The sequence below is a fragment of the Aquibium oceanicum genome, assembly GCF_001889605.1.
Taxonomy (GTDB): domain Bacteria; phylum Pseudomonadota; class Alphaproteobacteria; order Rhizobiales; family Rhizobiaceae; genus Aquibium; species Aquibium oceanicum.
On the sequence record NZ_CP018171.1, the window covers coordinates 3,827,244 to 3,882,715 of the forward strand.

General features: G+C 65.2%; 54 protein-coding genes (2 of these 54 cut by a window edge). 29 read left to right on the forward strand and 25 right to left on the reverse strand.

The features are described from left to right. A protein-coding gene (locus BSQ44_RS18725) for a DUF1059 domain-containing protein (protein ID WP_072606644.1) crosses the window boundary here: on the forward strand, positions 1 to 82 show its 3' end. The gene continues 104 nt to the left of window position 1, outside the view; only the last 82 of its 186 coding nucleotides appear in the window; the start codon falls outside the window, past its left edge; the stop codon is at positions 80 to 82. A gap of 65 nt (positions 83 to 147) precedes the next feature. On the opposite strand, the gene BSQ44_RS18730 is transcribed toward BSQ44_RS18725, so the two are convergent. From BSQ44_RS18730 to BSQ44_RS18740, 3 genes are read right to left on the reverse strand one after another with little or no spacing between them, the layout of a single operon-like run. After that, positions 148 to 1,419 (reverse strand): CCA tRNA nucleotidyltransferase, encoded by a 1,272-nt coding sequence (locus BSQ44_RS18730; RefSeq protein ID WP_072606645.1) that lies wholly within the window; start codon positions 1,417 to 1,419, stop codon positions 148 to 150. After that, positions 1,416 to 2,045, reverse strand: a complete 630-nt coding sequence (locus tag BSQ44_RS18735) for a CoA pyrophosphatase (RefSeq protein ID WP_072606646.1) — start codon at positions 2,043 to 2,045, stop codon at positions 1,416 to 1,418. Before BSQ44_RS18735 ends, BSQ44_RS18730 begins: the two co-directional genes overlap by 4 nt. A gap of 2 nt (positions 2,046 to 2,047) precedes the next feature. Beyond that, positions 2,048 to 2,677 (reverse strand): DUF1285 domain-containing protein, encoded by a 630-nt coding sequence (locus BSQ44_RS18740; protein WP_072608156.1) that lies wholly within the window; start codon positions 2,675 to 2,677, stop codon positions 2,048 to 2,050. 139 nt (positions 2,678 to 2,816) lie between these two features. Here BSQ44_RS18740 and BSQ44_RS18745 point away from each other — a divergent pair, with 139 nt between their 5' ends. The 4 genes from BSQ44_RS18745 to BSQ44_RS18760 are packed head-to-tail and all read left to right on the forward strand — an operon-like array spanning position 2,817 to position 9,662. Beyond that, positions 2,817 to 3,824 (forward strand): AAA family ATPase, encoded by a 1,008-nt coding sequence (locus BSQ44_RS18745; RefSeq protein WP_072606647.1) that lies wholly within the window; start codon positions 2,817 to 2,819, stop codon positions 3,822 to 3,824. Then, positions 3,824 to 4,744, forward strand: coding sequence for a DUF58 domain-containing protein (locus BSQ44_RS18750; protein ID WP_072606648.1), 921 nt, complete (start codon positions 3,824 to 3,826; stop codon positions 4,742 to 4,744). Before BSQ44_RS18745 ends, BSQ44_RS18750 begins: the two co-directional genes overlap by 1 nt. Then, the gene (locus BSQ44_RS18755) at positions 4,741 to 7,578 is read left to right on the forward strand and encodes a DUF4159 domain-containing protein (RefSeq protein WP_072606649.1); all 2,838 of its coding nucleotides are present in this window, start codon (positions 4,741 to 4,743) and stop codon (positions 7,576 to 7,578) included. The genes BSQ44_RS18750 and BSQ44_RS18755 overlap by 4 nt, the downstream gene beginning before the upstream one ends. A 14-nt stretch (positions 7,579 to 7,592) precedes the next feature. Further along, entirely contained in the window at positions 7,593 to 9,662 is a 2,070-nt protein-coding gene (locus tag BSQ44_RS18760; protein WP_072606650.1) for a glutamine amidotransferase, read from the forward strand. A gap of 45 nt (positions 9,663 to 9,707) precedes the next feature. Here the strand turns inward: BSQ44_RS18760 and BSQ44_RS18765 are convergent, their stop codons facing one another. Then, positions 9,708 to 10,259 carry a GNAT family N-acetyltransferase gene (locus tag BSQ44_RS18765; RefSeq protein ID WP_072606651.1) on the reverse strand — a complete coding sequence of 184 codons (552 nt, stop codon included), beginning with the start codon at positions 10,257 to 10,259 and terminating at the stop codon, positions 9,708 to 9,710. A gap of 274 nt (positions 10,260 to 10,533) precedes the next feature. Here BSQ44_RS18765 and BSQ44_RS18770 point away from each other — a divergent pair, with 274 nt between their 5' ends. Further along, complete coding sequence (locus tag BSQ44_RS18770) at positions 10,534 to 11,523, forward strand: glutathione S-transferase family protein (RefSeq protein ID WP_072606652.1); 990 nt, start codon at positions 10,534 to 10,536, stop codon at positions 11,521 to 11,523. Between the two features lie 5 nt (positions 11,524 to 11,528). Here the strand turns inward: BSQ44_RS18770 and BSQ44_RS18775 are convergent, their stop codons facing one another. Further along, on the reverse strand, positions 11,529 to 11,909 hold the full coding sequence (locus BSQ44_RS18775; RefSeq protein WP_335622599.1) for an NUDIX domain-containing protein: 381 nt from the start codon (positions 11,907 to 11,909) through the stop codon (positions 11,529 to 11,531). Between the two features lie 179 nt (positions 11,910 to 12,088). Here BSQ44_RS18775 and BSQ44_RS18780 point away from each other — a divergent pair, with 179 nt between their 5' ends. Next, entirely contained in the window at positions 12,089 to 13,018 is a 930-nt protein-coding gene (locus BSQ44_RS18780; protein ID WP_072606654.1) for a metallophosphoesterase family protein, read from the forward strand. Here BSQ44_RS18780 and BSQ44_RS27560 read toward each other — a convergent pair. Beyond that, positions 13,000 to 13,749, reverse strand: coding sequence for a hypothetical protein (locus BSQ44_RS27560; RefSeq protein WP_235633265.1), 750 nt, complete (start codon positions 13,747 to 13,749; stop codon positions 13,000 to 13,002). The two genes, BSQ44_RS18780 and BSQ44_RS27560, sit on opposite strands and share 19 nt — an antisense overlap. 168 nt (positions 13,750 to 13,917) lie before the next feature. Between BSQ44_RS27560 and BSQ44_RS18790 the strand changes: the two genes are divergently transcribed. Further along, entirely contained in the window at positions 13,918 to 15,357 is a 1,440-nt protein-coding gene (locus BSQ44_RS18790; protein WP_072606655.1) for an adenylate/guanylate cyclase domain-containing protein, read from the forward strand. Positions 15,358 to 15,364: 7 nt separating this feature from the next. Here BSQ44_RS18790 and BSQ44_RS18795 read toward each other — a convergent pair whose 3' ends face one another. Both BSQ44_RS18795 and leuA read right to left on the reverse strand, forming a co-directional pair. Beyond that, positions 15,365 to 16,126, reverse strand: a complete 762-nt coding sequence (locus BSQ44_RS18795) for an alpha/beta fold hydrolase (RefSeq protein ID WP_072606656.1) — start codon at positions 16,124 to 16,126, stop codon at positions 15,365 to 15,367. A 36-nt stretch (positions 16,127 to 16,162) separates the two neighbouring features. Then, positions 16,163 to 17,833 carry a 2-isopropylmalate synthase gene (gene leuA, locus BSQ44_RS18800; protein WP_083535024.1) on the reverse strand — a complete coding sequence of 557 codons (1,671 nt, stop codon included), beginning with the start codon at positions 17,831 to 17,833 and terminating at the stop codon, positions 16,163 to 16,165. A gap of 692 nt (positions 17,834 to 18,525) precedes the next feature. Between leuA and pcaD the strand changes: the two genes are divergently transcribed. From pcaD to BSQ44_RS18840, 7 genes are all read left to right on the forward strand, one after another. Continuing rightward, positions 18,526 to 19,320: a 3-oxoadipate enol-lactonase gene (gene pcaD, locus BSQ44_RS18810; protein WP_072606658.1), complete on the forward strand. Its 795-nt coding sequence runs from the start codon at positions 18,526 to 18,528 to the stop codon at positions 19,318 to 19,320. Positions 19,321 to 19,366: 46 nt separating this feature from the next. Further along, positions 19,367 to 21,469, forward strand: a complete 2,103-nt coding sequence (locus BSQ44_RS18815; protein ID WP_072606659.1) for a 3-hydroxyacyl-CoA dehydrogenase NAD-binding domain-containing protein — start codon at positions 19,367 to 19,369, stop codon at positions 21,467 to 21,469. Between the two features lie 2 nt (positions 21,470 to 21,471). Next, positions 21,472 to 23,166, forward strand: a complete 1,695-nt coding sequence (locus tag BSQ44_RS18820; protein ID WP_072606660.1) for an AMP-binding protein — start codon at positions 21,472 to 21,474, stop codon at positions 23,164 to 23,166. An 18-nt stretch (positions 23,167 to 23,184) separates the two neighbouring features. Beyond that, positions 23,185 to 24,366 carry an acetyl-CoA C-acyltransferase gene (locus tag BSQ44_RS18825; RefSeq protein WP_072606661.1) on the forward strand — a complete coding sequence of 394 codons (1,182 nt, stop codon included), beginning with the start codon at positions 23,185 to 23,187 and terminating at the stop codon, positions 24,364 to 24,366. 67 nt (positions 24,367 to 24,433) lie between these two features. Further along, positions 24,434 to 25,636, forward strand: a complete 1,203-nt coding sequence (gene pimC / locus BSQ44_RS18830; RefSeq protein WP_072606662.1) for a pimeloyl-CoA dehydrogenase large subunit — start codon at positions 24,434 to 24,436, stop codon at positions 25,634 to 25,636. Between the two features lie 40 nt (positions 25,637 to 25,676). Then, on the forward strand, positions 25,677 to 26,831 hold the full coding sequence (locus tag BSQ44_RS18835) for an acyl-CoA dehydrogenase family protein (RefSeq protein ID WP_072606663.1): 1,155 nt from the start codon (positions 25,677 to 25,679) through the stop codon (positions 26,829 to 26,831). A 316-nt stretch (positions 26,832 to 27,147) separates the two neighbouring features. Next, complete coding sequence (locus BSQ44_RS18840; protein ID WP_072606664.1) at positions 27,148 to 28,002, forward strand: formate/nitrite transporter family protein; 855 nt, start codon at positions 27,148 to 27,150, stop codon at positions 28,000 to 28,002. Positions 28,003 to 28,066: 64 nt separating this feature from the next. On the opposite strand, the gene BSQ44_RS18845 is transcribed toward BSQ44_RS18840, so the two are convergent. Continuing rightward, complete coding sequence (locus BSQ44_RS18845; protein ID WP_072606665.1) at positions 28,067 to 28,408, reverse strand: ArsR/SmtB family transcription factor; 342 nt, start codon at positions 28,406 to 28,408, stop codon at positions 28,067 to 28,069. Between the two features lie 90 nt (positions 28,409 to 28,498). Between BSQ44_RS18845 and BSQ44_RS18850 the strand changes: the two genes are divergently transcribed. The 5 genes from BSQ44_RS18850 (at position 28,499) to BSQ44_RS18870 (ending at position 32,544) form a co-directional block, all read left to right on the forward strand. Next, positions 28,499 to 28,921: a YeeE/YedE family protein gene (locus BSQ44_RS18850; protein ID WP_072606666.1), complete on the forward strand. Its 423-nt coding sequence runs from the start codon at positions 28,499 to 28,501 to the stop codon at positions 28,919 to 28,921. 1 nt (position 28,922) lies between these two features. Further along, on the forward strand, positions 28,923 to 29,360 hold the full coding sequence (locus tag BSQ44_RS18855) for a DUF6691 family protein (protein WP_072606667.1): 438 nt from the start codon (positions 28,923 to 28,925) through the stop codon (positions 29,358 to 29,360). 26 nt (positions 29,361 to 29,386) lie between these two features. After that, positions 29,387 to 30,283 carry an MBL fold metallo-hydrolase gene (locus BSQ44_RS18860; RefSeq protein WP_072606668.1) on the forward strand — a complete coding sequence of 299 codons (897 nt, stop codon included), beginning with the start codon at positions 29,387 to 29,389 and terminating at the stop codon, positions 30,281 to 30,283. 59 nt (positions 30,284 to 30,342) lie between these two features. Then, positions 30,343 to 30,678 carry a protein tyrosine phosphatase family protein gene (locus BSQ44_RS18865; protein WP_072606669.1) on the forward strand — a complete coding sequence of 112 codons (336 nt, stop codon included), beginning with the start codon at positions 30,343 to 30,345 and terminating at the stop codon, positions 30,676 to 30,678. A 93-nt stretch (positions 30,679 to 30,771) separates the two neighbouring features. Continuing rightward, entirely contained in the window at positions 30,772 to 32,544 is a 1,773-nt protein-coding gene (locus tag BSQ44_RS18870; RefSeq protein WP_072606670.1) for a SulP family inorganic anion transporter, read from the forward strand. On the opposite strand, the gene BSQ44_RS18875 is transcribed toward BSQ44_RS18870, so the two are convergent. From BSQ44_RS18875 to BSQ44_RS18890, 4 genes are all read right to left on the reverse strand, one after another. Further along, on the reverse strand, positions 32,538 to 33,860 hold the full coding sequence (locus BSQ44_RS18875; protein ID WP_072606671.1) for a TRAP transporter large permease: 1,323 nt from the start codon (positions 33,858 to 33,860) through the stop codon (positions 32,538 to 32,540). The two genes, BSQ44_RS18870 and BSQ44_RS18875, sit on opposite strands and share 7 nt — an antisense overlap. Beyond that, a complete protein-coding gene (locus BSQ44_RS18880) occupies positions 33,857 to 34,387 on the reverse strand; it encodes a TRAP transporter small permease (protein WP_072606672.1) in 531 nt (176 codons plus the stop codon). The genes BSQ44_RS18875 and BSQ44_RS18880 overlap by 4 nt, the downstream gene beginning before the upstream one ends. A 262-nt stretch (positions 34,388 to 34,649) precedes the next feature. Continuing rightward, on the reverse strand, positions 34,650 to 35,699 hold the full coding sequence (locus BSQ44_RS18885) for a TRAP transporter substrate-binding protein (RefSeq protein WP_072606673.1): 1,050 nt from the start codon (positions 35,697 to 35,699) through the stop codon (positions 34,650 to 34,652). A 165-nt stretch (positions 35,700 to 35,864) separates the two neighbouring features. After that, entirely contained in the window at positions 35,865 to 36,317 is a 453-nt protein-coding gene (locus BSQ44_RS18890) for an Lrp/AsnC family transcriptional regulator (protein ID WP_072606674.1), read from the reverse strand. 156 nt (positions 36,318 to 36,473) lie between these two features. Between BSQ44_RS18890 and hppD the strand changes: the two genes are divergently transcribed. The 3 genes from hppD to BSQ44_RS18905 all read left to right on the forward strand — a co-directional run bounded on the left by hppD (position 36,474) and on the right by BSQ44_RS18905 (position 38,299). Then, positions 36,474 to 37,586 (forward strand): 4-hydroxyphenylpyruvate dioxygenase, encoded by a 1,113-nt coding sequence (gene hppD / locus BSQ44_RS18895; protein WP_072606675.1) that lies wholly within the window; start codon positions 36,474 to 36,476, stop codon positions 37,584 to 37,586. A 117-nt stretch (positions 37,587 to 37,703) separates the two neighbouring features. After that, entirely contained in the window at positions 37,704 to 37,928 is a 225-nt protein-coding gene (locus BSQ44_RS18900) for a type II toxin-antitoxin system Phd/YefM family antitoxin (RefSeq protein WP_072606676.1), read from the forward strand. Further along, positions 37,925 to 38,299: a type II toxin-antitoxin system VapC family toxin gene (locus tag BSQ44_RS18905; protein ID WP_072606677.1), complete on the forward strand. Its 375-nt coding sequence runs from the start codon at positions 37,925 to 37,927 to the stop codon at positions 38,297 to 38,299. The genes BSQ44_RS18900 and BSQ44_RS18905 overlap by 4 nt, the downstream gene beginning before the upstream one ends. Positions 38,300 to 38,324: 25 nt before the next feature. Here the strand turns inward: BSQ44_RS18905 and BSQ44_RS18910 are convergent, their stop codons facing one another. The 3 genes from BSQ44_RS18910 to BSQ44_RS18920 form a co-directional block, all read right to left on the reverse strand. Further along, positions 38,325 to 38,894 (reverse strand): DinB family protein, encoded by a 570-nt coding sequence (locus BSQ44_RS18910; protein WP_072606678.1) that lies wholly within the window; start codon positions 38,892 to 38,894, stop codon positions 38,325 to 38,327. 3 nt (positions 38,895 to 38,897) lie between these two features. After that, on the reverse strand, positions 38,898 to 39,191 hold the full coding sequence (locus BSQ44_RS18915; protein WP_072606679.1) for a hypothetical protein: 294 nt from the start codon (positions 39,189 to 39,191) through the stop codon (positions 38,898 to 38,900). Between the two features lie 73 nt (positions 39,192 to 39,264). Beyond that, positions 39,265 to 40,278, reverse strand: coding sequence for a fumarylacetoacetate hydrolase family protein (locus BSQ44_RS18920; protein ID WP_072606680.1), 1,014 nt, complete (start codon positions 40,276 to 40,278; stop codon positions 39,265 to 39,267). A 95-nt stretch (positions 40,279 to 40,373) separates the two neighbouring features. Here BSQ44_RS18920 and BSQ44_RS18925 point away from each other — a divergent pair, with 95 nt between their 5' ends. After that, positions 40,374 to 40,841, forward strand: coding sequence for a MarR family winged helix-turn-helix transcriptional regulator (locus BSQ44_RS18925; RefSeq protein WP_072606681.1), 468 nt, complete (start codon positions 40,374 to 40,376; stop codon positions 40,839 to 40,841). A gap of 34 nt (positions 40,842 to 40,875) precedes the next feature. Here BSQ44_RS18925 and tdh read toward each other — a convergent pair whose 3' ends face one another. Next, the gene (gene tdh, locus BSQ44_RS18930; RefSeq protein ID WP_072606682.1) at positions 40,876 to 41,910 is read right to left on the reverse strand and encodes an L-threonine 3-dehydrogenase; all 1,035 of its coding nucleotides are present in this window, start codon (positions 41,908 to 41,910) and stop codon (positions 40,876 to 40,878) included. 234 nt (positions 41,911 to 42,144) lie between these two features. After that, on the reverse strand, positions 42,145 to 43,335 hold the full coding sequence (locus BSQ44_RS18940; protein WP_072606684.1) for a glycine C-acetyltransferase: 1,191 nt from the start codon (positions 43,333 to 43,335) through the stop codon (positions 42,145 to 42,147). Between BSQ44_RS18940 and BSQ44_RS18945 the strand changes: the two genes are divergently transcribed. Further along, positions 43,323 to 44,681 carry a GGDEF domain-containing protein gene (locus BSQ44_RS18945; protein ID WP_083534815.1) on the forward strand — a complete coding sequence of 453 codons (1,359 nt, stop codon included), beginning with the start codon at positions 43,323 to 43,325 and terminating at the stop codon, positions 44,679 to 44,681. The two genes, BSQ44_RS18940 and BSQ44_RS18945, sit on opposite strands and share 13 nt — an antisense overlap. A 206-nt stretch (positions 44,682 to 44,887) precedes the next feature. Further along, positions 44,888 to 45,295, forward strand: coding sequence for a DUF7282 domain-containing protein (locus tag BSQ44_RS18950; RefSeq protein ID WP_072606686.1), 408 nt, complete (start codon positions 44,888 to 44,890; stop codon positions 45,293 to 45,295). Positions 45,296 to 45,441: 146 nt separating this feature from the next. Here the strand turns inward: BSQ44_RS18950 and BSQ44_RS18955 are convergent, their stop codons facing one another. Next, positions 45,442 to 46,650 (reverse strand): acyl-CoA dehydrogenase, encoded by a 1,209-nt coding sequence (locus BSQ44_RS18955; RefSeq protein ID WP_072606687.1) that lies wholly within the window; start codon positions 46,648 to 46,650, stop codon positions 45,442 to 45,444. Positions 46,651 to 46,881: 231 nt separating this feature from the next. Between BSQ44_RS18955 and BSQ44_RS18960 the strand changes: the two genes are divergently transcribed. From BSQ44_RS18960 to BSQ44_RS18970, 3 genes are all read left to right on the forward strand, one after another. Beyond that, complete coding sequence (locus tag BSQ44_RS18960) at positions 46,882 to 48,978, forward strand: putative bifunctional diguanylate cyclase/phosphodiesterase (protein ID WP_072606688.1); 2,097 nt, start codon at positions 46,882 to 46,884, stop codon at positions 48,976 to 48,978. 65 nt (positions 48,979 to 49,043) lie between these two features. After that, complete coding sequence (gene mutL, locus BSQ44_RS18965; RefSeq protein WP_072606689.1) at positions 49,044 to 50,885, forward strand: DNA mismatch repair endonuclease MutL; 1,842 nt, start codon at positions 49,044 to 49,046, stop codon at positions 50,883 to 50,885. A gap of 198 nt (positions 50,886 to 51,083) precedes the next feature. Beyond that, on the forward strand, positions 51,084 to 51,311 hold the full coding sequence (locus BSQ44_RS18970) for a DUF2093 domain-containing protein (protein ID WP_072606690.1): 228 nt from the start codon (positions 51,084 to 51,086) through the stop codon (positions 51,309 to 51,311). Between the two features lie 6 nt (positions 51,312 to 51,317). Here BSQ44_RS18970 and BSQ44_RS18975 read toward each other — a convergent pair whose 3' ends face one another. From BSQ44_RS18975 to BSQ44_RS19000, 6 genes are all read right to left on the reverse strand, one after another. Beyond that, positions 51,318 to 51,623 carry a PilZ domain-containing protein gene (locus BSQ44_RS18975; protein WP_072606691.1) on the reverse strand — a complete coding sequence of 102 codons (306 nt, stop codon included), beginning with the start codon at positions 51,621 to 51,623 and terminating at the stop codon, positions 51,318 to 51,320. A gap of 242 nt (positions 51,624 to 51,865) precedes the next feature. Then, on the reverse strand, positions 51,866 to 52,906 hold the full coding sequence (gene lpxK, locus BSQ44_RS18980; RefSeq protein WP_072606692.1) for a tetraacyldisaccharide 4'-kinase: 1,041 nt from the start codon (positions 52,904 to 52,906) through the stop codon (positions 51,866 to 51,868). Positions 52,907 to 52,909: 3 nt separating this feature from the next. Further along, positions 52,910 to 54,232 (reverse strand): lipid IV(A) 3-deoxy-D-manno-octulosonic acid transferase, encoded by a 1,323-nt coding sequence (waaA, locus tag BSQ44_RS18985; RefSeq protein ID WP_072606693.1) that lies wholly within the window; start codon positions 54,230 to 54,232, stop codon positions 52,910 to 52,912. After that, on the reverse strand, positions 54,229 to 55,023 hold the full coding sequence (locus BSQ44_RS18990; RefSeq protein WP_072606694.1) for a lysophospholipid acyltransferase family protein: 795 nt from the start codon (positions 55,021 to 55,023) through the stop codon (positions 54,229 to 54,231). Before BSQ44_RS18990 ends, waaA begins: the two co-directional genes overlap by 4 nt. Next, positions 55,020 to 55,286 carry a DUF4170 domain-containing protein gene (locus tag BSQ44_RS18995; protein ID WP_072606695.1) on the reverse strand — a complete coding sequence of 89 codons (267 nt, stop codon included), beginning with the start codon at positions 55,284 to 55,286 and terminating at the stop codon, positions 55,020 to 55,022. Before BSQ44_RS18995 ends, BSQ44_RS18990 begins: the two co-directional genes overlap by 4 nt. A 40-nt stretch (positions 55,287 to 55,326) precedes the next feature. Continuing rightward, positions 55,327 to 55,472: the end of a 3'(2'),5'-bisphosphate nucleotidase CysQ gene (locus BSQ44_RS19000; RefSeq protein ID WP_072606696.1), read on the reverse strand. Its footprint extends 688 nt past the window's final position; the window shows 146 of its 834 coding nt (coding positions 689-834); its start codon lies off the right edge, out of view — the gene reads right to left on this strand; the stop codon is at positions 55,327 to 55,329.

Consider the following 55,472-nt stretch of genomic DNA (forward strand, 5'->3'; position numbering starts at 1 on the left):
GGATCACGGCGAGGACACGATCCGCGAATCCATGATCGACGCCATCCGGTCCCGCATCGAAAAGGTACGCGACGCCGCCTGAGCGTCCGCTACAAAGAATCCGCGGCGGCCGGCATCACGCCGGCCGTTCTGCGTTGGATGGCAGCGCTAGACGTAGTCGCCCTTGAGGCTCTCCGCCTGCGCGAGCAGGCCATCGCGATCCGGCGCGAAACCGGCGTCCACCCAGCCTTCCTCAAGGTTCCGCAGCAGATTTCCCATTTTGGGTCCCGCCGGAACGCCCATGGCGATCAGGTCCGCTCCGGCGACGGGAAATTTCGGCATGTCCCAACTGTCGAGGAACTTCTGCAACCGATACCAGTTGCCCGCCTCGAGCAGGGCGGCGTCGTCTTCGACTGCCCTGGCGCGCGCAGCAGCGAGCGCCAGCTTCAGGCGGTCGCCGAGGCCCTCGCGGCCAGTGCGATAGGCGAGCCTTGCGAGCTGGCTCTCCGACATCTCTGCCTTCATCTGAGGCGCCGCTGCCCAGGCGACCAGCCGGTCGCGGTCGGCATTGGATAGCTTCAGCCGCTGCGCCATCGCGGTGACGCGAACGGGGTCGGGCGGAATGATCGACGCCAGCCGCAGCACGGGGTCCGAGTGCCATCCGAGATCGCCCTCCGACTTGACGAGGCCGTGGATGAAGTCGATCCCCCATTTCTCGCTTTCCGGAAGGATGCGCGTCAGCACGCCGGACTGCCGCATCCACAGGAGCGCGCGCGACGGATCGGGCGCCGACAGAAGCTTCTTCAGCTCCGCCCACACGCGCTCAGCGGAAAGCGCGTCGACGCCCTCCTTGAGCCTTGCGCAGGCCTTCAGCCCTTCCGCGTCCGGCCGGCCCGAGCCGTAGTGGGCGAAGAAGCGGAAGAAGCGCAAAATGCGCAGGTAGTCCTCGCGGATCCGCGCATCGGCATCGCCGATGAAGCGGATCGTGCGGCTTTCGAGATCAGCCAGTCCGCCGACGAGATCGATGACCCTGCCATCCGCGTCCGCGTAGAGCGCATTCATGGTGAAGTCTCGCCGTTCCGCGTCCTGACGCCAGTCCCGGCCGAAACGCACCCTGGCCTTGCGACCGAAGGTCTCGACGTCGGCGCGCAGCGTGGTGACCTCGTGCGGAACGCCGCCCGCGATCACCGTCACCGTGCCGTGCTCGTAGCCGGTCGGAACTGCCTTGAAGCCGGCTCGCTCGGCCCGGTCGATCGTCTCGTCCGGAAGCGTGGTCGTGGCGATGTCGATGTCGCCGGTCGGCTCGCCGAGGAGTGTGTTGCGCACAGCGCCGCCGGCTACGCGTGCTTCCTCGCCACCCTCGTTCAGGAGCGCGAGCAGCTTCTGCAGCGAGGGATCGGCGAGCCATTCCGCGCGTCCGGCGATGGAAATGTCGCTCACGCGTAGAGTCTCTCGTAGAGTGTCCGCAGGATGCCGGCCGTCACGCCCCAGATGTACCGCTCGCCATGCGGCATGGTGTAGAAGAAGCGCTCCCGCTCCTGCCAGATGCGGCTTTCGCGGCGGTGGTTCGCCGGATCCATCAGGAAGCGCAGCGGAACCTCGAAGGCGTCGTCCACCTCGTCCTGGTTGATCGTCAGCAGGAAGCCCGGACGCACGGTCGCGAGCACCGGCGCGATGCGATAGCCGCTGCCGGTCAGGTAGTCTGGCATGCGGCCGATGACGTCGATGAAGGATGCGCCGAGGCCGATCTCCTCCGCAGTCTCCCTCAGAGCCGCATGTTCCGGCGTCGCGTCCTCGGGATCGATACGCCCGCCCGGGAAAGCGATCTGGCCGGAATGGCTGCGCAGCTTCTCGGTCCGCTTGGTGAGGAGCACCGTCGCCTCTTCGCCACGGTCGACGACCGGAACCAAGACCGCCGCGTCCCGCAGGCGGTCGCGCGCGATGAGGTCCTCGGACGACGGGTTGAAGAGATGGTCGCCGAGTTCCAGGTCGTGCGGCGCCTGTTCGCGCAAAGCGCGCTGCCTGAAGTCAAAAGCGGTAAAGGCGGACAGGGTCGTAGCGACCATCGTCAGCGGCTCCGCCGTTCCAGCTCCGCCGCCGGCATGATAGGGAAGACCTCTCCCTTCGAGCGGATGGCGAACATGGTCGTTCCGTCGATCTCGATCTCCTCGCCATGGTTGACGAGTTCGTACATCACCGGCCTTGCGACCAGCGCCTCCAGCCTGCCTCTGACAAGCAGGTATGGCTTCAGCCCGCCTGTCTCCTTCTCGTCGACGAAGCGGATCGGATGTTCCGATCCCGCCTCGACCACATCCCCGACATTGGTGCGGAAGGTCATGACCTGACTGTCGCCCTCCCGCGACACGTCGACCTCGACTGCGACGAACGGCGCGTCCTCGACGCGGATGCCGACCCGCTCGACCGGCGTGACCAGATAGGTCTTGCCGTCCTCGTCCTTGCGCAGAACGGTGGAGAACAGCTGCACCAGCGCGTGGCGGCCGATCGGTGTGCCCATGTAGAACCAGGTGCCGTCCGCCTTTATCTCCATGTCGAGATCGCCGCAGAAGTCGGGGTTCCATTTGTCGACCGGGGGGAGCCCCTTGCCGGCACGCGATGCACGCGAGACCAGCGCCGCCAGACCGGCGGCGTCACCGGCAGCGCCGAGACCGCCGCCGTCCTTGTGGATATCCTGAGCCATGGTCACGAAATAGTCACTCTCGTTGCGCTTGTCAGCCGCAGAGGCCGATTTAAGTTCAACGCAGAGATACCGCAAAGGTGCGAATCGGAGGAACATGCTTCGGGCAACAGGTTCATAGGCCAGCAGAGGATTGAGCGGCATGAGCGTGATGACGAATGAGAAGGCGGTCTCGGACAAGGAGATGATCGCCGATGCGGAAGCCGCGCTCGCAGACCTGTCGCGCGTACGCGAAGGGGTAGGAAAGGTCATCTATGGCCAGGAAAGCGTCGTCGAGCGCACCATGGTGGCGATCCTAGCCGGCGGTCACGCGCTTCTGGTCGGCGTACCTGGCCTGGCAAAGACGAAGCTGGTCGAAACGCTCGGCACCGTCCTCGGGCTCGACGCCCGCCGCATCCAGTTCACGCCGGACCTGATGCCGTCGGACATCCTCGGCTCAGAGGTGATGGAGCAGGACGAAGGCGGCAAGCGCTTCTTCCGCTTCATACCTGGACCGATCTTCGCCCAGCTCCTGATGGCCGACGAAATCAATCGCGCCAGCCCGCGCACGCAATCCGCGCTCCTGCAGTCGATGCAGGAGTATCACGTGACGATCGCCGGTGCCCGCCACGACCTGCCCGCGCCGTTCCACGTGCTGGCCACCCAGAACCCGCTGGAGCAGGAAGGCACCTATCCCTTGCCGGAGGCGCAGCTCGACCGCTTCCTGATGCAGGTCGATATCCTCTATCCCGAAATCGAGGCCGAGCGGCGCATCCTACTGGAGACGACCGGCGTGCATGACGGCCGCGCCGAGAACGTGCTGACGGCCGAACGGCTGCGCGCCATCCAGACGCTGATCCGGCGCATGCCGGTTTCGGAGAGCGTCGTGGAGGCAATCCTGAATCTCGTGCGATCGGCGCGTCCCGGCAACGGCAACGCCGATACCGACAAGCACGTCTCGTGGGGTCCCGGACCGCGCGCCAGCCAGGCGCTGACGCTCTGCGCCCGCGCCCGCGCGCTCTACGACGGCCGTCTCGCGCCTTCGGTGGACGACGTCCATGCACTCGCCGAACCCGTGCTCCAGCACCGCATGGCATTGACCTTCGCCGCCCGTGCCGAGGGGATGAATGTTCGCGACGTCATAGCGCGGCTGGTGAAAGCGGCCGGCTGATGGCGAACATCGGCGAGGCGGCGGCACCGGTCACACCACGTGACGCGCTGGCGCGCGGCAGGTTGCGCGCCTCGCTCATTCCCGATCTCCTCGTCGAGGCGCGCCGCATCGCCAACACCGTCATCTCCGGCTGGCACGGTCGCCGCAAGCAGGGCGTCGGCGAGAATTTCTGGCAGTTCCGGCCTTATGTCGAAGGCGAGGCAATCGCGCGTATCGATTGGCGCCGTTCCGCCCGCGACGACCAGCACACCTATGTGCGCGACCGCGAGTGGGAAGCCGCCCACACGATCTGGCTGTGGGCGGACCCCTCCCCTTCCATGCTCTACAAGTCGGCGCAGGCGTCCGTTTCAAAGGAATCCCGCGCACTCGTCTTGGTCCTGGCGCTGGCCGAACTGCTTTCGCGCAGCGGCGAGCGCATTGCGTGGCCGGGGCTTTCCGATCCCTTCAACGCGCGCAACGGCGCCGAAAGGCTCGCCGCGATTCTCGCGCAGGCCAACGACATTCCGACACGGCCCGAACTCATCTCGGTGCGCCGCTTCTCCGACGTGGTGATCGCAAGCGACTTCCTCGATCCGGTCGAGGAAACGATGGAGTGGCTCGACGTGCTCGCTCGCCACGGCGTGCGGGCGCACCTGATCGAGGTGGCCGATCCCGCCGAGGAAACCTTTCCCTATGCCGGACGCACCGAATTCGTCGATCCGGAAACACGGCAGAAGTTCACCGCCGGCCGCGCCGAGACGCTGGGTGACGAGTACCGGCGGCTCTACCTCGCCCGCCGCGAGGCGCTGATTTCCTGGAGCACGCGGCTCGGCTGGAGCTATACCGTCAACCACACCGACCGCCTCGCCTCTGAAGTGCTGGTGCGCGTGCACATGGCGCTGTCGGGCAATGCGGGCCAGATAGCCGGAGGGCGCGGATGAGCCTGCTTTCCTTCGGCCAGCCGCTGGTTCTCCTCGGGCTCTTCGCGCTTCCCGTCATCTGGTGGCTACTGCGCCTTACGCCGCCGAAGCCGCAGACGGAGGTCTTTCCGCCCCTGCGCATCCTGCTGCGCGTCATGCGCAAGGAGGAGACGCCGCATCAGAGCCCGTGGTGGCTCACGCTGCTGAGGCTGCTCATGGCGGCGCTGGTCATCTTCGCGCTCGCCGACCCGATCTTCAATCCGCGCGAACGGCTGGAGACCGGAGGCGAGGCGGTGGCACTCGTCGTCGACAATGGCTGGGCTTCGTCCTCCGACTGGGATCTGCGCGTCGCGACCGCCGAGCGGCTGATCACCGATGCGGCCGATGCGGGCGCGCCGGTCATCCTCGCCTTTACCGCGGACAAGCCGAACGTCGAGATCGGCCCCTTCGACGCCGAACAGGCGCGTGACCGCCTGAGGGCCGCCTCGCCGCACCCGGTGCCTGTCGACCGCGCAGGCGTCTATGGCCGCGTGGCAGGCATGCTGGAGACAGTTTCCGGTGCGACTGTCGCCGTCCTCTCCGACGGGCTTGCCACGCCCGGCGACGAGGCGGCATTTTCGGCCCTGCTCGGCGAGAATGCCGGCAGCCTGGTGTGGATCGAACCAGACCAGCTTCGCATGGCCGGACTGACGGGCGTGGACAACCAGCCCGATTTCTTCGAGGTGACCGCTATCAGGCCATTCGGGGATCCGACGCCGCGGCAGGTCACCGCCGGCGCGTTCGACGACCGCGGCAGGCGCATCGCCGATACCTCGTTTTCCTTCGGTCCGGCCGAGACGTCGGCCACCGCGGAAATCCGTGTTCCCTTCGAACTACGAAACGATTTCGCCTCGATCCGGATCGACGGGGAGAACCAGGCCGCTGCCGTTCGCGTGCTGGACGAGAGTTCCAAGCGCCGGCGCGTCGGGTTGATTTCGCAGTCCGAGGCCGACCAGGCGCAGCCGCTGCTTTCGCCGCTCTACTACATTCGCCGCGCGCTCCAGCCCTTCGCCGATCTCGTCGAGCCGGAGACCTCGGACCTCGCCGAGGCCATACCCGCCATCCTCGAGCAGAAGCCGGCGATGATCGTCATGGCCGACGTCGGCACGCTGCCGGATACGGCGCGGGAAGAACTGATCGAATGGCTGAACGAGGGCGGCACCCTCGTTCGTTTTGCCGGGTCGCGGCTGGCGGCTGCCGAGAACGACGAAGAACTGCTGCCAGTGCGCCTGAGGCTCGGCGAACGGTCGCTGGGCGGTTCGCTTTCCTGGACGGAGCCACAGCCGGTCGCCGAATTCCCGCCCAGCGGACCCTTTTCCGATCTTTCCCCGCCGCGCGAGGTCTCGGTGATGCGCCAGGTCCTCGCCGAGCCGACCGTCGACCTCTTCGAGCATACTTGGGCGAGCCTTGCCGACGGCACGCCGCTGGTCACGGGCGCCCAGCGCGGCGAAGGCATGCTGGTCCTGTTCCATGTGACGCCGGAGGCGACGTGGTCGACGCTGCCGATCTCGGGCAGCTTCGTCGAGATGCTGCGCCGCGTCGTGCAGCTTTCGCGTAACCAGGGGACGATCGAAGGCAGCGACCGGGCGGGCGGGCAGACGCTTCCGCCCTACCGCATGATCGCCGCCGACGGATCGCTGGTTCCGCCGGGTCCGGACGCAAAGCCGCTGGTGATCGGCGGTGGCGAGCGGCCGGTCACGATCGAGAATCCACCGGGCCTCTACGGCACGGAGGAAGGCGTGATCGCGCGCAACCTTCTCGCAGCCGACGCCGTCTTCACGCCCATCGTACGCCCAGATACCAACCTTCCGGTCACCGAGGCCGCCTACGCCGCCGACAGATCCCGCGACCTCAAGGGCATACTCGTGGCATTGGCCCTGCTCCTGATGGCACTCGACACGCTGGCGGTCTTCTGGATGGGCGGGCTGTTCTCGCGCGGTCGTCGCTCCTCGGGACGTGCCGCGGGCCCGGCGACCGCAGGTCTCCTCGCCTTCGCGGCCCTCGGCCTCGTGCTGTCGTCTCCGGGCCAGGGCTACGCGCAGGAAGCCGACGACACCCAGGTCAGCGAAGCCGAAGCCGTCGACGCGATCTCCACGACGCGGATCGCCTACGTACTGACCGGAGATTCTTCCACGGACGCGATCAGCCGCGCGGGGCTGACGGGACTGACACGCTTCCTGATCGAGAAGACGGCGCTGGAACCGGGAGAGCCGGCCGGCATCGACATCGCCAGCGACGAACTCTCCTTCTATCCGCTCATCTACTGGCCGATCGACCCTGACGCGGCCATGCCGTCGGAAGCCTCGATCGCACGTCTCGACGCCTACATGAAGCAGGGTGGGTCTGTCCTGTTCGATACGCGCGACCAGTTCTCGACTGGCCTCGGCGTTTCGGGCGCCAGCGCTTCGACGCAGCGCCTGCGTGACATCCTGTCGAGCCTCAACGTGCCGCCGCTGGAGCCCGTCCCGGAGGACCACGTGCTGACGAAGTCCTTCTTCATTCTCCAGAACTTTCCCGGCCGCTACAATGGCAGCCCGCTCTGGGTGGAGGCGTCCGTGGGTGCCAGCAATCTGGAGGAACGGCCGGTGCGAACCGGTGACGGCGTCAGCCCGATCATGATCACCGCGAACGATTTCGCAGGGGCCTGGGCGATCGACGCCAATGGCGATCCGCTGCTGCCGACGGTTCCCGCCGATCCGATGCAGCGAACCTATGCCTATCGGGCGGGCGTCAACATCATGATGTACATGCTGACGGGTAACTACAAATCCGATCAGGTCCACGTGCCGGTCCTTCTCGAGCGGTTGGGGCAGTAACAGGCTTTGCGTTCATGAACTGGTCAATCGCCTTCGAACCCCTGCTCTCCTGGACCTGGCTCGGCCTGGTCCTGGTGCCGCTGGCGCTGCTGGCATTGGCAGGCGTGCTTTTCCGGCAGCGCGGCGCGGGGTTCCGCATCGCCGCCTTCGCCGCGCTGGCGCTCGCCCTCCTCAACCCCGTGCTGCTGGACGAGGAGCGCGAGCCGCTGAAGAGCGTCGTGGCGCTCGTCGCCGACCGCAGCCAGAGCCAGGACATCGGCGACCGAAGGGCGGCGACCGACGCGGCGATGGAGGAACTGCGTGCCAAGCTCGGCCGGTTCCCGCAGTTCGACGTCCGCGTCGTGCAGGCCGGCCAGGCGAGCGATACCGACGACCGTACCGAGACGCGGCTTTTCGGGGCGCTCGACAGCGTCTTCCGCGACGTACCGCAATCGCGCATCGCGGGCGCCATCCTCGTCACCGACGGGCAGGTCCACGATGCGCCCGACAGCATCGAAGGCACCAACGCTCCGATCCATTCGCTGATTACCGGCGAGGACGACGAGCGCGACCGCCGCGTCCGCTTCGAGAATGCGCCGCGATTCGGCATCGTCGACAAGCCGCTCGAGATGACCTACCGCGTCACCGACACCGCCGGAGGCCAGGACGCGGTCGACGTTCGGGTCAGCGTCAACGGCGAGCAGGTGACGGTCGAGCGCGCCATCATCGGCGAGGAGATGTCGCTCGAGATCATCGTGCCATCGGCCGGCCGAAACATCGTCGAACTTTCGGTCGACACCGTCGAAGGCGAGATCACCGACACCAACAACCGCGCCATCGCGCTGGTCGACGGGATCAGGGAAAACCTGCGCGTCCTGCTCGTCTCCGGCGAGCCGCATGCTGGCGAACGCACCTGGCGTAACCTGCTGAAGTCCGACGCCGCGGTCGACCTCGTCCACTTTACCATCCTGCGGCCGCCCGAAAAGCAGGACGGTACGCCGATCAACGACCTGTCGCTGATCGCCTTCCCGACGCGCGAACTCTTCGTCGAGAAGATCAACGATTTCGACCTGATCATCTTCGACAGGTACCAGCACCGCGACGTGCTGCCGATCCTGTATTACGACTACATCGCGGAGTACGTCGAGAACGGCGGCGCGCTGCTGATCGCGGCCGGACCGGAATATGCCGGTATGCAGTCGATCGCGCGCACGCCGCTGATGGCCGCCCTCCCCGCCCTGCCGACCGGCGACGTCATCGAGGAAGGCTTCTATCCGCGCCTGACCGACACCGGTGAGCGGCATCCCGTCACCCGCGGGCTCGAAGGATCGCAGCAGGACCCGCCGCACTGGAGCCGCTGGTTCCGCCTGATCGGCATCAGGCAACCCGAGGGCCAGGTCGTGATGAAGGGTCCAAGCGACCAGCCCCTGCTCATCCTCAACCGCAAGGGCGAAGGCCGGGTCGGCATGTTCCTGTCGGACCAGGGCTGGCTCTGGGCGCGCGGCTTCGAAGGCGGCGGTCCGCATGTCTCGCTCTATCGCCGCATCGCACACTGGCTGATGAAGGAGCCGGAGTTGGAGGAGGAGCGACTGACCGCGAACGGCCGCGGCATGACGCTGGATATCCGCCGCCAGACAATGAGCGACGATCCCGGCACCGCTACGATCCTGAGCCCGTCCGGCGAAAGGATGGACGCGCCGCTGACGTCTGACAGCCCCGGCATCTTCTCGGCCAGCCTGACGGTGGACGAGATCGGCCTCTATCAGGTGGCCAATGGCGACCTGACCACGCTTGCGCATGTCGGCCCCGTCAACGCCCTCGAATTCGCCGAGACCGTTTCGACCGAGGACGTGCTCAAGCCCGTCGCCGACGCCACCGGCGGCAGCGTGCGGCGTCTCGAAGGCTTCGCCGGCGGCGTCAGTGTACCGGGCATCGTGCCGGTGCGGGCGACCGGGCAGGCCTCCGGCCGCGACTGGATCGGCCTGCGCACGACCAACGACAGCGTGCTGAAATCGGTCAACCGCGTGCCGCTGTTCGGCGGCTTCTTCGGGCTGGGTCTGCTGCTTCTGGCCCTTGGCTCGATGTGGTGGCGCGAGGGGCGGTAGGCGAGATAATCGCGGGTGGCGACGAAGACGCCCGCTCACCTTGCACTATGCCGAAGCTGCGAGTTTCCGGTCTGGCTCGGCCACCGGCACGAACGCCAGGTCGGCATGCGTCATTGCGCCTTCCAGTTGCTCCAGCGCACCGTCCGCGATCTCATGGATGAGGAGCCGGTTGTAGTCGACTGGACGGGGCATGGTGATGCGGCCGATCGGGATCTGCTGGAACCCAAGCGGGCCGTAATAAGGCGGATCGCCGACGAGGATCACGGAGCTCCAGCCGGATTTCGCGGCGGCTTCTACCGCGATCCGCACCAGTTTGCGCCCGATGCCGAGGTCCTTGAAGGCGGGCCTGACCGCGAGCGGCCCCAGAAGCAGGGAGCGGCCCGTGCCGATGGCGACGCGCGTCAGCCGCACAGTGCCCACCACGATATCCCCTTGAAGGGCGACGAAGGAGAGATCGCGCTCGTGCGGTCCGCCCTCGCGGATCTTGTAGGCCGCGCGCGCGAACCGGCCCGGCCCGAAGGCCTCGGCGTTGATCTGCTCGATTTCATGGTCATGTGCGGCCGTTTCGGCCACGTAGGAAATGTCGTGCATCGGAATTTGTCCGTTTCGTCGCGATGAATGGAGCCGCGGGGCGCGGCGTTTCGAGCGCTCTCAGGCGCTGGCGCTCATTCGTCGTCGAACAAAAAGGATCGGTGTCACGGCTGAAGTCTCCTCCGTTTTTTTGTCGCTAGCACCAAAGATCGGTGCCGTCCATCGCCTTTTTCGAGGGCGGATGTACTGCGAACACGAAAGGTGACGAACTGTTCAGACCGCCTCCCATTTGGTTTTCGACCGCGGCGGCCTAGATGGGAGACTGAAAGGGAGCACGCTCATGGGATTGCTGGTCGACGGACAGTGGCAGGACAAGTGGTACGACACCAAGAAGAGCGGCGGTCGTTTCGAGCGGTCGGAATCGCGCTTCCGCGACTGGGTCACGCGCGACGGCACGCCGGCCGAGGGTCGCGAGCGAGGCTTTCGCGCCGAATCCGGCCGCTACCATCTCTACGTCTCGCTCGCCTGCCCCTGGGCGCACCGCACGCTGATCTTCCGCAAGCTCAAGAAGCTCGAGGACGTGATTTCGCTGTCGATCGTCGACCATTTCATGGGCGAGAACGGCTGGACGTTCAAGGAGCGCGACGGATCGACGGGCGACACTCTCTACGGCCTTGACTACCTCCACCAGCTCTACACCAAGGCTGACAGCACCTATTCCGGCCGCGTCACCGTCCCGGTTTTATGGGACAAGAAGGAGGAGACGATCGTCTCCAATGAGTCCTCCGAGATCATCCGCATGCTGAACGGCGCCTTCGACGAATGGGGCGACGCCTCGCTCGACTTCTACCCGGAGCGGCTGCGCGAGGACATTGATGCCTGGAACGACCGGGTGTACGGCGCGATCAATAACGGCGTCTACAAAAGCGGCTTCGCCACGACGCAGGAAGCCTATGAGGAGGCTTTCGACGAGTTGTTCGGCGCGCTCGACGCTGTGGAGGAACAGCTCGGCCATTCCCGCTATCTGGCCGGCGACCGGTTGACCGAGGCGGACTGGCGACTTTTCACGACGCTCGTTCGCTTCGATCCGGTCTATTACGGCCACTTCAAGTGCAACCTACGCCGCATTCTCGACTACCCGAACCTGTCGAACTACACCCGCGATCTCTATCAAGTGCCAGGCGTGGCCGAGACGGTCGACCTCCTCCACATCAAGCACCACTACTACGGCAGTCACGCCACCATCAATCCGACCCGCATCGTGCCGCGCGGGCCGCTGATCGACTACGCCGCGCCGCACGACCGGGACCGGTTCGCCAAGGCGGCCTGAGCCGGCTACCAGCGATGGGCGGGCGGGCGGTTCTCGAAATGCTCCGCCAACCGGTCGCGTGTCGCCCTGGTGGTTCCGGCCGGAAGCCCGTCGATCGGAAAGAATCCCGCTTCGGCGATTTCCCGGTCGCCTTCCTTCGGCGCGCTCTGCCGGGACGAGGTGACGAGGAAGAGCGCCACGTGATCGCGGCGGCTCGCCAAGACATTGTGGTAGATGGCCACGAGCCGCGGCGGGCTCGTCATTTCGAGGTTTCCTTCCTCGGCGAGTTCGTGTGTGAGCGCCTCGAACAGCGTCTCGCCCGTTTCGACCCCGCCGCCAGGTAGATGCCAGCCGGGCACATAGGTGTGCCGGACAAGGAACACGGAGCGCTCTGCCTCATTGTACACGATGCATCGCACACCGAGCGTCATCGGTCGCCGCAGGAGGAAATAGGCGTGGAACAGTCTTCCGCGGAGACGCGGCCAAACCCCGCGGCGACCCTCCATTTCTCCGTTTCGGCCAGGTCCCGTCATCGGCCGTTGCCGCGAGGCTGGATCGCGGCCATGGGCTGCCCTAGAAGATAGGCATGTTCCGTCTCGCGCATCTTTCCGACATCCATCTTGGTCCCCTGCCCGATGTAACCTACCGGGAACTGGCGTCCAAGCGGATCACCGGCTACGTCAACTGGCAGCGCAACAGGCGGCGGCTCCTGCACAACGGCGTCACCGACGCGCTGCTGGCCGATATGGAGACCAACGGGATCGATCATGTCGCGATCACGGGGGATCTCGTGAACCTTGCGCTCGACGCCGAAATCGACCTCGCGCGCGAATGGCTGACGACGGTCGGCACCCCGGATAACGTCTCCGTCGTGCCGGGAAACCACGACGCCTATGTTCCCGGCGCGCTCGCCAAGGCTTGCAAGGCTTGGCGTCCCTACATGACGGGCGAGAAGACGGGTGTCAGCCAGAGCAAAACCGGCTTTCCCTATCTCAGGACGCGCGAGAACGTCGCCCTGATCGGTGTATCGTCCGCGCGTGCCACTGCTCCGTTCATGGCGCTGGGCAGTTTCGGAGCGGAACAGGCGGTGCGCGTGGGGCAGTTGCTCGACATCGCGCGGGACCGCGGCCTGTTCCGGGTCGTGCTGATCCACCATCCGCCTGTGCGCGGCGCGACGACGGCGCACAAGCGGCTCTACGGCATCGGGCTTTTCCAGAAGACCTTGCGGCGCCATGGCGCCGAGATCGTCCTGCATGGGCACACGCATCTTCCGACGCTCTACTGGATCGGCGGCAAGGACAACAACGTTCCCGTCATCGGGGTGCCCGCCGCGGGACAAGGTGCGGGAGGCGAGAACCCGCCCGCGCAATACAATCTCCTGGAGATCGGCGGGGGGCCGGGAATGTGGCAGGTGAACCTCACCCGCCGCGGAATCATCGACGGTGCGCCGACTTTCCGGATCAAGGCGGAAAAGACGGTGAATCTGTTTTCCGAACCTCAGTACGCCGCCAGATAGGCCGCGACCTCATCCCAGTAGACGGCGGCGAGGATTGCCAGCCCCGCAGCCGCGCCGAACAGCACGATCCCGGCTGCCGATGCCAAGGACCGCGCCCTGCTGACCGCCGGCTTCGCCTCGGCCACGGGCTCGGTCTCGGCCGTTGCTTCCCGTGGCGCGGGTTCCGCTGCATAGGCGAGCAGCGACTTGCCATTGCGATGCTCGTCGTTCGCGGGTGACGCCTTCGAGGCACTCGGTTCGGGCCTTTCCTGCGTCCGTTCTGCCTTGGCGTCGTGAGCCTCCCCGCCCTGCTCGTCCACCGGACGCAGCGAGACCACGGTGCCGTCCAGCCAGCGCTGACGTTCCACCATCCGTTCGGCGACGTAACGCGTCACCTGGTCGGCGACGGGTCTGATCTCGGTGGATTCGGCCAGCACGACGCGTCCGAGCCGCGTGTCGCGCACGAAGCGGTAGGTGCGGCGGTCGCGGCCCATCGCGACATGGCTCACCGCATCGATCCACAGCCGCGGCTGCGTTCCCGAGGAAATCGCGAAATCGAAGAGAATCTCCTCGGCAGGCACCTGCTGGAAGACCGGCTCCAACTCCTGCGCGAGGAGTTCCAGCCGCGTCCGGGATGCCTCGCGCAATTCCACGACCACGTCGTCGCGCTCCGCGGCGGCGACCTTCACCTCGCGGATGGCCTCCGCCAGCCTGCCCCGCCGCTCGGCGGCGATCGCGTCCCTGTCGTTCATGTCAGGTCTCCCCCAAGGGGTTCATCGTTTACGAAAGGTTAACACAGACATTCGGGCGAACAAAAGGCGAATTTCCGCCGCAAACAGGTCTGACCCCAGGCGATCGGTTTGCATCCGGGCCGCGGCATTCTATCTTTCGTGAATCGGCACCCTGGCTGGATGGACGCAATGGCCCTGGCGGAACGCGTTGGATCGGCGATCGCGACCCGCAGGGCGCGGCGTCGCGCGAACTTTCCGCAACTGCTGGACGAGACCTTTCGCAGCCACGAACGGGAGGGCCGCCGCCTCCAGCTTCGCGGCCGGACATGGTCGCTCGCGGCCATGCTCGTCATGCTCGGCGTCGTGGCGCCGTATCCGGAAGCGTTCTACTACCAGGGACTGGTCCTTTTCTTCATCTCGACCGGGTTCATTCCGTCCCTGCTGGAGCGGTGGGGGAAGCTGCGGCGCTGGCATCTCTACCTTTTCGTCGCCATCGACTTCGCGCTTCTCACTTTCGCGGTCATCTATCCGAACCCGCTCGCGCCGGAAAACCTGCCACCGCAGCTGACGCTGCATTTCGACACTTCGCTCTACCTGTTCCTGCTTCTCGCGAGCCTCGCCTTCGCCGACAATCCGCGACTGGTTCTGTGGGGCGGTTTCGTCGGCGCGGTCAGTTGGGCGGTCGGAGTCGGCTGGCTTGCGAGGCTCCCCGACAGCGTAGTGATATGGCCGGGCAATGGCGACATCGGGCTCAACGACGTCGTCACGCGCATGCGCCTCATCGCCAATCCGACCACCGTCGACTTGAGCGTGCTCTTCCAGACCGTCGTCATCTTCGCCATCGTCGCCATGATCATGGCCGGCGGCGTCGGGCGCTCGCGGCGGCTGGTCTGGCGTTATGCCGTCATCGAGCGCCAACGGCTGAACCTCGCCCGCTACTTCCCGCCGTCCACGGTCGATCAACTGTCCCGGCAGGACGAGCCGCTCCAGCAGATCCGGGAACTGAAGGCGGCGATCATCTTTGCCGACCTCGTCGGCTTCACGCGGTGGGCGGAGCGCCACACGCCGTCGGAGGCGATCTCGCTCCTGCGCGAGGTCCACGCGCTTCTCGAAGAGGCAGTCTTCCGGCACGGCGGGACGCTGGACAAATTCATCGGCGACGGTGTCATGGCGACCTTCGGAACGCCGGAACCGAAGCCGGACGATTCCCTCAATGCCATGTCGTGCGTGAAAGCCATTCTTGAGGACGTCGCCGCACTGAACGCGCGACGCCTCGCGCGCGGCGAGGAGGCCGTCCAGATCGCGCTCGGGGTGCACTACGGGCCCGTCGTCGTCGGCAACATCGGGACCGAGCGTCGGCTGGAGCTCGGCGTCATAGGCGACACGGTCAACGTGGCGAGCCGTTTGGAGGAACTCACCCGCGTGATCGGGCGCATGGCGGTGGTGAGCGATCAGCTGGTGGCCGACATCAGGGAGCGGCGGCCGGACGCGGCCGACCGGATGCTCGAAGACTTCGCGTTCCTAGGCGCCAATCACCTGGAAGGTCGGCGGCAAGACATCGCGGTGTGGGGGAGCAACCAGACCCTGGTGGCATCGGAGAGCCAGGCGCGCTGGGCACGCTCGGCGTAAGCCGCTACTAAGATCGCAGCGCCTTTCTGATCGAGCGGATGACCGTCTCGCGCGCCTCTTCCAGCAGCATGTGCCCTTTGCCCGGCAGGGTCTCGAGCGGCAGATTCGCGGGTAGTCCTTCGGTCTGCGAGTAGGGCAGGACCGTGTCCTCGGTGCCCCAGATCACCCGCGCGGGCATGGCGAGCGAGGCGAGTGTGTCTCGCGGGATTTCGCCCTGCTTGTCCCCCTTCGTGATGAGGGCGGCAATCTCGATCAGCTTGTCGCGCTGGCCCGCGACGCCGCGCGTGGCGACGAGCCCGGCGACGTATTTGGTCGGCATGGTGAAACCCGGCGCCGACATCTCGTCCATGCAGGTGCGCAGATCGTCTGCGTTGGTGGCAGCCGCGTAGCGCCTGAGGAGCTCGAAGTTGATCTCCGCGCCGAATCCGCCCGGCGCGAGCAACGTCAGCGACGCGACCATGTCGGGCGAGCGCAACGCGGCCAGGACCGCGATGGCGCCCCCCATCGAATGGCCGGAAAAATGCGCCCGCGCGATGCCGCGGGCGGCGAGGTCGGCAAGGATCGCCTTGGCAGCGACGTGCGCCGGCCCGGCGCCCGGATAACCGAGCGAGCGGCCGTGACCCGGCAAATCGTAGGCCAGCACGCGGGCGCCGACGGCGAGCGCCGGCTGGATGTCGTACCAGACGTCGTGATGGCCGCCGAAGCCGTGCAGGAGAACGACCGTCTCCGGCCCCTTCCCCTGCACGCGCGCATGGATGTCCCCGCTCATTCGTCCCCCCGGTTCATGCGCGAGGATAGCGCGTCGTCACTGCGCCGCAAGGATGCGGTTCGCCGCCGACACCACCGCCTCGAGCGAGGCCGCCACGATGTTGGTGTTGATGCCCGCCCCGAACAGCTTGCCGCCGGGATGCTCCACTTCCATGTAGCTGATCGCGGCCGCGTTCGAGCCGCGCTGCATGGAATGCTCCGAGTAGTCGAGCACCGTCATCGGAATGCCGATGTGGCGCGACAGGGCATCGACGAAGCCGTCGATAGGCCCCGTGCCGGAACCGGTGATCGTGACCTCCTGGCCGCCATCGGTGATCGTCGCCTCCACGTTACGACGGCCCTTTGCCGACGTGTCGGGATAGGTGTGATGGTCAAGGAACTTCAGCCGCGCGCCGGGCTGGTCGACATAGCGGTCGATGAAACGCTCGTGGATGCGCTTCGACGACAGTTCCTTGCCTTCCGCATCGGTGACCGCCTGAATGTCCTTCGAGAACTCGATCTGCAGGTTGCGCGGCAGGTTCAGCCCGTAGTCAGCCTGCATGATGTAGGCGATGCCGCCCTTGCCCGATTGCGAGTTGATGCGGATGATCGCCTCGTAGGTGCGGCCGACATCCTGCGGGTCGATCGGCAGGTAGGGGACCTCCCAGAGCTCCTTGTTGGCCTTGGCCTTTGCCTTCATGCCCTTGTTGATGGCGTCCTGGTGCGAGCCGGAGAAGGCGGTGTAGACCAGTTCGCCGACATAGGGATGGCGCTCGGGGATCATCATCTGGTTCGAGTACTCGTACACCTCTTTCATGCGGGTGATGTTCGAGCAGTCGAGTTCCGGATCGACGCCCTGCGTGTACATGTTCAGCGCCAGCGTCACGATGTCGACGTTGCCGGTTCGCTCGCCGTTGCCGAACAGCGTGCCCTCGACCCGGTCCGCACCGGCCATCAGCCCCAGTTCGGTCGCCGCGATGCCGGTGCCGCGGTCGTTGTGCGGATGCAAGGAGACGATCAGGCTGTCGCGATTGTCGAGGTTGCGGCACATCCACTCGATCTGGTCGGCATGGATGTTGGGCGTCGACATCTCGACGGTGGCCGGCAGGTTGAAGATGAGCCTGTCCTGCGGCGTCGGCTTCACGATCTCCGCGACCGCGTTGCAGATTTCGAGCGCCACCTCGAGCTCGGTGCCGGTGAAGCTTTCCGGCGAATACTCGAAGCGATACCCGCCGCCGGCCTTCGCCGCCATGTCGGTGATCATCTTGGCAGCGTCGGTGGCGATGCGCTTGATGCCGGCGACATCCTTCTCGAACACCACGCGGCGCTGCAACTCGCTGGTGGAGTTGTAGAAATGGACAATGGGCGTCTTTGCCCCTTCCAGCGCCTCGAAGGTGCGGGTGATCAGTTCGGGGCGGCACTGCACCAGCACCTGGAGATCGACCTCGTCCGGGACGCCGCCTTCCTCGATGCACCAGCGCGCGAAGTCGAAATCGGTCTGCGAGGCCGAAGGAAAGCCGATCTCGATTTCCCTGAATCCCATGTCGAGCAGCAGCGCGAACATGCGCGCCTTGCGATCGTGCCCCATCGGGTCGATCAGGGCCTGGTTGCCATCGCGCAGGTCGACCGAGCACCAGATCGGTGCCTTCTCGATGCGCTTGGACGGCCATGTGCGGTCGGCGAGGTTCAGTTGCGGATAGGGGTGGTACTTGCGCGGCGCATCGGGCATTCCCCGATGCGCGGGAATTGCCATACCGGCGGGCGTGAAGGTCTCGGGCTTGTTCATCGTCGTCTCTCCCGCGCTACCGCCTACGGATACGGAGCGCTCATGTCACGGATTGGCTGAATTCGAGCTTCGGGAGCATGGCGCATCGGCGTCACATCGATCGCCGGGCGCTCCCTTTCAGCGGACCCGGCGATCGCCGATAAGGCCGAGAAGAAGGAGAGCCGAAGAAAGCGCGCGCAACGTCTCGCCGGCGAAATGCCGACGGTCGGAACGGGTTGCGATGTCGCGCGGAGTGGACATGCGCGGCGGTATACCGGAGCCGGAGGAGAGAGGCAAGCAGGGATGATCGACGATCAGAGCAGTCTCAAGCCGAGGTGTTTTTCGAAAGGAACGAAATCGCGGTCCTGCTGAAGGAGGAAATGTCCCTGGACCATATAACGGTCCATCGCCAGCATCAGCCTGGCCGACGCACATCGCGTTGCCGCGCGTACCGTCTCCGGGGAAAGGGAGTGCATCCCGCGATTGCTTCGCCTACGCGCTGGCGCATCGGCATGGTTGTCCCTTGCTCTATGTCGGTCGCGATTTCGCTGCTAGGGACGTATCGTCGGCGATTTGAGCGCCGCCCGTCGAGCATGTCGGCCACTTGCACTTCGCAACATACCCGGTAGTATGTCGGCCGCGAGGGAGGAGCACCCATGACGTTTGCGCGTGTGAACGGCGTCGTTCTGCATTTCGAAGACCGCGGCGACAAGGCCAGACCCGCGCTGGTGTTCGCCAATTCGCTGGGCACCGACTTCCGTATCTGGGACGCCGTGCTAGACCTTCTGGGAGATCGCTTCCGCTTCATTCGCTACGACAAGCGCGGCCACGGCCTCTCCGAGGCAACGCCCGCGCCGTACACGCTGGAAGACCACGTCTCCGACCTGGAATCACTGCTGGAGCATATCGGCGCAACCTCCTGCGCCGTCGTCGGTTTGTCGGTCGGCGGCATGATCGCGCAAGGGCTGGCGGCCAAGCGGCCCGACCTGGTCAAGGCGATGATACTCATGGACACAGCGCACAAGATCGGTACCGCCGACATGTGGAACCAGCGCATCGAAGGCGTGACCAGGGAAGGGATCGCGTCGCTGGCCGACGCCATCATGCAGCGCTGGTTCACGCCTGCCTACCGCACCCCCGAAAACCCGGATTTCGTCGGCTACACCGCCATGCTTACGCGCACCACCGTAGACGGCTATGCCGGCACATGCGCGGCACTGCGCGATGCTGACTTTACCGAAAGCACAAAGGCGCTGACACTGCCGGTGCTTGCCCTGGTCGGAGATCAGGACGGGTCGACGCCGCCCGACCTGGTGCGCTCGACCGCCGAACTCGTGAAGGGTGCCGATTTCCGCATCATCCCGGACGCCGGCCACCTGCCCTGCATCGAGCAGCCGCAGGCGGTCGTCAACCTGATGTCGAACTTCCTGAAACAAGCCCGTTTTTCGTAGAAGAAGGCCCCGAGGGGTCGATCCGTTCCGCCTGGAGAGCAGCATCATGACCGACTACGTGACCGTGAGCCGCGATGGAGACGTCGCCATCGTCACGCTCGACAACCCGCCGGTGAACTCGCTGAGCCATCATCTGAGGGAGCCTTTGAACGCAGCACTCGTGGCGTTGCGCGACGATGCTGCCGTCAAGGGCGTGGTGCTCGCCTGCGCGGGGCGGACCTTCGTCGCGGGCGCCGATATCACCGAATTCGGCACGCCGAAGGCGACCGCGTCGCCGAACCTTCGCGAACTGATCGTGACGCTTGAGAGCTTCGCCAAGCCGACCGTGGCGGCGATCCACGGCACCGCGTTCGGCGGCGGACTGGAACTCGCCATGGGCTGCCATTTCCGGGTCGCGGACCCGAACGCGAAGTTCGGCCTGCCCGAGGTGAAGCTGGGCATCTTGCCCGGCGCCGGCGGCACCGTGCGCCTGCCGCGCCTGATCGGACCGGAAAAGGCATTGAAAGTCATCGTATCCGGCAATCCGATCGGCGCCCGAGAAGCGCTGGAGGAAGGCCTGGTCGAGGCGATCTTCGAGAGCGACCTCGTCGCCAACGCGGTGAAGTTCGTCCGCGAGAAGGCGATCTCCGGCGCGCCGCTGATCGCGGTGCGCGACCGCCAGGATCGGATCGCCGCGGCCAAGGCGGATCTCACGGGTTTCGACGCCGCGGCAGCCGAACTCCTGAAGAAGTCGCGCGGGCTCGACGCGCCGAAGCGCTGCGTCGACGCGGTGCGCAATGCGGTGACCATGCCGTTCGACCAGGCGCTGACCACCGAACGCAAGTACTTCGTCGACCTGGTCGAAGGGGATCAGTCGAAGGCCCAGCGGCATCTTTTCTTCGCCCAGCGCGAGGCGGCGAAGGTGGCGGGCGTCGGGCCGGACGTGAAGCCGCGCCCGGTGAAACGCGCCGGCATCATCGGCGCCGGCACCATGGGCGGCGGCATCGCGATGTCCTTCCTCAATGGCGGCATTCCCGTCACCATTCTGGAAATGACGCAGGATGCGCTCGACCGCGGCACCGCCAACATGGCGAAGAACTACGACATCTCGGTCAAGCGCGGCTCGCTGACCGAAGAGGCGAAGGCCAAGCGATTGGGGCTGCTTGCCGGCACCACCGACTACGCCGATCTCGCCGATTGCGACCTGATCATCGAGGCCGTGTTCGAGGAGATGGCGGTCAAGAAGGAGGTCTTCGGCAAGCTCGACGCGATCGCAAAACCGGGCGCGATCCTCGCGTCGAACACCTCCTATCTCGACGTGAACGAGATCGCGGCCTCCACGTCGCGGCCGTCCGATGTGCTCGGCATGCACTTCTTCTCGCCGGCCAACGTCATGAAGCTGCTCGAGATCGTACGCGGAGAGAAGACCGCTCCGGACGTGCTCGCCACCGCGCTGGACGTCGCCAAGCGCATCGCCAAGGTGCCGGTCGTCGTCGGCGTCTGCCACGGCTTCGTCGGGAACCGGATGCTGGCCGCGCGCTCGGCCGAACTGGAAGACCTGCTTTTGGAAGGCGCGACGCCGCAGCAGGTGGACAAGGTCTTCACCGACTTCGGCTGGCCGATGGGGCCCTTTGCCATGGGCGACCTAGCCGGCCTCGACATCGGCTGGCGCAACCGCAAGTCGCTCGGCAAGACGGCCGCGATCGGCGACGCGCTGTGCGAACAGGGCCGCTTCGGCCAGAAGACCGGCAAGGGCTACTACATCTACGAAGCCGGCTCGCGTGCGCCCAAACCCGATCCCGAGGTCGAGGCGCTGATCGAGGAAAAGGCGCGCGAGAAGGGCGTAAACCGGCGCGACATATCGGCGGACGAGATCGCCGAACGCACCATGTATCCGATGGTCAACGAGGGTGCGAAGATCCTGGAGGAGGGTATCGCGGCGCGCTCATCCGACGTCGACATCGTCTGGATCAACGGCTACGGCTTCCCCGTCGGCAAGGGCGGCCCGATGTTCTGGGCCGAACTCGAAGGTCTCGGCAGGATCGTCGAGCGCCTCGAATTCTGGCACGGCAGGACCGGGAAGGACGTCTTCGCGCCAGCTGCGCTGCTCAAGCGGGCGGCATCCGAAGGCACCGGCCTCTCCGGCGCGCGGAAAGGCAAGGCCGCCTGATCATGGACCTCGCCGCCGCTCCCTGGCGCGACGTCTATCCTCCGGGGCTCTCTCCCGCGGTGGACCTTAAGGGATTCCCCGTCCACGCGATCGTGGACGAGGCGGCGGCAAAATGGCCGGCCAAGGAGGCTGTGGTTTTCCGCGATCGCACGATGAGCTTCGGCGAATTGAAGTCGGATGTGGATCGCACGGCCGCGGCCTTCGCGGCGGCGGGCATCGGCAAGGGCGACCGCGTCGCGCTGCTGTTGCCAAACACGATCTATCACCTGCTCGCCTTCTTCGGGGCTCTGAAGGCCGGTGCGACGGTCGTGCATCTCTCGCCGCTCGACGGACCGCGCGTCATCCAGCACAAGCTGGAAGACAGCGGCGCGCGCCTGCTCGTTACCACCAACATCGGCGAACTAGCGATTGGGGCGGCGAAGCTCATTGCGGCGGCGACGATCGACCGGCTGATCGTCGGCGAGGACGAGGCCTTCGGCCCCTCCCCGCTCACGGGCCCCATGCCGGATGGCAAGGATTTCAGCACCTTCGCCGCGTTTCTGGAATCGGGGCGGGAGTCGGTTGAATCGAGTTCTGAAGGCAGCGGGACGTTTCCCAACGTCGCCGTAGAAGACCTGGCGCTCCTCCAGTATACCGGCGGCACGACCGGCATGCCGAAGGGCACCATGCTGACGCACCGCAACCTCTCGACCGCCGTCGAGAGCTACGATCTCTGGTTCGAGGCCTGGGATCTGATGCGGCCGGGCGAGGATCGCGTGCTGCTCTTCCTGCCGCTGTTCCACATCTATTCGCTGTCGGCGGTCATGCTGCGCTGCATCCGCAATGGCCAGGTCATGGTGATCCACACCCGGTTCGACGCCGAGACGGCGCTGCGGGAAATCGAGGCCGGCATCACCAGCTTCCCCGGCGTCCCGACCATGTGGATCGCGATCTGCGCCACCCAGCGCTTCGAGAAGCGAAACTTCGCCTCCCTGCGCTACTGCGCCTCCGGCGGCGCCCCGTTGCCGGTCGAGACGGCGCGCAGGCTGAAGGCGGCGACCGGGCACGATATCCTCGGCGGCTGGGGCATGACGGAGACCTCGCCCGCCGGCACGAACATTCCCTCCAGCCGCCCCGACAAGGTCGGCACGATCGGCGTCCCCCTGCCCGCCATCTGGCTCGACGTCGTGGCGCTGGACGATAACTCCCGCGTGCTGCCGCAGGGGGAAATCGGCGAACTGCGCGTCTCCGGTCCGAACGTCACGTCCGGATACTGGAACCGCGAGGCGGAGAACCCCGGTTTTTTCTCCGATGGCGGGTTCCTCACCGGCGACATCGGCTTCATGGACGACGAGGGCTTCTTCACCATCGTCGACCGCAAGAAGGACATGATCCTGTCGGGCGGCTTCAACGTCTATCCGCAACTCATCGAGCAGATGATCTACGAGCATCCGGACGTGGAGGAAGTGCTGGTGATCGGGGTACCCGACACCTACCGCGGCGAGGCGGCGAAGGCCTTCGTGAAGCTCAGGGCCGGCGCGGCACAGCTGACGCTGGACGAACTGCGGGACTTTCTCAAGAGTCGTCTCGGGCCGCACGAAATGCCGGCGGCGCTCGAGATTCGCGATGCGCTGCCGCGCACGCCGGTCGGAAAGCTGTCGAAACTCGAACTTAAACAGGAAGAGGAGGCGCGGCGCACGACCGCCCGCGCATCCTGATCGAACAGGGAGAACATTATGGCTGAAGCCGTCATCGTATCCACCGCGCGCACGCCGATCGGCAAGGCCTATCGAGGCGCGCTCAACGACACCGACGGACACGCGCTCGGTGCGCACGCGATCCGCAACGCGCTGGCCCGCTCCGGGCTGGAGGGCGGCGAGATCGAGGACGTGATCATGGGCTGCGCCATGCAGGAGGGCACCACCGGCCTCAACGTCGCACGGCGCGCGCTGCTGTCGGCCGGCCTGCCGGTGACGGTGGCGGGCACGACGATCGACCGGCAGTGCTCGTCGGGGCTGCAGTCGATGGCGCTGCTTGCGAACGCGATCCGCAACGACGGAGTCAAGGTCGGCATCGCAGGCGGGCTGGAATCGATCAGCCTGGTCCAGAACGACCACCGAAACACTTTCCATCTCTTCGACGTGTCGCTGTCGGGACCCGCCGCCGACGTCTACATGCCGATGATCGACACGGCCGAGAACGTGGCGAAGCGCTACGGCATCTCGCGCGAGGCGCAGGACGCCTACGGGCTTCAGTCGCAGAAGCGCGTGGCCGCCGCCCGCGAGGCCGGACGGTTCGACGCCGAGATCGCGCCGATCGACGTGCGCATGGCCGTCATCGACCGGGAGACGAAGGAAGTCAGCCACAAGAACGTGACGCTGGCGCATGACGAGGGACCGCGTCCGGACACCTCAGCCGAAGGCCTCGCCGGACTGAAGCCGGTGCGCGAGGGCGGCTTCATCACCGCCGGCAATGCCAGCCAGCTTTCCGACGGAGCCTCCGCCTGTGTGATGATGGATTCCAAGGAGGCAGAGAAGCGCGGGCTGACCCCGCTCGGCATCTTCCGCGGCTTCAACGTCGCCGGCTGCGAGCCGGACGAAATGGGCATCGGCCCGGTCTTCGCCGTGCCGCGCCTTCTCGAACGCCACGGGCTCAAGGTGGACGACATCGGCCTGTGGGAATTGAACGAAGCTTTCGCGGTGCAGGTGATCTACTGCCGGGACAGGCTCGGCATCGATCCCGAGAAGCTCAACGTCAGCGGCGGCGCCATCGCGCTCGGCCATCCCTACGGAATGTCCGGCGCGCGTCTGGCCGGCCATGCGCTGATCGAAAGCAAGCGCCGCGGCGTGAAGTATGCCGTGGTGACGATGTGCGTCGGCGGCGGCATGGGCGCGGCCGGGCTCCTGGAGATCAACTAGCAAGACATGAAGCACCCCGCTTCGCTTGGCGGAGCGGGGGTCGATCATCGCCAATGGAGTGCATGACATGGACCTTCGCTTCACCGACGAGGAACGCGCTTTTCGCGAGGAGGTGCGCGCTTTCTTCCGCGACAACGTGCCGGAGGAGACGCGGACCAAGATGGTCGACGGCGAGCATCTGGAGAAGGACGACTTCGTCCGCTGGACCCGCATCCTGAACGCGCATGGTTGGGGCGTGCCGCACTGGCCGGTGGAGTATGGAGGCACCGGCTGGGACCCGATGCGGCAGTACATCTACCTGGAGGAGTTGCAGAAGTATCCGGCGCCGCAGCCCCTGCCCTTCGGCGTCAACATGGTCGGCCCGGTCATCTACACCTTCGGATCGGACGAGCAGAAGAAGCATTTTCTGCCGCGCATCGCCAATCTGGACGACTGGTGGTGCCAGGGCTTTTCCGAGCCGGGCGCCGGCTCCGACCTCGCCTCGCTGAAGACGCGTGCGGTTCGTGAAGGCGACCACTACGTCGTCAACGGCCAGAAGACCTGGACGACGCTCGCCCAGTACGCCGACTGGATCTTCTGCCTGGTGCGCACCGACACCGATGCGAAAAAGCAGGAGGGCATCTCCTTCCTGTTGATCGACATGAAGACGCCCGGCATCGAGGTACGCCCGATCGTTACCATCGACGGCGGCCGCGAGATCAACGAGGTGTTCCTCACCGACGTGAGGGTGCCGGTCGAAAACCTCGTCGGGCAGGAGAACAAAGGCTGGGACTATGCGAAATTCTTGCTCGGAAACGAACGCACCAACATCGCGCGCATCGGCATGTCCAAGCAGCGCATCGCCCGCATCCGCGAGCTTGCCGGCAAGGAGATGTCGGGCGGACGGCCACTAATCGAGGACGAACGGTTCAGGGAAAAGCTCGCGGCAATCGAGATCGACCTCAAGGCGCTGGAACTGACGCAGCTGCGCGTGGTGGCCGCCGATGCCAAGCGCGGCAACACCGGCCGGCCGGACCCCGCCTCCTCGATCCTGAAGATCAAGGGTTCGGAAATCCAGCAGGCGACCACCCATCTGCTCATGGAGGTCATGGGTCCCTACGCGGCACCCTACATTCCTGAGCACGACGACCGCTGGAACGAGCCTTCCGACGTCCCGGACTACGCGCCGACCGCCGCGCCGAACTACTTCAACTTCCGCAAGGTCTCGATCTACGGCGGCTCGAACGAAATCCAGAAAAACATCATCGCCAAGGCAGTGCTGGGGCTTTGACCTCGGCATTTAAACATCGACGCGAGACCGGGACACATCCATGGACTTTGACCTCACTGAAGAACAATCGATCCTGAAGGATTCGCTCGACCGGCTGCTCGCCGACACCTACGGCTTCGAGGAGCGCAAGCGCCACATGGCATCGGCGGAGGGCTGGAGTGCGGAGGCCTGGAATCGGTATGCCGAGATGGGCCTGATGGCGCTGCCCTTCGCGGAGGAGGACGGCGGCATCGGCGGCGGCCCGGTCGAGACCATGATCGTCATGGAAGCGCTCGGCAAAGCGCTGGCGCTGGAGCCCTATTTCGCGACGGTGATCTTGGGCGGCGGCTTCCTGCGGCTCGGCGGCTCGGCCGAGCAAAAGGCGAATCTCGTGCCACTGGTGGCGGAAGGATCTCTGAAGCTCGCCTTCGCCCATACGGAGCGCAACTCGCGCTTCGACCTCGCCCGTGTCGAGACGAAGGCAAGGCAGGATGGCGACGGCTGGGTGTTGTCCGGGTCCAAGAGCGTCGTGCTCCACGGCGACTGCGCCGACCGCATTTTCGTCACCGCCCGGACCGGCGGAGCGTCGGGTGACGAGACGGGCATCGGGGTATTCCTGGTCGATGCGAATGCGGAAGGCGTGTCGCGCCGCGGCTATGCCACGCAGGACGGCCTGCGCGCCGCCGAACTGACGCTGGAGAACGTTCGCGTCGCGGCCGACGCGGTGTACGGCGATCCCTCGGACGCGCTGCCGCTCGTGCGCCGCGTCGTCGACCAGGCGATCGCCGCGCTATCGGCCGAGGCGGTCGGCGCCATCTCGGCCATGCACGCTCTGACCCTCGACTACATGAAAGTGCGAAAGCAGTTCGGCGTGCCAATCGGAGCCTTCCAGGTGCTCCAGCACGCCGCCGTCGACATGTATGTCGCCATCGAGCAGGCGCGCTCCATCACGCTTTACGCGACCATGATGGCGGATTCGGACGATGCGGCGGAGCGCGCCAAGGCCATGCACGCGGCCAAGGCCGAGATCGGTCGGGGCGGACGGCTGGTCGGCGAGAACGCCATCCAGATCCATGGCGGCGTCGGCATGACGATGGAATATGCCGTCGGCCACTACTTCAAGCGCATGACCATGATCGACGTCGCGTTCGGCAATACCGACCATCACATGCGGGCGCTGGCGCGGGCCGGCGGGCTTTTCGACGCCGCTGCCTGACGCGGACGCACGGCCACGTCCTGCCCATCCGGTTCGGAGCGACAGCGCATCACTGCGTCGTTTTCGTGCGGATCGCGCGCGAACGAAGCTGCTACCAGCGCAAGGTCGCGCAATACACGCATCGCCCGGGACGGAACTGCCTGGAAGGCAAAGCAGTTGTCGTCTGACAACAACGGTCTCTGCCGGCGCCTGGTGGCGAAGGCGGGTGACCTCGGTAGCCGAGCGCACCTTTTGAATGACCGAGAAGATGTCCCGTCAGGGACGCGCATGGACGGCGGTGTCGGCCCATCGTTCCACGAGAGCCGGATCCGATACAATGACAAGCGAAACCGAGAACCGTCTCAGCCCCGCGTCCGAAATGACGGATCTGAACGAAGGCGAGAAGCGCGCGGTCGATCATCAGAGCCGCCCGAGCGCCGCGCTGATCCACGAAACCATACGGGCGGAAGGCGAAAGGGAGCTCGAACGCACGAGCGTCGCGCTCATGCTGTCGGGATTTGCCGCCGGACTGTCGATCGGCTTTTCCGTCGTCGTTCCGGCAATCCTCATGGTCGCGCTACCGGACGTTTCCTGGAAGCATCTCCTCACGTCGCTCGGCTACACGATCGGCTTTCTGATCGTCGTTCTCGGCCGGCAGCAGCTCTTTACCGAGAACACGCTGACGCCCGTCTTGCCTTTGCTGAAGAACCGGAATCTCCACCATCTCGCTCAGGTCGGGCGGCTATGGTCAGTCGTTCTGTTGTCCAACATAGCGGCGACATGGGTCTTTTCGGCCGTCCTGGCCCACACCCCGGTCTTTGATCAGGAGATCAGGACGGCGATCGCGGCGTATTCGCACACGGCGTTGGATTCCGACTTCTGGCCGATGTTTCTCAAGGCCGTCTTCGCCGGCTGGCTCATCGCCCTGATGGTCTGGCTCATGCCGGCGGCGGGCGATGCCAGGCCGTTCGTGATCATCATCGTGACCTATGTCGTCGCACTCGCACATCTGGCGCACATCATCGCCGGATCGGTGGAAGCATCGTTCCTCGTGCACGTGGGCGAAGCCTCGTTCGCCGACTATCTCTTCCGCTTCTTCGTTCCTACGCTGCTCGGCAACACGATCGGCGGTGTTGCCTTGGTTGCCTGTCTCAATTTCGGCCAGGTCGCACCGGAACTCGAGGAGAGATAGAGACGCCGCGCCTCTGTTGATGAGCGGTATCGCCGCCGTTCATGCTCCGCCGCCGTCTCCGCGCTTACGCGTCGGCTTCAGCAGGCACCTTTCCGTGGCTTCGCAGGATCGCCGGCTCGCAATAGAGCCCGTACAACGTCTGCAGCACCTCCGCGACCTCCTTCGAAGCTACGCGGTAATAGATCTCGCGGCCCTGCCTGCGGGTCGTGACGAGCTTCGACAGCCGCAGTTTGGCGAGTTGCTGCGAGAGCGCCGACTGGGACATGCCGACCGCATCAGCCAGCGGCTGCACGGCCATCTCGCCGTTCAAGAGGTTGCACAGGATCATCAGCCGGTTCTTGTTGGCGAGCGCCGACAGCAGCTCCGCCGCCTGCTCGGCAGAGGCATCGAGCTTTTCGAGATCCATTCGCATCCGAACTTCCCTTGAACATATGAACACCCTGTCATATGTAGCCAACCACACGCGTTTCGCAACCTTCCGGATGAAGGAATCGCAATGACCGAATTCACCCCCTGGCTCTCGCTTTCGGGAGGGCTGCTCATAGGCCTCTCCGCCGTGCTACTGATGGCTTTGCATGGCCGGATCGCAGGCATGACGGCAATCCTGGCCGGGATCATCCCTCCCTTTCCCTCCGACTGGGCCTGGCGCGCGGCATTCCTCGCCGGCGCAATCGTCGCTCCGCTGGGCTGGCTGGCTGCCGGCAACGAGATCGCGTTCGCGGTTCCGCTTTCGACGCCGACCCTTGTCATCGGCGGACTGATCGTCGGCATCGGCGTGACCTACGGATCGGGCTGCACGAGCGGCCACGGGGTGTGCGGCATGGCGCGCCTGTCGCGGCGCTCGATCGTCGCTACGCTCGTCTTCATGGCGTTCTCGATCGCCACCGTCTACGTCATGCGCCACGTCTTGGGGGCTTGAGATGAAGAAAATTCTGTCCGCATTCCTGATCGGCGGCATCTTCGGGCTCGGCATCGCGATCTCGGGCATGGCGAACCCAGCCAAGGTGCTGAACTTCTTCGATGTCGCCGGCAACTGGGATCCCAGCCTGCTCTTCGTCATGGGCGGCGCGCTTCTCGTCACCGCGATCGGCTACCGGATCGTTTTCGGTGCGCGCAAGCAGCCGATCTTCGAGGCGCGGTACTCGCTTCCGGGAACGACCGGCATCGATGCGCAGCTCGTCGGCGGCTCCGCGATCTTCGGCATAGGCTGGGGCATCTCCGGATTCTGCCCCGGCGGCGCCATTCCCGCCCTCGGCCTCGGCCATGTCGAAACCCCGATTTTCATCGCCTCCATGATTGCCGGCATCGTGATCGCACGCGCCCTCAAGGATCGTGCGGCACGTCCGGCAACGGCCTGAACCAGCCCCAGCGAAGGAGAAACGAGATGACCTCTGCCCTGCCCTTCACTCCGGACACCTCGGTCAAGCCGGACGTATTCGGCTTCTTCGACCCGGCAACCAACACCGTCTCCTACATCGTCAAGGATCCGGCCTCAGACGCCTGCGCGGTCATCGATTCCGTCATGGACATCGACTATGCCGCCGGCCGCATCACCTACGATCACGCCGACGAGATCATCGGGCACATCCGCAGCAATGGCTGGAAGCTCGAGTGGATCATCGAGACGCATGTCCATGCCGACCACCTGTCGGCCGCGCCCTACATCCAGCAGAAGCTCGGCGGCAAGCTGGGCATCGGCGAGAACATCACCATCGTGCAGGACACCTTCGGAAAGATCTTCAACGAGGGCACCGAATTCCAGCGCGACGGCTCGCAGTTCGACCGCCTGTTCAAGGACGGCGACAGCTACACCATCGGCACGATGACGGCCTATGCCATGCATACGCCCGGCCACACGCCCGCCTGCATGACGCATGTCATCGGCGATGCCGCCTTCGTGGGGGATACGCTGTTCATGCCCGACGGGGGCTCGGCCCGCGCCGACTTCCCGGGCGGCGACGCGCACGTGCTCTACCGCTCGATCAGGCGCGTGCTCTCGCTGCCGCCTGAAACGCGCCTCTTCATCTGCCACGACTACGGGCCGAACGGCCGCGATATCAAGTGGGAGACGACGGTGGCCGACGAACGCGCCCACAACATCCACGTGCACGAGGGGATTTCGGAGGCGGAGTTCGTCAAGATGCGCGAGGAGCGCGACAAGACGCTGGCGATGCCGAAGCTCATCATCCCGTCGCTTCAGGTCAACATGCGAGCCGGGCGCTTGCCACCCAGGGACGAAGACGGCAAGACTTTCCTCAAGGTACCCGTCAACGGACTTTGAGCAGCGACGCCGGAAGGTTTACTACCGGCGCCTGGAACCTCACTCACAAGGACAGTGCAATGGAATTCCGCAAGATCAACGACGACATCGCCGTGGCGCCCCAGATCGGCGCCGAAGACGTCCGGGCGATCGCCGATGCCGGCTTCAAGAGCATCGTGTGCAACCGCCCCGACACCGAAGACGGCGCGGTTCCGCATGACCGGGTCGAAGCGGCGGCGAAGGCCGCCGGGCTGGAGTTCCGCTTCATTCCGGTGGTCAGCGGCGCGATCAACGAAGAGAACGTGCGGGACATGGCGGCGGCCTTGAAGAGCCTTCCGGCGCCGGTGCTCGCCTATTGCCGCACCGGCGGGCGTTGCATGAACCTCTACGGCCTCGTCCAGCAGACCAGCGCCTGACAGCAGCCGCCCAAGGGCGAACCGAAAAACCCGACCTTCCGACACGCGCCGTCGATGGCGCGTGGCCGGACACGTCTGTTCTGAAGAAGGGGAATGAAGATGGCCCGCGCGGGGCAGCGTAGTCGGACGGGGCTGAAGCGCTACCTCCCCATCCTCGAGTGGGGTCGCGCATACGACCGCGACACGCTGTCGAACGATCTGCTGGCGGCCGTGATCGTGACGATCATGCTCATCCCGCAGTCCCTGGCCTACGCGCTGCTCGCCGGCCTGCCCGCCGAGATGGGGCTCTATGCTTCGATCCTTCCTTTGGTCGCCTACGCGGTTTTCGGAACCAGCCGCACGCTAGCGGTCGGTCCCGTCGCGGTGGTTTCTTTGATGACGGCGGCAGCCGTCGGCGGCATCGCGGAGCAGGGAACCGCCGGATATGTCGTTGCCGCCATCACGCTGGCATTCCTGTCGGGCTTGTTCCTGCTGCTGATGGGCGTCTTCCGTCTCGGATTCCTGGCCAATCTGCTCTCGCATCCGATCGTGGCAGGCTTCATCACCGCGTCCGGCCTGATCATCGCCGCGAGCCAGTTGAAGCACATCCTGGGAACCAGCGCGGGAGGACACAGCCTTCTGGAACTCGGCATCTCGCTCGCCCAGACGATCGGCGGGACAAACCCGATTACACTTGTCATCGGCCTCGCCTCCCTCGCCTTCCTCTTTTGGGTCCGCAAGGGCTTGAAGCCGCTGCTGCTTCGGTCGGGCCTTCGGCCGCGCGTTGCCGATGTCCTGACCAAGTCTGGACCTGTCGCGGCGGTGGCGATCACCACGCTCGCCGCTTGGGCATTCGACCTCGGCGAAAAGGGCGTGAAGCTGGTCGGCGCCGTGCCGCAGGGGCTACCGCCGCTGACGATGCCTTCCTTCGCACCGGACCTGATCTTGAGCCTGGCCGGACCCGCGGCGCTGATCTCGCTGATCGGCTTCGTCGAGTCGGTATCGGTCGCGCAGACCCTCGCCGCGCGAAAGCGCCAGCGCATCGACCCGGACCAGGAACTGATCGGTCTCGGCGCCTCGAACGTCGCGGCCGCCTTCTCCAGCGGTTATCCCGTCACCGGCGGCTTCGCGCGTTCGGTCGTCAACTTCGACGCCGGGGCCGAGACGCCGGCGGCTGGCGCCTTCACCGCCGTCGGCCTCGCGCTGGCCACGCTGCTCCTGACGCCGCTGCTCGCCTACCTGCCGCAGGCGACGCTGGCCGCCACCATCATCGTCGCGGTGCTGTCGCTGATCGATCTCTCGATCCTGCGCAAGACATGGATCTACTCGAAGGCCGACTTCATCGCGGTTGCAGCCACGATCCTGTCGACGCTGGCGCTCGGTGTGGAGATCGGCGTCATGACGGGCGTCGTCCTGTCCATCCTGATCCACCTCTACCGGACGTCGAAGCCCCACATGGCCGTCATCGGCCGCGTGCCGGGCACAGAGCATTACCGGAACGTGCTTCGCCACGAGGTCGCAACGGTGCCGGGCGTGATTTCGCTGCGCGTCGACGAAAGCCTCTATTTCGCCAATGCGCGCTATCTGGAAGACTATCTCTACGACCTCGTCGCGTCGCGCGCGGAAGTCCGCGACGTCGTGCTCGCCTGCCCCGCGGTGAACCTGATCGACATGAGCGCACTGGAGTCGCTCGAGGCCATCAACCATCGCCTGAAGGACATGGGCGTGCGGCTTCACCTGTCGGAGGTGAAGGGTCCTGTGATGGACGCGCTGAAACGCACGGATTTCCTGTCCCACCTCTCGGGGAAGGTTTTCCTGTCGCACCACATGGCGATGTGCGAACTCGCCGGCGACCCCGGCTGCTCAGGGGCCAACGCGGCTCAGTAGAGCCATCGCAGCAGGAACAGCGAGATCGGCGGGAAGATGACCAGGATTGCCGTGCGCACGAGGTCGGTGATGACGAACGGCGTGACCCCGCGATAGGTCGCGGAGATCGGCGTATCCTTCGCCATCGAATTGATGACGAACAGGTTCATGCCGACCGGCGGCGTGATCAGCCCGACCTCCACCACGATCAGGACGATGATGCCGAACCAGATCGCGAACTCCTCCGGATTGAGCCCGTAGTCGAGTGCGCTGACGATCGGGAAGAAGATCGGGATGGTCAGCAGGATCATGGAAAGCGAGTCCATCACGCAGCCGAGCAGCAGGTAGAGGATGAGGATCACCGTGAGCACGATCCACGGGTTGAAGCCCGATTCCACGATCATCGCGGCGATCTCCTGCGGCACCTGCGACAGGGCCAGGAAGCCGTTGTAGATCGACGCGCCGAACACGATGAAGAAGATCATCGCGGTCGCGACCGCCGTCGCCAGCACCGAATCGATGAAGGTCCGCCAGGTGAGACCGCCGTTCACGAGCGCGATGATGCCGGTGCCGGCCGCGCCGATGGCCGCTCCCTCGGTCGGCGTGAACCAGCCGAAATAGATGCCGCCCACGACCAGGAAGAAGACCATCAGCACCGGCCATACGTCGAACAGCGCCTTGAAACGCTCGAGATACGGCGCGCGCGGGCTGCTACCGGCGGAGGCTGGATAGAGGCGGACATAGATCGAGATCGCGATCATGTAACCGATCGCCGCCAAGACGCCCGGCACGAAGGCCGACAGGAACAGCTTGGCGATGTTCTGTTCGGCGAGGATCGCATAGATCACCAGCACGACGGACGGCGGAATGAGGATGCCGAGCGTGCCGCCGGCCGCCAGCGTGCCGGTCGCCAGTGCACCCGAATAGCCGTAACGCCGCAGTTCCGGCAGTGCGACTTGCGCCATCGTCGCCGCCGTCGCCAGCGAGGAGCCGCAAATGGCGCCGAAACCGGCGCAGGCGCCGATCGCCGCCATGGCAACGCCGCCCTTGCGGTGGCCGAGCCAGGTGTTGGCGGCGCGGAAGAGCGACTGCGACATGCCGCCCAGTCCCGCGAACTGCCCCATCAACAGGAACAGCGGGATGATGGAGAGCGAATGGCTGGAGAAGGTCGAGTAGGTCTCCGCCTTCAGCTTCGCCAGGATCGGGTTCCAGGTGCCGAGCACCAGCCATGTTCCCACCATGCCGCACAGGAGCATGGCAAGGCCGATCGGCAACCGCAGGAAGATGAGGATCAGCAGGATCGGGAACGAGGCGATGCCGATTTCGAGACTGGTCAATGCATGCCCCCCTGTGTCGGCGCGAAGAAGGACCGGCCGGTGCGGACCTCCTGCAGGCGTATCAAGGTCATGTAGAGGGAGACGACCACCACCACCGCCGCGCCGACCATTGCGGCCGCGAACCCCCACCAGACCGGATACTGCAGGATGAAGGTGGTCTCGCCGTAGCGGATCTTGTCCATCATGCCGACCCATAGCCTCCAGGCGATGACGATGAAGACGATCGACATCAGCGTCTCGGAGACCAGGTCGATCCAGCGGTTGGCGCCGTCCGGCAGATAGCTGGTGAAGAGGTCCACCGTCGCGTGGCCGCGGTTGAGCTGGCACCAGGGCAGGAAGGCGAACACGGCGAAACCGGTGCCTGCCTCGACGAGTTCGAAGTCACCCGGGATCGGCCCCAGCCCGGCCCAGATCATCGAGCGGCCCGTGATACTGACGACGGTCATGACAGTGATCATCACGAGCACGATGCCGCCGAGGATCGCCATGAGACGCGCCAAGTTGCTGACGAACCCGTGCAAGTTCATGCGAGGCCTCCCCACCCTTCTTCTTGGTCGCGCACGCTAGCTTCTGACCGTTCGCCGGACAAGCGCATTCGCGGCATTTTTGCTATGAACGATAACAATTTTCCGCATGGACCGACTCTGGATGCCACGGGAAAGTTTGTCATGCAACGACAGGCCCTGCCAACAGGCCGTGGCCCGCATCTTCCCGGCTCCTGTGCGGCCGGGTCATGGTTCGGGGCAGGCATTGCTGCCTGCCCCGGTGACCGGAAGCCGTCGCTGCGACTTACTGGTTGGTGTACTTGTCGATGAGCGCGCGCGCCTCGTCGATCAGCGCCTGACCATCGATGCCCTTGGCTTCCATCTCCTTGACCCAGTTGGCGTAGACCGGCTGGGCGGCTTCGCGCCAGCGGGCGACTTCCGCCTCGTCGAGGGTGATGATGTTGTTGCCGTGATCGACGGCAAGCTGGCGGGCCGGTCCGTCGGCGCTTGCCTGGGTGCTACCGGCGAAGGCGGAGAATTCCTGGCCGGAATTGTCGTCGATGACTTTCTTCAGGTCGTCCGGAAGACCCTCGTAGCGGTCCTTGTTCATAGCCAGCACGAAGGCCGTGGTATAGAGCGCGTGGTCACCGCCGAACTCGGTGTGGTTGTTGACGAGTTCCGGCACCTTGAGCGCGGTCGTGACTTCCCAAGGGATGACGGCGCCGTCGATCACGCCCTTCGAGAGTGCTTCCGTCACCGCCGGTACCGGCAGGCCGACAGCCGTGGCGCCGAGTTCGCCCAGAAGCCCGGTGATGATGCGGGTCGGCGCGCGCAGCTTCAGGCCGTTCATGTCCTCGAGTTTGGCGACCGGGGTCTTGGAGTGGATCATGCCCGGTCCGTGCACCCAGGTGCCGACGATGTGGACGTCCTGGAAATCGGTGTCCTTCATCTCCTTTTCGAAGAGGTCCCAGTAGGCGCGCGAAGTCGCGCCGGCATTGGTCATCATGAAGGGCAGCTCGAACACCTCGACGCGCGGAAAGCGGCCCGGCGTATAACCGACGACGGTCCAGACGACGTCGACGGTGCCGTCGATCGCCTGATCCATCAGCTGCGGCGGCGTGCCACCGAGCTGCATGGAGGGGTAGCGCTCGACCTTGATGCGGCCGTTGGAGTCCGCCTCGACGTCGTCGGCCCACTTGTCGAGCACCAGCTTCGGCACATTTGCCTGCGCCGGCAGGAATTGGTGCAGCCGCAGCGTCACCTCCTGAGCGACGCCCACGGCCGTGCTCGAAAGCCACGATGCGGCGGCGACGGCGCCGGCAAGCGCCAGCGACTTGATGGATAGGGTCTTCATTCTAGTCCTCCCATTGATCAGCGATCTCGACCGGAGCGAGTATCAGCGAAAACCGGCAAGCGGTCGAGCATATCCTGATGCAAATACGCGTAACAATGAAGCGGCAGGCGCGCTTTTTCTCGTAACATGAAGCCAAGGGACGACGGATCGGCCCGGCTGGGTGGATCAGACCGGCAGTCCGCCGTTTTCCTTCAGCGTCTCCAGCACGATAGCGGTCTTGACGTGCTGAACCGATTCGTGCGGCAGAAGCACGCCGTTGACGAACTCGGACAGCGACTTCAAGTCGGGCGTGACCACCTTCACCACGTAGTCCATTTCCCCGGTAAGGGCATGCGCCTCCTGCACCTCCGGCAGCCGCGAAAGCAGATCGGCAAAGCGGCGGGCATTGTCGCGGTTGTGCGTGGCGAGCGTGACCGAGATGATGTTGACCAGCGGAAAGCCCATCTTCTCCCGGTCGAGCACCGCCTTGTAGCCCCGGATGTAGCCTTCCTCCTCGAGCCGGAGGCGCCGCCGCGAACATTGCGAGGGCGAAAGGTTCACGCGTTCGCTCAGATCATTGTTGGTCAGCCGCGCATCGTCCTGCAACAAGGACAGTATCTTGCGGTCGAACTGATCCATCCCGTCACTCCCGTGCGTCCAGACGATCGTTCATGCACATATCGTGTACGAAGAGGACATGATCCCGGATGCTTTGCAAGCCCCTTGCATCCGAAATGGCGTAGGATGCGTTGACATTCATTGCCGCCACGGCGGCCACGGAACAGGAGGCTGACCATGGGTCCTTTCCCGCACGACGCACCCCCCGCCAAAATCTCCGACCAGAACCCCGCCGGCACGGACGGGTTCGAGTTCGTCGAGTTCGCTCATCCCGAACCGGCGAAGCTTTCGGAACTGTTCCAGCGCATGGGCTACATCCGGGTCGCGAAGCATCGCACCAAGGACATCACCGTCTGGCGCCAGGGCGACATTAACTACGTGGTCAACGCCGAGCCCGGCTCCCACGCCATGCGGTTCGTGGACGAACACGGCCCCTGCGCGCCATCGATGGCATGGCGCGTGGTCGATGCGAAGCATGCCTTCGAGCACGCGGTGTCGAAGGGCGCGGAACCCTACGACGGCGACGACAAGGCGCTTGACGTGCCGGCGATCGTCGGCATCGGCGGATCGCTGCTCTATTTCGTCGACAGGTACGGCGACAAGGGCTCGGCCTACGACGCGGAGTTCGAGTGGCTCGGCGCGCGCGATCCGAAGCCGGAAGGCGTCGGCTTCTATTTCCTCGACCACCTGACCCACAACGTCTATCGCGGCAACATGGACAAGTGGTGGGCCTTCTACCGCGAGCTCTTCGGCTTCAGCCAGATCCACTATTTCGACATCGACGGCCGCATCACGGGGCTCGTCAGCCGCGCCATCACCTCGCCCTGCGGCAAGATCCGCATCCCGCTCAACGAGTCCAAGGACGACACGAGCCAGATCGAGGAATACCTTAAGAAGTACAAGGGCGAAGGCATCCAGCACATCGCGGTGGGCACCGACGGCATCTACGAAGCCACCGACAAGCTGGCCGCGAACGGGCTGAAGTTCATGCCGGGTCCGCCCGAAACGTACTACGAGATGTCGAAGGAGCGCGTGCAGGGCCACGACGAGCCGATCGACAAGATGAAGAAGCACGGCATCCTGATCGACGGCGAAGGCGTGGTGAACGGCGGCATGACGAAGATCCTTCTGCAGATCTTCTCAAAGACCGTCATCGGTCCGATCTTCTTCGAATTCATCCAGCGGAAGGGCGACGAAGGCTTCGGCGAGGGCAATTTCCGCGCGCTGTTCGAGTCCATCGAGGAAGACCAGATCCGTCGCGGCGTGATCAGCAAGGAAGCGGCGGAGTAGGTCGGGAGACAGCCGGCCGATACCACAAAGCGCGTCTGCGGCCTGCCATGGCTCCCGGGAAAAATTTGCGCGCTTCGGAAATATGACCTATATTCGGGTCATAATCTGGAGCATGCAATGAATATCCCCGTTGCCGAAGCGAAAGCCAGATTCTCGGAACTCGTGAAGCGGGCTCAGGCCGGCGAGGAGATCGTCGTCACCCGCCACGGCAAGCCAGTGGCCCGCGTGGTGCCGGCGGCGGTTGAGGACGAGCTTCCACGTATTGGAGCGTTGAAGGGGCTGATACGGATAGCGGACGATTTCGACGCGCCGCTCGAGGAGTTTGCCGAGTACATGAAGTGAGCGAGGCATATCTCGCGGACACACATATCCTTCTCTGGTCGCTGGCAGACGACCCGCGATTGAACGACGTCCATCGGGCGATCCTCGGCTCCCACGCCGTCGTCTATGCCAGCGCGGCGAGCGTCTGGGAGATTTCGATCAAGAAGGCGCTCGGCAAGCTTGAGGCGCCCGACAATCTTCCGGACCTGCTTCCGCGGATGCGCTTCAGGCCGCTGCCGATATCGATCGAGCACGCAGCCGCAGTCGCGCGGCTTCCGCGATTTCACGGAGATCCGTTCGACCGGCTTCTGGTTGCACAAGCAAGGTTGGAAGACCTGACGCTGCTTACCGTCGACACGCTCCTCGCATCCTATGACGTGCGTACCGCGTAACGTTGGGATGGTTGCAAAACCGGTCCTATGGTCGTTGCAGCACGGCAGTATTCAATTCCTCAAACCCCAGCCGCTGCATCTCCTCCCGCCTGAGCGGCGCATCGAAATCGAGCAGGAACTCGTCCAGTTGCGGCGGCTCGACCGACGTTCCGGCGAGCATCGCATGCACCTGGCCGCGGTGGTGGATGTCGTGGAGGAAGAGATGCGCGAGCAAGTCGCCGATCCGCTCGGGAAAGCGACCGGCCTCGCCCCTGTCGGTGACGACGCGGCGCGCCATGTCGTCTTCCGACAAGCCATCGCAGAACGCGATCAATTCCTCATCCCAGTGGCGCTGGGCGGCTTCGAGCGCTGCGACCTCGTCGTATGGTATGAACTGCTGAAAGGCGGCTGGGCCGATGCCGCCCTGCTTCAACGCGTCGAGATAATAGAGATCGACCGCGAGGATGTGGTTCAATGTCTCGGCGATCGACGGGAAGAAACTCGTGCGCGGCGCCTCGAATTCTCCCGGCCGCAGCGACAGCACCGCTCGATAAAGCCGGTCGTTGGACCAGCGGTTGTTGCGAGCCATGCGGCATAGATGCGCTGCGAGCGACATGGCTCAGCCGGGCAGGAAGACCAGAACGACCAGGGCGAACAGCACGAAGCCTGCGAGATTCGCTGCCAGCAGCATGTTCATGCGGCGGCGCAGCCGCTGCGTCTCGTCGTCTCTGGCCACGCGCCAGTTCGTGACCGTGAATGGCATCGCCGCGTAGCGCGGCAATCCCGTCTCGTTGCGCAGGGCCGAAGAGCGCTGCTCGATCCGGTAGCTAAGGCGGATCGCCTGGATGAAGGCGGCGAGCATAGCCACCGCCCAGACAACCGATCCGATGTAGAACCATCCCCCGACCGCCATCGCCCATTCTCCCTGTCCGTCCGGCGCCAGACTGGCAGGCCCGCGCGTCGGCGGCAAGCCGGCGACCGTCCGGTCAGCGCTCGTACTTCTTCACCGTCTGCTCGATCGCGCCGAAGATCGAGTGCCCGGCCTTGTCCTTCATCTCGATGCGAACCGTATCGCCGAACCGCATGAATGGAGTCACCGGCTTGCCGGTGTCGATCGTCTCGATCGTGCGAATCTCGGCGATGCAGGAATAGCCGGCGCCGCCCTGCTCGATCGGTTTGCCGGGGCCGCCGTCGAGCTTGTTCGAAACCGTGCCGGAACCGATGATCGCTCCGGCGGAAAGCGGGCGCGTCCTGGCGGCATGGGCGATGAGGGTCGGGAAATCGAACGTCATGTCGACGCCCGCGTCCGCACGGCCGAAGGGTTTTCCGTTGAAGTCGACCATCAGCGGCAGGTGCAGCTTTCCGCCGTCCCAGGCGTCGCCGAGTTCGTCGGGCGTGACGGCGACCGGAGAGAAGGCCGAGGACGGCTTGGACTGGAAGAAGCCGAAACCTTTGCCGAGCTCCGCCGGGATCAGTCCGCGCAGCGAAACGTCGTTGACCAGCACGACCAGCCGGATCGCCGCGCGCGCCTCCTCGATACCGGCTCCCATGGGTACGTCGTCGACGATCACGGCGACCTCACCCTCCATGTCGATGCCCCAGGCCTCATCGGCCATCAGGATCGGGTCACGAGGCGCCAGGAAGCTGTCGGAGCCGCCCTGGTACATCAGCGGGTCGGACCAGAAGCTGTCGGGCATTTCGGCATTGCGCGCCTTACGCACGAGTTCGACGTGGTTGACGTAGGCCGAACCGTCTGCCCACTGGTAGGCGCGCGGCAGCGGCGACAGCACGTCGTGCTCGTGGAAACGCTCGAAGGGGACCGCGCCGTGCTCAAGGCTCTCGGCCAGCGCTTCCAGATGCGCTGAGATGCGCTTCCAGTCGTCGAGAGCGGCCTGTAGCGTCGGCGCGAGAAAGGACGCGTCCGTACAGCGGGTGAGATCGCGGGAGGCGACCACCAGTCGTCCGTCGCGTTTTCCGTTCCTGATCGTCGCTAGCTTCAAGGTCTGCGCTCCCTCGGCTTCAAGGCCCGTTTGACGGGTCCCGTATTTCGTTGCATCCGTAACCGTCGAGAATGTAACCATCGAGCGGAACGGCGATGATCGCGGAGAAGGAGCACGGCGCAAACCGCGCGGCAAGCCTGGAACTGGAGAATTTTCTTCCCTATCGGCTGAACCGGCTGGCCGATGCGGTGAGCCGGGAGTTCCAGAAAATCTACAAGGATCGCTACGGCCTGACGCGTCCCGAATGGCGCCTTCTCGCCACGCTGGGTCAATACGGCACCATGACGGCGACCGACATCGGTAGCCATTCCGCCATGCACAAGACCAAGGTGAGCCGCGCCGTCTCGGCGCTGGAGAAGCGCAACTGGCTGGCGCGCGAGACGGACCGGATCGACCGCCGCATCGAGCGGCTCAGCCTGACGAAGATCGGCAACCGGACGTATCGCGAACTCGTGCCGCTGGCGCGCGCGTTCGAGTCAGACTTGCTTTCAGGGCTGGAGCCGTCCGACAGGCAGTCTTTGCTTGCGGGGCTGGATGCACTCGAGCGCGGCCTCGCGGGTTGAAAACGACCAGTGCCACCATCGCGTCGGCGATGTCTCACCAGTCCAGCACCACCTTGCCCGAATTGCCGCTCTTCATGGCCTCGAAACCGTCGATGTAGTCGTCCACGCCCAACCGATGCGTGATAAGGCCGGAGACGTCGAGCGGACCCTGTACCAGCGCGATCATCTTGTACCAGGTCTCGAACATCTCGCGACCGTAGATGCCTTTCAGGGTCAGCATCTTGAAGATGACCTTGTTCCAGTCGATCTCGAAGCCGGTTGGTGCGATGCCGAGGATGGCGATCTTGCCACCATTGTTCATCGTGTCGATCATGTCGCGAAACGCCGCCGCGGAGCCCGACATTTCGAGCCCGACGTCGAAGCCCTCACGCATGCCCTCCTCGGCCATCACGTCGGCGAGCTTTTCCCGCGATGCGTCGACCACGTGATGGATGCCGAGCTTGCGGGCGAGCGCCAGCCGGGTCGGGTTGATGTCTGTGATGACGACCTTGCGCGCACCGACGGCCTGCGCCACCAGCGCGCCCATGATGCCGATCGGCCCGGCGCCGGTGACAAGCACGTCCTCGCCGACGAGATCGAAGGAAAGCGCGGTGTGGACCGCGTTGCCGAGCGGGTCGAAGATCGCCGCGACCTCGTCGGGAATATCGTCGGGGATCGGCACGACGTTGTGCTGCGGCAGGCAGAGATACTCGGCGAAGGCGCCAGGCCGCTGCACGCCGACGCCGAGCGTATTGCGGCACAGATGCCCCCTGCCCGCCCGGCAGTTTCGGCAATGCCCGCACACGATGTGCCCCTCGCCCGAGACGCGTTGCCCGACCCTGTATTCGGTGACCGCCGAACCGAAATCCGCGACCGTGCCGACGAATTCGTGGCCGGTGACCATCGGCACCGGTACGGTCTTTCGCGCCCACTGGTCCCAGTTGTAGATATGGACGTCGGTGCCGCAGATTGCGGTCTTCTTCACCTTGATCAGGACGTCGTTGGGTCCGATCTCGGGGACCGGAACGTTCTCCATCCAGATGCCGGGTTCGGATCGGGCTTTGACGAGGGCGCGCATCATGTTGGACACGGAGAGGCTCCAGGGATGGGGTCGCTTCGAATCAATTCGGATCGGAAAAAACGTCGAGACTGAACATCATCGTCGCACCTTGAAGACGATCGACTGCACAGATCGAATGCAAATAGAAGCACTGGCGTCGGTCATCGTCCTCATCTTTCCAGAGGTTCCTCACCGAGACTTCTACAGCCTCCCTATCCGTTTCATCTATCCCTTCACCGCAAAACCAACACTGTACGCCTAACGTCAAGATACCACCCCCAGTTCTCTCCCCACCTCGCCGAACGCCTCCACCGCCCGGTCAATGTCGTCGGCACTGTGCGCCGCCGACATCTGCGTCCTGATCCGCGCTTGCCCTTTCGGCACCACGGGAAACGAGAACCCGACGACGTAGATGCCGCGTTCCAGCATCTTTTCCGCCATCGCACCGGCAAGGGCGGCGTCGCCGATCATCACCGGGATGATGGGGTGATCGGCGCCGGCAAGGCGGAAGCCGAGTTTCGCCATCGAGGAACGGAAGCGTTCGGCGTTAGCGGTCAGCTTGGCCCGCAAGGCGTCGCCATACTCGACGATGTCGAACACCTTCAGAGAGGCCACCGCGATGGCCGGCATCAGCGTGTTGGAGAACAAGTAAGGCCGCGAGTGCTGGCGCAGCCAGTCGACCACCTCTCGCCGGCCTGCCGTGTAGCCGCCGGACGCGCCGCCCAGCGCCTTGCCCAGCGTGCCCGTGATGATGTCGACGCGGCCTTCGACCCCGCAATGCTCGGCCGATCCGCGGCCATGCTTGCCGACAAAGCCCACCGCATGGCTGTCGTCCACCATCACCATCGCACTGTATTTTTCCGCCAGGTCGCAGACGCCGGCGAGATTGGCGATGATGCCATCCATGGAAAAGACGCCGTCGGTCGCGATCATCTTGAATCGGCAGCCCTCGGCCTTCTTCAGTTCCTCTTCCAGCGCGGCCATGTCATTGTTGGCGTAGCGGAACCGCTTGGCCTTGGAGAGCCGCACGCCGTCGATGATCGAGGCATGGTTGAGCGCGTCGGAGATCACCGCGTCTTCTTCACCGAGCAGCGTTTCGAACAATCCGCCATTGGCGTCGAAGCAGGAGGAGTAGAGGATCGAATCCTCGAAGCCGAGGAAGGAGGCGATCCTGGCCTCGAGCTGCTTGTGCTCCTCCTGCGTTCCACAGATGAAGCGCACCGATGCCATCCCGTAGCCGTAGCGGTCGAGGCCCGCCTTGGCGGCGCCGCGCAGCTCGTCTGAATCGGCCAGTCCGAGATAGTTGTTGGCGCAGAAATTCAGCACCTTGCGCCCGCCGGCAACCGCGATTTCGGCCGACTGCATCGAGGTGATGACGCGCTCGGACTTGTAGAGCCCGGCCTCGCGCAGTTCGGAGAGTTCGTCCTCGAGATGGTTGAGGAATGCCTTGGTCATCGCGTACCTCCTGCGGTCTTGTCGCGCATAAAGAGAGAGCAGACAATGGAGGATACTTTGTCCCCGCTGCTGCCGGTTCCGGCCGGCTGAAAACGGCGGCGGCCAAACCTAAGCAAAAAATTAGGATTGCCCGAATAGCTTTGGCCGACAGCCACAGAGGAGACGGGGCCGCGGTGATCGCAGGATCGGCCGAAAAGGAGGAACAGGACGCGATTTTGTCGATGCGAATGGATGCCATGCTCCATTCGTCGCCGGCATCGTTCCTGAGCGTCGTCGGCGGAATATTCGCCGTTTATGCCTATTGGTCGCCATCGACAGCGCCCGCCCTGCTCGTTTGGCTGACCTGCATCGTGGCGATCTCGCTGACGAACCTGGGAGCGACCATCCTGTATGCCCGTCGCTATCCCTCGGCATGGACCGCCCAAACCTGGGCTCGGTTCGAGAACATCATGCATCTCCTGTCCGGCATCAGCTGGGGCCTGGGCGGCGGCTGGATGTTGAGCTTCGCGGATGAGCACCAGGCTGTGCTGACGCTTGCGATCGGCCTGGCGGCGGTCACCGTCTCTATACCATCCGTTGTGCATCTGCCCGCATACAACCTTTTCCACCTGCCGATCTTCTGGTCCTACGCGATCGGACTCGTCTTCAGCTCGCTGCAGTTCAATTGGCTGATCGCCAGCGGCTTTTTCCTCCTCGGTCCCTTCGGGATCATGATCGGGCGAGTGCTCGGAGACCAGATCTCCACTGCGCTGCGGCTCTCCCTGGAGAACAAGCAGCTTGCCCAGCGTCTGGAAGAACGCAGTGCCGAACTGGAAGCCGCGAACCGCGAACTCGAGATCGAAAGCCACACCGACCCGCTGACCGGCGTCGCCAACCGCCGACGGTTGATGAATTTCGCTCGTGCCGTGCGTGGACGCTGCGCGGTGATGATCGTCGATATCGATCACTTCAAATCCTACAATGACAGCTTCGGTCATGTCGCAGGCGACGCCTGTCTCGCGGCAGTGGCCGAGACCCTGGATCGAAGCATCCGGCCCAACCAGGATCTCGCCGCGCGCCTCGGTGGCGAGGAGTTCGCCGTGGTACTGGTGGATGTGAGCGCTGAGGCCGCGGCGGAGCAGGCCGAAGCGATACGCGCCAACGTCGAGGCACTTCAGGCAACGCATAGGGACCGTGTCAGGCGACAGGTCACCGTGAGCGTCGGCCTGTCGACGCGCGACGCAAATCAGCAGAAGCCCCTGTCCGTCCTGATGGAAGAAGCGGATGCCGCCGTGTATCGCGCCAAGGCGGCCGGGCGAAACCGGGTCTGCCTGCACGAGACCCCGGGCCAGCGGCACGTGGCCTGAAGACGCGGCGACCGGCGCGACACCGTGCCGGCCCATTGGAACAGCGAACCGGTGATTGCCGCTATATGCCCGGCTACCCCGTGCCCGCGGCCATCTCTTTCGGATCACCATTTCCCCAGCGCCACGAGAATCGAATTTGTCCGTCGGTGAAACTTCCACGCCGGCCCTCCCGTATCTCTGACCGCAAACAGAAACGGAGGTAATCCATGTACCGCATTCTCTCCACGGCCGCAGCGCTCGTGGTCACCGTCTCCGCCGCTCAGGCCATGTCGAACCCGGCCGTCATGGTCTCCGACCAGGACGTTTCCTCCGGCACGGTCAGTGCCGACAAGATCACTGCAGAGAACAACGGCTGGCTCGTGGTCCACCGCACCGATGCCGACATGAAGCCCGGGCCGGTCGTCGGTTACGCACCGCTCAAGGCCGGCGACAACATGGACGTCTCGGCCATCCTCCAGGAGGAAGTGAAGTCCGGCGAGATGCTGATGCTGATGGTGCACGGCGAGGCCGGCGGCATGAAGACCGGCGTGTTCGAATACACGCTCGGCGCCAAGGAAGACGGACCAATCCGCGTCGACGACAAGCTCGTCATGACTGTCATCACCGCGCAATAGCATAGCCGCCGGCTCCGGCCGGAGACGTCACGCGATATCCGGCGTCATCAAGAACGCCGCCGCCGGAAACGCCTCCCCAATGGCGGTTCCGGCCACTCTAACGACCGCTTCGCCTTGGGCGGGGCGGTCGCCTTTTGGAAGGTGCCTCAGAAGAACGCCTGGATTCCCGTCTGCGCCCGTCCGAGGATCAGCGCGTGGACGTCGTGCGCGCCTTCGTAGGTGTTGACCGTCTCCAGGTTCTGCGCGTGGCGCATCACATGATAGCCGATCTGGATGCCGTTGCCGCCGTGCATGTCGCGGGCCTGGCGGGCGATGTCGAGCGCCTTGCCGCAATTGTTGCGCTTCACGATCGAGATCATCTCGGGCGCCATCTTGCCTTCGTCCATCAGCCGCCCGACCCGCAGCGAGCCCTGCAGACCGAGCGCGATGTCGGTCTGCATGTCGGCGAGCTTCTTCTGGAAGAGCTGCGTGGCGGCGAGCGGCTTGCCGAACTGCTTGCGGTCGAGCCCGTACTGGCGCGCCCGGAACCAGCAATCCTCCGCCGCGCCGAGTGAGCCCCACGAGATGCCGTAGCGGGCGCGGTTCAGGCAGCCGAACGGACCCTTGAGGCCGGACACGTTGGGCAGCAAAGCGTCCTCGCCGACCTCGACGTTCTCCATGACCACTTCGCCGGTGATCGAGGCGCGGAGCGACAACTTGCCGCCGATCTTCGGCGCCGACAGGCCTTTCATGCCCTTTTCGAGCACGAAACCGCGGATCTGGTTGTCGTGCGCCGCCGACTTTGCCCACACCACGAAGACGTCGGCGATCGGCGCGTTCGATATCCACATCTTGGAGCCGGAAATGCGATAGCCGCTGTCGGTCTTTTCCGCCCGCGTTTTCATGCCGCCCGGATCCGATCCCGCGTCCGGCTCGGTAAGTCCGAAACAGCCGATGAACTCGCCCGAGGCGAGCTTGGGCAGGTATTTCCGGCGCTGCTCCTCGGAGCCGTAGGCGTGGATCGGATACATGACCAGCGACGACTGCACGCTCATCATGGAGCGATAGCCGCTGTCGACGCGTTCCACTTCGCGCGCGACCAGCCCGTAGGTGACGTAGTTGGCGCCGATCCCGCCATACTCCTCCGGGATGGTGACGCCGAGCAGACCCGCCTCTCCCATCTCCCGGAAGATCGCCGGATCGGTGGTCTCGTTCATGTAGGCGTCCTCGACGCGCGGCGCGAGCTTGTCTGCCGCGAATGCGGCCGCGGCGTCGCGGATCATGCGCTCGTCTTCCGACAGCTGGTCCTCCAGCAGGAAGGGATCGTTCCACACGAAACTGGCAGCCGTGGTTTTCGCCGGGTTCTGTATGTTCATTGTCGTTTCCGCCGTTTGCCTTGCGATGCGGCCTTTCTAGTGCCTTTCGCCATCGGATGGAAACCGGGAAAAATGTGTTGCGCGGCGAACCGGTGTCTGCGCCGCTAATGGTTTCCTAACCACCCGACAGATTTCCGCCGGACTCGACCGGTGGCACACCTACCAATTAACACTCGGATTCTATTCTTACCCTGGGGAACGACAGCCGTTCGCAGGGGACCACGGGGCGCAATGTTCAGACTGCCGAGCTTCAGGGCCGGGACAGGGAAGCCGGTCACGCTCATCACTTTCGCCTACTGGGTCGCACTTCTCATCATCGCTGTGATGCTGGCCGGATCCTTCATGCTCCTGCAGCAAATGCTGGCGGCCCAACAGCGAAATGAGCGGATTATTGGCCTGGCCGGCGCGCAGCGCGCCCTTTCACAGCGGGTGGTGTTCCTGGCGAACGCGGCGGGCACCGCTCCAGCGATCCGCCAGGCCCAGCTGGTCGAGGCGCTCGGGCAGGCGACGGCGGAATTCGAGGCCAATTACGACGACTTGCTGGACCAGCTCGACGCCGATCCCTTCTCGAAGGCCCGCAACGATCCGGCCACCGTCGATAGCGTCCTGTTTTCCGCGCCCTACCATCTCGACTACTTCTCCGGCAGCCTGGCGGCGAACGGATGGCGCGTCGCGTCTGCCCTCAAGACCGAATTGCATCCGAACGCGGGCGTCGTCGGATATCTGGCCGGCAAGGAACGCGCGAAGCTGGACGACGTCGTGGCGACGGCAACGATGGATGGCTACGCCGCGCTCGGCGAGCGGCTTTCCGCAACAGGACGCGAACGCCTGTCCGCCTTGCTCCATCTGCACCGGATCCTCTTCTTCGCGACCCTGGCGGTGATGCTGCTCATCGCGGTCTTCATCTTTCGCCCGATGGCCGGGATGATCGGCCGGCGCACGGATCAGCTCGTCGAGGCGCGCAATGCCATGGCCTACAACGCCATCCACGACGAACTGACCGGCCTCTACAACCGATCTTTCCTGAAGTATCGCTTCGACAAGTTCATCGAAAACGCGGCCGCGCGCGGCGGCGGCATGGCGGTCATCCAGTTCGATCTCGACCGCTTCAAGCAGATCAACGACACGCTGGGGCATGCGGCCGGCGACCATGTCCTCGCCATCACCGCCACGCGGATGCGCGAGGCGAGCCGCAAGCGGGATATCGCCGTAAGACTTGGCGGCGACGAATTCGTCCTGGTTTCCAACCGTTGCGACGACGACGGCGAGATTGCCGCCCTCGCCGAAAGTGTCCTGCGGGCGATCAACCGGCCGATCGACTACGAGGGGACGACGATCAGTCCCGGCGCCAGCGCCGGCATCGCGGTCTACCCGCGGGATGGCGAGCGCGGCTCCGATCTCCTGATGCACGCAGACGTCGCGCTTTACTCGGCCAAGAAATCCGGCGGCGGCACCTTCTCGTTCTTCACCGACGACCTGCGGCGCGAGATCGCCGCACGCCTCGATATCGAGCAGCAGATGGTCCTCGCCATCGCCAGCCAGGACTTCACCGTCTGCTTCCAGCCGCAGGTCTCGCTGTCGGACGGCAGAGTAACCGGTCTCGAGGCCCTCGTTCGCTGGCTGCCGCCGGACGGAAAGTTCATCCCGCCCTCGGTCTTCGTACCGATTGCGGAAAAGTGCGGGCTGATGCCGGCCATCGGGCGCATCGTGTTCAGGAAGGCCATCGCGGCGGCGGCAGATTGGCATCGGGAGGGGCTCGAGTTCGGACGCCTCGCCCTCAACGCCTCGAGCAGCGAGCTCGCCCAGCCCGATTTCGCCGGCTTCCTCTTCAAGACCCTGAAAGCCGAAGGACTTCCCCCGCAGCGGCTGGCACTCGAAATCGTCGAATCGGTGATGCTGGACGACGAGAAGACCGGTATCGCAGCAACGCTCCGCACGGTACGGAAAGAGGGGATCGCGCTCGAACTCGACGATTTCGGCACCGGCTATGCCTCCCTGACCCACGTCGACCCTCGGGAGATCGACCGACTGAAGATCGACCGGCGCTTCGTGCACAACATCGACAGCAATTCGCATCATGCGCAGATCGTCCGCGCGGTGACCGACCTGGCGCGCGGGCTGGGCATAGGCATCATCGCGGAGGGCGCCGAAACCGAAACCGAGCTTTCGCTGCTGGCCGGCATCGGCTGCGACCAGGTCCAGGGCTACGCCGTTTCCTTCCCGATGCCTTCCGACAACATGCGCGAATGGCTGGCGACCCGGAAGGTCGGGAACCGGAATACCGTTCCTACCGAGGAACCCGAAGCGTCACGAAACCAAGCCGCCTGAAGCCTTCACGGTACAATGCGGCCGCCGCCCTTCTGGCGGCGGTCGAATCCGGCTAGACTCGGCGGATGACCATTCGTCAGCTTTCCGAGACCGTCATCAACCAGATCGCCGCGGGCGAAGTGATCGAGCGCCCGGCAAGCGTGGTGAAGGAACTGGTCGAGAATGCGCTGGACGCGGGCGCGACGCGCGTCGAGATCGTGACGGCCGGCGGCGGGCTGAACCTCATCCGCGTGGTCGACGACGGATCGGGCATAGCCGCGTCCGACCTGCCGCTCGCCGTCGCGCGCCACTGCACTTCCAAGCTCTCGGACGACATTCACGACATCCGCTCGCTCGGCTTCCGCGGCGAGGCGCTGCCATCCATCGGTTCGGTGGCGCGGCTCACGATCCGCTCGCGCACCGCCGACGCGACCGAAGCGATGGAGATAGTCGTGGAGGGCGGCCGGATCGCCGGCCCCCGTCCCGCCGCCGCCAATGCCGGCACGCAGGTAGAGGTGCGCGATCTCTTCTTCGCCACGCCCGCGCGGCTCAAGTTCATGAAAGGCGAACGGGCGGAAAGCACGGCGATCTCGGACGTGGTCAAGCGCATCGCCGTTGCCTTCCCGACCGTGCGCTTCACGTTGACAGGGGCCGACCGCACGCGGCTCGAGCTTGCCGCCGAAGCCGACGACGAAGTTGGGCGCCTGCACCGCCTGGCCAAGGTTCTCGGCGACGAGTTCCCGAAGAACGCGCTGGCGATCGATGCAATGCGCGAGGGCGTGCGGCTGACGGGGCAGGTCTCCATCCCCTCCTTCACCCGCGCGAACGCCCTGCAGCAGTACGCCTACGTCAATGGCCGTCCTGTACGCGACCGGCAGATCGCCGCCGCGATTCGCGCCGCCTATGCCGACGTCCTGCCGCGCGACCGGCATGCGCTCGCGGCCCTGTTCTTCTCGCTCGATCCGGCGCTGGTCGACGTCAATGTCCACCCGGCCAAGGCCGACGTGCGTTTCCGCGATCCGGGCCTCGTGCGCGGCCTGGTGATCGGTTCGATCCGGCAGGCGCTGGCAAATGCGGGGATGCGTCCCGCCACGTCCGGTACGGCGGGCATGCTCGCGGCCTTCCGGACCGGCGGTACACCGGCGGGCCGTGACGGTACAGAGACTTTCCACCGCAGTTTCGACACCAGTCGGTTCTGGCCCTCCGGCTCCTACGACATCGCGCGGTCTCCGAGCCGTCCGCTGGCCAACGGCTTTGGTGAAACCAGGCAAGCCGTCTTCGAACATGCGACCTTGCCGAGCGCCGATGCGCGGGCCGACGTCATCGACGCGCCGGAGGAACTGCGCCGCACCCCGCTGGGCGCTGCGCGGGCCCAGGTGCACGAGAACTACATCGTCGCCCAGACCGAGGATTCGCTCGTCATCGTCGACCAGCATGCGGCCCACGAACGCCTGGTCTACGAGGCATTGAAAGAGGCGATCCACTCGCGGCCCCTCCCCGCCCAGATGCTGCTGCTGCCGGAGATCGTCGACCTGCCGGAGGAGGATGCGGAGCGCCTTGCCTCGCACGCGGAGACGCTTGCCCGCTTCGGGCTTGGGCTGGAGCGGTTCGGACCGGGCGCGGTGGCGGTGCGCGAGACACCGGCCATGCTCGGCGAGACGAACGTCCAGGCACTCGTGCGCGACCTCGCCGACGAGATCGCCGAGACTGACACCGCCGAGACGCTGAAGCGGCGGCTCGACCAGATCGCCGCGACGATGGCCTGCCATGGGTCGGTACGCTCCGGCCGGCGGCTGCGGCCGGAGGAGATGAACGCGCTCCTGCGGGAGATGGAAGCGACGCCCGGCTCGGGCACCTGCAATCACGGCCGTCCGACCTACATCGAGTTGAAACTTGCCGACATCGAGCGACTGTTCGGCAGGAGATAGCCGGATAATCGGAGTTCGCATGGTCGTCGCCGCGCCATTGCCGCCTCTGGCGGCTTGACCGTCCGGGAGAATTGTGGCGCTTAAGGCGTGATCCACGGGAGGCGGAAGCCGGCTCCCGGAAGATCGCTATCCCGGAAGCGTTGGGCGGATGAGGATTCGGGAGCGGATCGGCTGCCCAAGACGGAAGAAAGCATGGCAATGAACCGTTTCGAAGGCCCCGGCGCGAAGGAAGCGCGCATACGCTACCTGGACGGCGACTTTCAGGTCGCCAGCCCCGGCTCCTTCGTGCGCTGCGCCGTGACCGGCGAATCCATACCGCTCGACGAACTGAAGTATTGGAGCGTGGCGCGGCAGGAAGCCTATGTCAGCGCGACCGTCTCGCTCGCGCGCGAGATCGAGAGCAATCCCGCCATGCGGAAGCGCTGACCGCCCTTACATCACCGGCCCCAGGTGCTTCCGGAAATGCTCGAACTTCGCGGTCGTGTTCGTCGACTCGTCGAACCTGATGCCGAAGCGACCCGGGCTCCTCCACCGTACCTCGCCGGTCACGAGACCGAGTTCCTCGCATTCCACCCTGACGTCGTCGCCCGACCATACGTCGGCGACCTGTTCGGTAGAAACGCGCATCCCGCCCTGCGATATGTCCAGAACGAAGCCGTCGTAGTCGCGGCCACGAACCTGCACCCGCACCCTGATGCACGTGCGATAACGCTCGAACCGCCGGTTTTCGAAGAACATATGAGCCACCTCGAATCTACGTGTCGATGTGGTTCAGAAACAGCTAAATTAGACGTGTGTCCCCCCTTCGGCCGGGTCGGGGACAGCGGGGGTTAACGATCCAACAGAATTTTGGATAGGATTGCGAGCGAGTAGCCGCACTGCATGGCAGAATCCGGTGCCGTTCCGTTGTCCGCGAATCTTGCCTTCGAGCGTTCTGGTATGACGCCTACGCCGGGGTCGGAAGCTTTGTCTCGCAGGTCTCAGGTGGTGCGGGAAACGCCGTGCTGGCGGCGCGCGAAAGCGTCGAGCGTGTGGTCGATGATCTTTACCGGCACGCGCGGATCGTCGAAGGCAAGGTCGATCTCCAAGACGAACGTACGTTTCGCTAATGCCTTCGCAGCGGGCGATCCGCCGCGTAGCCGAACGGCGTCCTTGGCCGTCGTCACCAGTTGAAGCCCGCCCGTGTCCGCTTCACTTTCGAGTTCGGCGATGTCGGTCTCGGAAAAGGAATGATGGTCGGCGAAACCGCGCGTCGCGACGAGATCGCCGCCGCTACGCCTGAGTGTCTCGAAGAACTTGTCCGGATCGCCTATGCCGGCGAAAGCGAACAGCCGCTTGCCTGAAAGACGATCCTGCCCGCGCGGCTTGATCGAGGCACCGTAGACGGAGCGGCCGGCGCGCGCCGCCTGGCGTACCACCGCCCCGGCGCCGTCACCCTCGCCGATCGCCAGCACCGCGTTGGCGAATCGCAGCTGGCTCAGCAACGGCGCGCGCATCGGTCCGGCGGGGATGCTGAAGCCGTTGCCGAGGCCGCGCCGCGCGTCGACCACGAGGAGCGCGTAGTCGAACTGCAGCCGTGCGCTCTGGAAGCCGTCATCCATCAGCAGGAAATCGCAGCCGGCGTTCATCAGCAGGCGGGCACCCGCGGCGCGGTCGGGCGTTACCGCCACCGGTGCATGCGCGGCAAGCAGTATCGGCTCGTCGCCGACATGACGGGCGCTGTCGTGCCCGGGATCGACGATGTGCGGCCGCGACAGGCTGCCGCCATAGCCGCGCGACAGGATGCCGGGGTGGCGCCCGGCCTTGCGCGCGGCGTCCGTCAGCGTGATGACGGCCGGTGTCTTGCCTGCGCCGCCGACGGTGAAATTGCCGACGCACAGGACCGGCACTGGCAGCTTGTGGCGTCGCGCCGAGATCATCCTGCGTGCCGCGACCAGTCCATAGACGCCCGACACCGGCGACAGCGCCATTGCACGCCAGTCCGGCTCTTCCCACCAGAACGGAGGCGCTTCCCCGGTCATGGCCTATCGGTTCTTTCTTCCGCCGTCTTCGAGACGCGCCTTGACGATCAGCGGATAGATGTATGGTTCCAGCGCCTTGAGGGTGGCCGGCAGCGCACCGCGCATCTCGTTCACGGTCTCGACGCCGGCATGCATCATCTGGCGCCGTTTGGCCTCGTTGCCGAGCAGGAAGTTGACCGCGCCCGCCAACATGTCGCGATCGCCCACGAGCCTCGCTCCGCCACGCTCGATCAGCTTCTGGTAGGAATCCCGGAAATTCTGGACGTTGCGGCCCGACAGGACCGCCGTTTCCAGCATCGCCGGTTCGAGAGGGTTCTGCCCGCCTTCGGAGGTCATCGAACGCCCGACGAAGGCGATTTCTGTGAGCCGGAGATACAGCCCCATTTCGCCGATCGTGTCCCCCAGGAGGATGTCGGTGTCGGACGTGACCCGGTCGCCGAGACTGCGGCGGACCGTCTTCAGCCCCCTGGCGAAGAACGAGGCCGCAAGCGCGTCGGCGCGATCGGGATGCCGCGGAACGATGATGGTAAGGAGTTCCGGATGACGCTTCTTGACCAGTTCGTGCACGTCAGCCGCGATCACCTCCTCGCCCTGGTGCGTCGAGATCGCGGCCCATACCGGACGGCCGCCGATCTCGGACCGCATGCGTCGCAGGGCGTCCTCCTCCACGACGGGCGGGTCGGTATCCACCTTTAGGTTGCCCGACACCGAGACCGGCCGGGCGCCCAGAGCTCGGAATCGCTCGCCGTCGAGTTCCGACTGCGCCACGACGTGGGAAAGGTTTTCGAACAGCGCTTCGGCGATGAAAGAACGCTTCTTCCAGGCGGCGAAGGACCGGTCAGAGAGCCTGCCGTTCACCAGCACCTGGGGCACCCGCCGGGTGCCGAGTTCCAGGATGGTCATCGGCCAGATCTCGGATTCGGCGATGATCGCCAGATCGGGCTTCCAGTGGTCGAGAAAGCGGCTCACCGCGGGCTTCAGGTCGAGCGGCACGTACTGGTGCAGGACCTTGTCGCCGAACCGCTCACGCACGAGGTGCGCCGAGGTCACCGTTCCCGTGGTGAATACGACGTTGATGCCGAAGCCGGCGATGCGACGCACCAGCGGGATGACCGCGTTCGATTCCCCGACGCTCGCGGCATGCACCCACACGACCGGTCCGGGCGGCCGCGCGACCTTGGAGATGCCGTAGCGTTCGCGCCGCCGCGTCCGCTCTTCCTTGCCCTTGGTGGTGCGCCAGGCGATGTAACCGCCGACCAGCGGATAGGCGGCCGCACCTGCGAGGCGGTACGCCGTGAGCATGGCTCGCGCCCATCGTTCGCTCATGGCTTGCTGTCGACCAGCCTGTAGGCCTTCTCGGTCGCGGCATTCAGGCTCGCCGTCACCTCGCGTCGCTTCTGCTCCAATTCCTCGTCGGTGGCGTTCGCCGGCACGTGGACCGGTTCTCCCGCGACCATCGCCTTCCAGCCGAACGGCAGGTTGAGGGTCGTCTTGTCCCACGTCTTCTCGAGAACCTTGCGGCGGCTGGTGGCGAGCGCGAGCGGCACGATCGGGCGCCCCGAGAAACGCGCCAACATCACCACGCCCAATCCAGCCTCGCGCGGTGTTCCGTGCGGGATGTCGGCGATCATGGCGACCGACGATCCCGAATCGATGGCCTTCTTCAGCGCGATGAGCGCGCGCGCTCCGCCCTTTTCGCGGCTGCGCGAGGCATCGCGTCCGCCGGAACCGCGGATGATGGTGAAGCCGAACCGCTCGGCGACGCGCGCATTGAGTTCGGCGTCGCGGCTGCGCGAGAACAGCGCCGACATCCTGAGCCGGCGCGGCTTCAGGCATGGTGCCAGGACATGCTGGCCGTGCCAGAACACGGCTATGCCCGGCGTGTGTTTCTCGTAGATTTGGTTGATGTCGTCGGAGTCAGGGTGTCTGCGGTTGGTCCAGAAGACGAAGCGCACGCCGAGCGCCAGCGCCCAGGCGATGACGTCGGCCGCGAATCGCGATTCGGCGAGCGGCGCGCGGATGGACCGCCAGATGGTCTTGGAAAGCCTTGGTCTGGCTTTCGGCTTCGCCACTCCGCCCATGTCGGGAGCGGAGGCGATGGGGCGTCCGTCGGTCATCGAGCCTTGCCCGACGAGAGGCTGGCTCCCGCGGCTTCCGGATCGAGAAGCCTGTGCAGGTGAACGATGAAGTAGCGCATGTGGGCGTTGTCCACCGTTTCCTGCGCTTTGGTGCGCCAGGCGGCTTCGGCCGTCTTGTAGTCCGGATAGATCCCGACGATGTCGACCTCGTCGAGATTGCGGAACTGGGTCCCCGTCAGGGAGGTCAGTTCGCCACCGAACACCAGATGCAGGAGCTGCTTGTCGTCAGCTTTTTCTGTCATTCTTTTTCCCGCACGTAGGAAGTTGAAAAACCGGAACTGATTAGATCATTCCCGGGGCGTTGGAAACCGGCCTCCCGTCTCGCGACGCGAGCGCCTCCAGTATCTCCGAAAGCAGGGGATCGCTACCGGCGACCAGCATGTCGTGTTTCACCTCGGCACCCGCATAGGTCAGGTTGCGGCCGAACT

What these genes read in the sequence shown, in the direction of transcription:
- BSQ44_RS18735 (WP_072606646.1), bottom strand. Translation starts at nt 2,045, where the DNA reads ATGGTCGCTACGACCCTGTCCGCCTTTACCGCTTTTGACTTCAGGCAG.
- BSQ44_RS18740 (WP_072608156.1), bottom strand. Translation starts at nt 2,677, where the DNA reads ATGGCTCAGGATATCCACAAGGACGGCGGCGGTCTCGGCGCTGCCGGT.
- BSQ44_RS18745 (WP_072606647.1), top strand. Translation starts at nt 2,817, where the DNA reads ATGAGCGTGATGACGAATGAGAAGGCGGTCTCGGACAAGGAGATGATC.
- BSQ44_RS18750 (WP_072606648.1), top strand. Translation starts at nt 3,824, where the DNA reads ATGGCGAACATCGGCGAGGCGGCGGCACCGGTCACACCACGTGACGCG.
- BSQ44_RS18755 (WP_072606649.1), top strand. Translation starts at nt 4,741, where the DNA reads ATGAGCCTGCTTTCCTTCGGCCAGCCGCTGGTTCTCCTCGGGCTCTTC.
- BSQ44_RS18760 (WP_072606650.1), top strand. Translation starts at nt 7,593, where the DNA reads ATGAACTGGTCAATCGCCTTCGAACCCCTGCTCTCCTGGACCTGGCTC.
- BSQ44_RS18770 (WP_072606652.1), top strand. Translation starts at nt 10,534, where the DNA reads ATGGGATTGCTGGTCGACGGACAGTGGCAGGACAAGTGGTACGACACC.
- BSQ44_RS18780 (WP_072606654.1), top strand. Translation starts at nt 12,089, where the DNA reads ATGTTCCGTCTCGCGCATCTTTCCGACATCCATCTTGGTCCCCTGCCC.
- BSQ44_RS27560 (WP_235633265.1), bottom strand. Translation starts at nt 13,749, where the DNA reads ATGAACGACAGGGACGCGATCGCCGCCGAGCGGCGGGGCAGGCTGGCG.
- BSQ44_RS18790 (WP_072606655.1), top strand. Translation starts at nt 13,918, where the DNA reads ATGGCCCTGGCGGAACGCGTTGGATCGGCGATCGCGACCCGCAGGGCG.
- BSQ44_RS18795 (WP_072606656.1), bottom strand. Translation starts at nt 16,126, where the DNA reads ATGAGCGGGGACATCCATGCGCGCGTGCAGGGGAAGGGGCCGGAGACG.
- leuA (WP_083535024.1), bottom strand. Translation starts at nt 17,833, where the DNA reads ATGCCCGATGCGCCGCGCAAGTACCACCCCTATCCGCAACTGAACCTC.
- pcaD (WP_072606658.1), top strand. Translation starts at nt 18,526, where the DNA reads ATGACGTTTGCGCGTGTGAACGGCGTCGTTCTGCATTTCGAAGACCGC.
- BSQ44_RS18815 (WP_072606659.1), top strand. Translation starts at nt 19,367, where the DNA reads ATGACCGACTACGTGACCGTGAGCCGCGATGGAGACGTCGCCATCGTC.
- BSQ44_RS18820 (WP_072606660.1), top strand. Translation starts at nt 21,472, where the DNA reads ATGGACCTCGCCGCCGCTCCCTGGCGCGACGTCTATCCTCCGGGGCTC.
- BSQ44_RS18825 (WP_072606661.1), top strand. Translation starts at nt 23,185, where the DNA reads ATGGCTGAAGCCGTCATCGTATCCACCGCGCGCACGCCGATCGGCAAG.
- pimC (WP_072606662.1), top strand. Translation starts at nt 24,434, where the DNA reads ATGGACCTTCGCTTCACCGACGAGGAACGCGCTTTTCGCGAGGAGGTG.
- BSQ44_RS18835 (WP_072606663.1), top strand. Translation starts at nt 25,677, where the DNA reads ATGGACTTTGACCTCACTGAAGAACAATCGATCCTGAAGGATTCGCTC.
- BSQ44_RS18840 (WP_072606664.1), top strand. Translation starts at nt 27,148, where the DNA reads ATGACAAGCGAAACCGAGAACCGTCTCAGCCCCGCGTCCGAAATGACG.
- BSQ44_RS18845 (WP_072606665.1), bottom strand. Translation starts at nt 28,408, where the DNA reads ATGGATCTCGAAAAGCTCGATGCCTCTGCCGAGCAGGCGGCGGAGCTG.
- BSQ44_RS18850 (WP_072606666.1), top strand. Translation starts at nt 28,499, where the DNA reads ATGACCGAATTCACCCCCTGGCTCTCGCTTTCGGGAGGGCTGCTCATA.
- BSQ44_RS18855 (WP_072606667.1), top strand. Translation starts at nt 28,923, where the DNA reads ATGAAGAAAATTCTGTCCGCATTCCTGATCGGCGGCATCTTCGGGCTC.
- BSQ44_RS18860 (WP_072606668.1), top strand. Translation starts at nt 29,387, where the DNA reads ATGACCTCTGCCCTGCCCTTCACTCCGGACACCTCGGTCAAGCCGGAC.
- BSQ44_RS18865 (WP_072606669.1), top strand. Translation starts at nt 30,343, where the DNA reads ATGGAATTCCGCAAGATCAACGACGACATCGCCGTGGCGCCCCAGATC.
- BSQ44_RS18870 (WP_072606670.1), top strand. Translation starts at nt 30,772, where the DNA reads ATGAAGATGGCCCGCGCGGGGCAGCGTAGTCGGACGGGGCTGAAGCGC.
- BSQ44_RS18880 (WP_072606672.1), bottom strand. Translation starts at nt 34,387, where the DNA reads ATGAACTTGCACGGGTTCGTCAGCAACTTGGCGCGTCTCATGGCGATC.
- BSQ44_RS18885 (WP_072606673.1), bottom strand. Translation starts at nt 35,699, where the DNA reads ATGAAGACCCTATCCATCAAGTCGCTGGCGCTTGCCGGCGCCGTCGCC.
- BSQ44_RS18890 (WP_072606674.1), bottom strand. Translation starts at nt 36,317, where the DNA reads ATGGATCAGTTCGACCGCAAGATACTGTCCTTGTTGCAGGACGATGCG.
- hppD (WP_072606675.1), top strand. Translation starts at nt 36,474, where the DNA reads ATGGGTCCTTTCCCGCACGACGCACCCCCCGCCAAAATCTCCGACCAG.
- BSQ44_RS18900 (WP_072606676.1), top strand. Translation starts at nt 37,704, where the DNA reads ATGAATATCCCCGTTGCCGAAGCGAAAGCCAGATTCTCGGAACTCGTG.
- BSQ44_RS18910 (WP_072606678.1), bottom strand. Translation starts at nt 38,894, where the DNA reads ATGTCGCTCGCAGCGCATCTATGCCGCATGGCTCGCAACAACCGCTGG.
- BSQ44_RS18915 (WP_072606679.1), bottom strand. Translation starts at nt 39,191, where the DNA reads ATGGCGGTCGGGGGATGGTTCTACATCGGATCGGTTGTCTGGGCGGTG.
- BSQ44_RS18925 (WP_072606681.1), top strand. Translation starts at nt 40,374, where the DNA reads ATGATCGCGGAGAAGGAGCACGGCGCAAACCGCGCGGCAAGCCTGGAA.
- BSQ44_RS18945 (WP_083534815.1), top strand. Translation starts at nt 43,323, where the DNA reads ATGCCTTGGTCATCGCGTACCTCCTGCGGTCTTGTCGCGCATAAAGAG.
- BSQ44_RS18940 (WP_072606684.1), bottom strand. Translation starts at nt 43,335, where the DNA reads ATGACCAAGGCATTCCTCAACCATCTCGAGGACGAACTCTCCGAACTG.
- BSQ44_RS18950 (WP_072606686.1), top strand. Translation starts at nt 44,888, where the DNA reads ATGTACCGCATTCTCTCCACGGCCGCAGCGCTCGTGGTCACCGTCTCC.
- BSQ44_RS18955 (WP_072606687.1), bottom strand. Translation starts at nt 46,650, where the DNA reads ATGAACATACAGAACCCGGCGAAAACCACGGCTGCCAGTTTCGTGTGG.
- BSQ44_RS18960 (WP_072606688.1), top strand. Translation starts at nt 46,882, where the DNA reads ATGTTCAGACTGCCGAGCTTCAGGGCCGGGACAGGGAAGCCGGTCACG.
- mutL (WP_072606689.1), top strand. Translation starts at nt 49,044, where the DNA reads ATGACCATTCGTCAGCTTTCCGAGACCGTCATCAACCAGATCGCCGCG.
- BSQ44_RS18970 (WP_072606690.1), top strand. Translation starts at nt 51,084, where the DNA reads ATGAACCGTTTCGAAGGCCCCGGCGCGAAGGAAGCGCGCATACGCTAC.
- BSQ44_RS18975 (WP_072606691.1), bottom strand. Translation starts at nt 51,623, where the DNA reads ATGTTCTTCGAAAACCGGCGGTTCGAGCGTTATCGCACGTGCATCAGG.
- lpxK (WP_072606692.1), bottom strand. Translation starts at nt 52,906, where the DNA reads ATGACCGGGGAAGCGCCTCCGTTCTGGTGGGAAGAGCCGGACTGGCGT.
- waaA (WP_072606693.1), bottom strand. Translation starts at nt 54,232, where the DNA reads ATGAGCGAACGATGGGCGCGAGCCATGCTCACGGCGTACCGCCTCGCA.
- BSQ44_RS18990 (WP_072606694.1), bottom strand. Translation starts at nt 55,023, where the DNA reads ATGACCGACGGACGCCCCATCGCCTCCGCTCCCGACATGGGCGGAGTG.
- BSQ44_RS18995 (WP_072606695.1), bottom strand. Translation starts at nt 55,286, where the DNA reads ATGACAGAAAAAGCTGACGACAAGCAGCTCCTGCATCTGGTGTTCGGT.